The 55,304-nt window shown below is 64.4% G+C and carries 57 protein-coding genes and 5 pseudogenes (2 of these 62 only partly in view); 29 read left to right on the top strand and 33 right to left on the bottom strand.

Annotated elements, in window-relative coordinates; all coding sequences use genetic code 11:
• On the top strand, window positions 1–51 hold the 3' end of the coding sequence (locus OHB12_RS14640) for an alpha/beta hydrolase (RefSeq protein WP_327119853.1). 618 nt of this gene lie to the left of the window's left edge; 51 of the gene's 669 nt are visible here — the last part of the coding sequence; its start codon lies off the left edge, out of view; it ends in the stop codon at window positions 49–51.
• A 99-nt stretch (window positions 52–150) separates the two neighbouring features.
• The gene (locus OHB12_RS14635; protein WP_327119851.1) at window positions 151–717 is read left to right on the top strand and encodes a hypothetical protein; all 567 of its coding nucleotides are present in this window, start codon (window positions 151–153) and stop codon (window positions 715–717) included.
• Here OHB12_RS14635 and OHB12_RS14630 read toward each other — a convergent pair.
• A complete protein-coding gene (locus tag OHB12_RS14630) occupies window positions 691–1,227 on the bottom strand; it encodes an NAD(P)-dependent oxidoreductase (RefSeq protein WP_327119849.1) in 537 nt (178 codons plus the stop codon). The two genes, OHB12_RS14635 and OHB12_RS14630, sit on opposite strands and share 27 nt — an antisense overlap.
• A gap of 24 nt (window positions 1,228–1,251) precedes the next feature.
• Here OHB12_RS14630 and OHB12_RS14625 point away from each other — a divergent pair, with 24 nt between their 5' ends.
• Window positions 1,252–1,884, top strand: a complete 633-nt coding sequence (locus tag OHB12_RS14625; RefSeq protein WP_327119847.1) for a glyoxalase — start codon at window positions 1,252–1,254, stop codon at window positions 1,882–1,884.
• Window positions 1,885–2,003: 119 nt separating this feature from the next.
• On the opposite strand, the pseudogene OHB12_RS14620 reads toward OHB12_RS14625, so the two are convergent.
• Window positions 2,004–2,534 (bottom strand): annotated as a pseudogene (locus OHB12_RS14620) (alpha/beta hydrolase); the annotation flags it as partial.
• Window positions 2,535–2,982: 448 nt separating this feature from the next.
• Here OHB12_RS14620 and OHB12_RS14615 point away from each other — a divergent pair.
• From OHB12_RS14615 to OHB12_RS14600, 4 genes are all read left to right on the top strand, one after another.
• Window positions 2,983–3,213 carry a DUF6400 family protein gene (locus OHB12_RS14615; RefSeq protein ID WP_327119845.1) on the top strand — a complete coding sequence of 77 codons (231 nt, stop codon included), beginning with the start codon at window positions 2,983–2,985 and terminating at the stop codon, window positions 3,211–3,213.
• Window positions 3,214–3,467: 254 nt separating this feature from the next.
• Window positions 3,468–4,382 carry a D-alanyl-D-alanine carboxypeptidase family protein gene (locus tag OHB12_RS14610; RefSeq protein WP_327119843.1) on the top strand — a complete coding sequence of 305 codons (915 nt, stop codon included), beginning with the start codon at window positions 3,468–3,470 and terminating at the stop codon, window positions 4,380–4,382.
• A gap of 513 nt (window positions 4,383–4,895) precedes the next feature.
• Window positions 4,896–5,312 (top strand): hypothetical protein, encoded by a 417-nt coding sequence (locus tag OHB12_RS14605; protein ID WP_327119841.1) that lies wholly within the window; start codon window positions 4,896–4,898, stop codon window positions 5,310–5,312.
• Window positions 5,309–7,495, top strand: coding sequence for an ATP-binding protein (locus OHB12_RS14600; RefSeq protein WP_327119839.1), 2,187 nt, complete (start codon window positions 5,309–5,311; stop codon window positions 7,493–7,495). Before OHB12_RS14605 ends, OHB12_RS14600 begins: the two co-directional genes overlap by 4 nt.
• A gap of 15 nt (window positions 7,496–7,510) precedes the next feature.
• On the opposite strand, the gene OHB12_RS14595 is transcribed toward OHB12_RS14600, so the two are convergent.
• The 3 genes from OHB12_RS14595 to OHB12_RS14585 all read right to left on the bottom strand — a co-directional run bounded on the left by OHB12_RS14595 (window position 7,511) and on the right by OHB12_RS14585 (window position 9,712).
• Complete coding sequence (locus OHB12_RS14595; RefSeq protein WP_327119837.1) at window positions 7,511–8,065, bottom strand: TauD/TfdA family dioxygenase; 555 nt, start codon at window positions 8,063–8,065, stop codon at window positions 7,511–7,513.
• Between the two features lie 47 nt (window positions 8,066–8,112).
• Window positions 8,113–8,349: a cupin domain-containing protein gene (locus OHB12_RS14590; RefSeq protein WP_327119835.1), complete on the bottom strand. Its 237-nt coding sequence runs from the start codon at window positions 8,347–8,349 to the stop codon at window positions 8,113–8,115.
• 310 nt (window positions 8,350–8,659) lie between these two features.
• The gene (locus tag OHB12_RS14585) at window positions 8,660–9,712 is read right to left on the bottom strand and encodes a D-cysteine desulfhydrase family protein (RefSeq protein ID WP_327119833.1); all 1,053 of its coding nucleotides are present in this window, start codon (window positions 9,710–9,712) and stop codon (window positions 8,660–8,662) included.
• 703 nt (window positions 9,713–10,415) lie between these two features.
• On the opposite strand from OHB12_RS14585, the gene OHB12_RS14580 reads away from it, so the two are divergent.
• The gene (locus tag OHB12_RS14580) at window positions 10,416–11,471 is read left to right on the top strand and encodes a hypothetical protein (protein ID WP_327119831.1); all 1,056 of its coding nucleotides are present in this window, start codon (window positions 10,416–10,418) and stop codon (window positions 11,469–11,471) included.
• An 823-nt stretch (window positions 11,472–12,294) separates the two neighbouring features.
• On the opposite strand, the gene OHB12_RS14575 is transcribed toward OHB12_RS14580, so the two are convergent.
• Both OHB12_RS14575 and OHB12_RS14570 read right to left on the bottom strand, forming a co-directional pair.
• Window positions 12,295–12,900 carry a nucleotidyl transferase AbiEii/AbiGii toxin family protein gene (locus tag OHB12_RS14575; protein WP_327119829.1) on the bottom strand — a complete coding sequence of 202 codons (606 nt, stop codon included), beginning with the start codon at window positions 12,898–12,900 and terminating at the stop codon, window positions 12,295–12,297.
• Window positions 12,897–13,253 (bottom strand): hypothetical protein, encoded by a 357-nt coding sequence (locus OHB12_RS14570; RefSeq protein WP_327119827.1) that lies wholly within the window; start codon window positions 13,251–13,253, stop codon window positions 12,897–12,899. The genes OHB12_RS14575 and OHB12_RS14570 overlap by 4 nt, the downstream gene beginning before the upstream one ends.
• 244 nt (window positions 13,254–13,497) lie before the next feature.
• Between OHB12_RS14570 and OHB12_RS14565 the strand changes: the two genes are divergently transcribed.
• Entirely contained in the window at window positions 13,498–13,785 is a 288-nt protein-coding gene (locus OHB12_RS14565) for a hypothetical protein (protein WP_327119826.1), read from the top strand.
• A 363-nt stretch (window positions 13,786–14,148) separates the two neighbouring features.
• Window positions 14,149–15,624, top strand: coding sequence for an alpha/beta hydrolase (locus OHB12_RS14560; RefSeq protein ID WP_327119825.1), 1,476 nt, complete (start codon window positions 14,149–14,151; stop codon window positions 15,622–15,624).
• A 984-nt stretch (window positions 15,625–16,608) separates the two neighbouring features.
• Here OHB12_RS14560 and OHB12_RS14555 read toward each other — a convergent pair.
• A complete protein-coding gene (locus tag OHB12_RS14555) occupies window positions 16,609–16,947 on the bottom strand; it encodes a hypothetical protein (RefSeq protein WP_327119824.1) in 339 nt (112 codons plus the stop codon).
• Between the two features lie 159 nt (window positions 16,948–17,106).
• Entirely contained in the window at window positions 17,107–17,556 is a 450-nt protein-coding gene (locus tag OHB12_RS14550; protein ID WP_327119823.1) for a hypothetical protein, read from the bottom strand.
• A 208-nt stretch (window positions 17,557–17,764) separates the two neighbouring features.
• Here OHB12_RS14550 and OHB12_RS14545 point away from each other — a divergent pair, with 208 nt between their 5' ends.
• Both OHB12_RS14545 and OHB12_RS14540 read left to right on the top strand, forming a co-directional pair.
• Entirely contained in the window at window positions 17,765–18,073 is a 309-nt protein-coding gene (locus OHB12_RS14545) for a hypothetical protein (protein WP_327119821.1), read from the top strand.
• A 192-nt stretch (window positions 18,074–18,265) separates the two neighbouring features.
• A complete protein-coding gene (locus OHB12_RS14540; protein ID WP_327119819.1) occupies window positions 18,266–18,670 on the top strand; it encodes a DUF1003 domain-containing protein in 405 nt (134 codons plus the stop codon).
• Between the two features lie 136 nt (window positions 18,671–18,806).
• Here OHB12_RS14540 and OHB12_RS14535 read toward each other — a convergent pair.
• The 4 genes and pseudogenes from OHB12_RS14535 to OHB12_RS14520 form a co-directional block, all read right to left on the bottom strand.
• Window positions 18,807–18,966: pseudogene (locus OHB12_RS14535) on the bottom strand (IS256 family transposase); the annotation flags it as partial.
• A gap of 304 nt (window positions 18,967–19,270) precedes the next feature.
• Window positions 19,271–19,804 (bottom strand): hypothetical protein, encoded by a 534-nt coding sequence (locus OHB12_RS14530; protein ID WP_327119817.1) that lies wholly within the window; start codon window positions 19,802–19,804, stop codon window positions 19,271–19,273.
• Window positions 19,805–20,106: 302 nt separating this feature from the next.
• The gene (locus tag OHB12_RS14525; RefSeq protein ID WP_327119815.1) at window positions 20,107–20,271 is read right to left on the bottom strand and encodes a hypothetical protein; all 165 of its coding nucleotides are present in this window, start codon (window positions 20,269–20,271) and stop codon (window positions 20,107–20,109) included.
• A 477-nt stretch (window positions 20,272–20,748) separates the two neighbouring features.
• Window positions 20,749–20,940 (bottom strand): YegP family protein, encoded by a 192-nt coding sequence (locus OHB12_RS14520; protein WP_327119813.1) that lies wholly within the window; start codon window positions 20,938–20,940, stop codon window positions 20,749–20,751.
• A gap of 1,038 nt (window positions 20,941–21,978) precedes the next feature.
• Between OHB12_RS14520 and OHB12_RS14515 the strand changes: the two genes are divergently transcribed.
• Complete coding sequence (locus OHB12_RS14515; RefSeq protein ID WP_327119811.1) at window positions 21,979–22,203, top strand: hypothetical protein; 225 nt, start codon at window positions 21,979–21,981, stop codon at window positions 22,201–22,203.
• A 194-nt stretch (window positions 22,204–22,397) separates the two neighbouring features.
• Here the strand turns inward: OHB12_RS14515 and OHB12_RS14510 are convergent, their stop codons facing one another.
• Both OHB12_RS14510 and OHB12_RS36315 read right to left on the bottom strand, forming a co-directional pair.
• Window positions 22,398–22,748: a hypothetical protein gene (locus tag OHB12_RS14510; RefSeq protein ID WP_327119809.1), complete on the bottom strand. Its 351-nt coding sequence runs from the start codon at window positions 22,746–22,748 to the stop codon at window positions 22,398–22,400.
• Window positions 22,749–22,822: 74 nt separating this feature from the next.
• Window positions 22,823–23,133, bottom strand: a pseudogene (locus OHB12_RS36315) (IS982 family transposase); the annotation flags it as partial.
• Window positions 23,134–23,466: 333 nt separating this feature from the next.
• Between OHB12_RS36315 and OHB12_RS14505 the strand changes: the two are divergent.
• Together OHB12_RS14505 and OHB12_RS14500 are read left to right on the top strand one after the other, a co-directional pair.
• Window positions 23,467–24,120 (top strand): hypothetical protein, encoded by a 654-nt coding sequence (locus OHB12_RS14505; RefSeq protein WP_327119807.1) that lies wholly within the window; start codon window positions 23,467–23,469, stop codon window positions 24,118–24,120.
• A 10-nt stretch (window positions 24,121–24,130) separates the two neighbouring features.
• Entirely contained in the window at window positions 24,131–24,406 is a 276-nt protein-coding gene (locus tag OHB12_RS14500; protein ID WP_327119805.1) for a mycothiol transferase, read from the top strand.
• 290 nt (window positions 24,407–24,696) lie between these two features.
• Here OHB12_RS14500 and OHB12_RS14495 read toward each other — a convergent pair whose 3' ends face one another.
• The 6 genes from OHB12_RS14495 to OHB12_RS14470 all read right to left on the bottom strand — a co-directional run bounded on the left by OHB12_RS14495 (window position 24,697) and on the right by OHB12_RS14470 (window position 29,130).
• Complete coding sequence (locus tag OHB12_RS14495; protein WP_327119803.1) at window positions 24,697–25,473, bottom strand: ESX secretion-associated protein EspG; 777 nt, start codon at window positions 25,471–25,473, stop codon at window positions 24,697–24,699.
• A 114-nt stretch (window positions 25,474–25,587) separates the two neighbouring features.
• Complete coding sequence (locus OHB12_RS14490) at window positions 25,588–26,733, bottom strand: hypothetical protein (protein ID WP_327119802.1); 1,146 nt, start codon at window positions 26,731–26,733, stop codon at window positions 25,588–25,590.
• Complete coding sequence (locus OHB12_RS14485) at window positions 26,730–27,209, bottom strand: hypothetical protein (protein WP_327119800.1); 480 nt, start codon at window positions 27,207–27,209, stop codon at window positions 26,730–26,732. The genes OHB12_RS14490 and OHB12_RS14485 overlap by 4 nt, the downstream gene beginning before the upstream one ends.
• 42 nt (window positions 27,210–27,251) lie before the next feature.
• A complete protein-coding gene (locus tag OHB12_RS14480; RefSeq protein ID WP_327119798.1) occupies window positions 27,252–27,821 on the bottom strand; it encodes a DUF3558 domain-containing protein in 570 nt (189 codons plus the stop codon).
• A gap of 224 nt (window positions 27,822–28,045) precedes the next feature.
• Window positions 28,046–28,252: a DUF397 domain-containing protein gene (locus OHB12_RS14475; RefSeq protein ID WP_327119796.1), complete on the bottom strand. Its 207-nt coding sequence runs from the start codon at window positions 28,250–28,252 to the stop codon at window positions 28,046–28,048.
• A complete protein-coding gene (locus OHB12_RS14470; protein WP_327119794.1) occupies window positions 28,249–29,130 on the bottom strand; it encodes a helix-turn-helix domain-containing protein in 882 nt (293 codons plus the stop codon). The genes OHB12_RS14475 and OHB12_RS14470 overlap by 4 nt, the downstream gene beginning before the upstream one ends.
• Window positions 29,131–29,379: 249 nt before the next feature.
• Between OHB12_RS14470 and OHB12_RS14465 the strand changes: the two genes are divergently transcribed.
• From OHB12_RS14465 to OHB12_RS14450, 4 genes are all read left to right on the top strand, one after another.
• Entirely contained in the window at window positions 29,380–29,841 is a 462-nt protein-coding gene (locus OHB12_RS14465; protein ID WP_327119792.1) for a DNA-directed RNA polymerase subunit beta, read from the top strand.
• Window positions 29,838–30,293, top strand: coding sequence for a DUF4254 domain-containing protein (locus OHB12_RS14460; RefSeq protein WP_327119791.1), 456 nt, complete (start codon window positions 29,838–29,840; stop codon window positions 30,291–30,293). Before OHB12_RS14465 ends, OHB12_RS14460 begins: the two co-directional genes overlap by 4 nt.
• A 61-nt stretch (window positions 30,294–30,354) precedes the next feature.
• A complete protein-coding gene (locus OHB12_RS14455; protein WP_327119790.1) occupies window positions 30,355–30,855 on the top strand; it encodes a DUF3885 domain-containing protein in 501 nt (166 codons plus the stop codon).
• A gap of 60 nt (window positions 30,856–30,915) precedes the next feature.
• Window positions 30,916–31,344 (top strand): phosphatase PAP2 family protein, encoded by a 429-nt coding sequence (locus tag OHB12_RS14450; RefSeq protein WP_327119789.1) that lies wholly within the window; start codon window positions 30,916–30,918, stop codon window positions 31,342–31,344.
• 477 nt (window positions 31,345–31,821) lie between these two features.
• Here OHB12_RS14450 and OHB12_RS14445 read toward each other — a convergent pair whose 3' ends face one another.
• Window positions 31,822–32,391 carry a TetR/AcrR family transcriptional regulator gene (locus OHB12_RS14445; RefSeq protein ID WP_327119788.1) on the bottom strand — a complete coding sequence of 190 codons (570 nt, stop codon included), beginning with the start codon at window positions 32,389–32,391 and terminating at the stop codon, window positions 31,822–31,824.
• Window positions 32,392–32,503: 112 nt separating this feature from the next.
• Between OHB12_RS14445 and OHB12_RS14440 the strand changes: the two genes are divergently transcribed.
• Window positions 32,504–33,397 (top strand): NmrA/HSCARG family protein, encoded by an 894-nt coding sequence (locus OHB12_RS14440; protein ID WP_327119787.1) that lies wholly within the window; start codon window positions 32,504–32,506, stop codon window positions 33,395–33,397.
• 174 nt (window positions 33,398–33,571) lie between these two features.
• Here the strand turns inward: OHB12_RS14440 and OHB12_RS14435 are convergent.
• Window positions 33,572–34,723: pseudogene (locus OHB12_RS14435) on the bottom strand (IS3 family transposase).
• Between the two features lie 236 nt (window positions 34,724–34,959).
• Between OHB12_RS14435 and OHB12_RS14430 the strand changes: the two are divergent.
• Window positions 34,960–36,201: a lipase family protein gene (locus OHB12_RS14430; RefSeq protein ID WP_327119786.1), complete on the top strand. Its 1,242-nt coding sequence runs from the start codon at window positions 34,960–34,962 to the stop codon at window positions 36,199–36,201.
• Window positions 36,202–36,458: 257 nt separating this feature from the next.
• Here OHB12_RS14430 and OHB12_RS14425 read toward each other — a convergent pair.
• Window positions 36,459–37,603, bottom strand: a protein-coding gene (locus OHB12_RS14425) for an IS3 family transposase (RefSeq protein WP_327109662.1) whose coding sequence is annotated in 2 segments (ribosomal slippage) — window positions 36,459–37,327 and window positions 37,327–37,603 — 1,146 coding nt in all. Because the reading frame shifts where the segments join, the coding sequence is not laid out codon by codon here.
• Window positions 37,604–38,540: 937 nt separating this feature from the next.
• Between OHB12_RS14425 and OHB12_RS14420 the strand changes: the two genes are divergently transcribed.
• Together OHB12_RS14420 and OHB12_RS14415 are read left to right on the top strand one after the other, a co-directional pair.
• Window positions 38,541–39,107 (top strand): nicotinamidase, encoded by a 567-nt coding sequence (locus OHB12_RS14420; protein ID WP_327119785.1) that lies wholly within the window; start codon window positions 38,541–38,543, stop codon window positions 39,105–39,107.
• A 168-nt stretch (window positions 39,108–39,275) separates the two neighbouring features.
• Entirely contained in the window at window positions 39,276–40,583 is a 1,308-nt protein-coding gene (locus OHB12_RS14415) for an SMI1/KNR4 family protein (protein ID WP_327119784.1), read from the top strand.
• A gap of 1 nt (window position 40,584) precedes the next feature.
• Here the strand turns inward: OHB12_RS14415 and OHB12_RS14410 are convergent.
• Both OHB12_RS14410 and dnaE read right to left on the bottom strand, forming a co-directional pair.
• A pseudogene (locus tag OHB12_RS14410) lies at window positions 40,585–40,914 on the bottom strand (Tn3 family transposase); the annotation flags it as partial.
• A gap of 103 nt (window positions 40,915–41,017) precedes the next feature.
• Window positions 41,018–44,560 (bottom strand): DNA polymerase III subunit alpha, encoded by a 3,543-nt coding sequence (gene dnaE, locus OHB12_RS14405; RefSeq protein WP_327119783.1) that lies wholly within the window; start codon window positions 44,558–44,560, stop codon window positions 41,018–41,020.
• 160 nt (window positions 44,561–44,720) lie between these two features.
• On the opposite strand from dnaE, the gene OHB12_RS14400 reads away from it, so the two are divergent.
• The gene (locus tag OHB12_RS14400; RefSeq protein ID WP_327119782.1) at window positions 44,721–45,713 is read left to right on the top strand and encodes a LysR family transcriptional regulator; all 993 of its coding nucleotides are present in this window, start codon (window positions 44,721–44,723) and stop codon (window positions 45,711–45,713) included.
• Between the two features lie 115 nt (window positions 45,714–45,828).
• On the opposite strand, the gene OHB12_RS14395 is transcribed toward OHB12_RS14400, so the two are convergent.
• Window positions 45,829–46,326 (bottom strand): peroxynitrite isomerase, encoded by a 498-nt coding sequence (locus OHB12_RS14395; protein ID WP_327119781.1) that lies wholly within the window; start codon window positions 46,324–46,326, stop codon window positions 45,829–45,831.
• A gap of 200 nt (window positions 46,327–46,526) precedes the next feature.
• Between OHB12_RS14395 and OHB12_RS14390 the strand changes: the two genes are divergently transcribed.
• Window positions 46,527–47,804: a TIGR03118 family protein gene (locus OHB12_RS14390; RefSeq protein WP_327121120.1), complete on the top strand. Its 1,278-nt coding sequence runs from the start codon at window positions 46,527–46,529 to the stop codon at window positions 47,802–47,804.
• Window positions 47,805–47,852: 48 nt separating this feature from the next.
• Here the strand turns inward: OHB12_RS14390 and OHB12_RS14385 are convergent, their stop codons facing one another.
• Both OHB12_RS14385 and OHB12_RS14380 read right to left on the bottom strand, forming a co-directional pair.
• Window positions 47,853–48,329, bottom strand: coding sequence for a hypothetical protein (locus OHB12_RS14385; protein ID WP_327121118.1), 477 nt, complete (start codon window positions 48,327–48,329; stop codon window positions 47,853–47,855).
• Between the two features lie 298 nt (window positions 48,330–48,627).
• Window positions 48,628–49,686 carry a DNA polymerase III subunit beta family protein gene (locus OHB12_RS14380; protein ID WP_327119780.1) on the bottom strand — a complete coding sequence of 353 codons (1,059 nt, stop codon included), beginning with the start codon at window positions 49,684–49,686 and terminating at the stop codon, window positions 48,628–48,630.
• A gap of 275 nt (window positions 49,687–49,961) precedes the next feature.
• Between OHB12_RS14380 and OHB12_RS14375 the strand changes: the two genes are divergently transcribed.
• A complete protein-coding gene (locus tag OHB12_RS14375; RefSeq protein WP_327119779.1) occupies window positions 49,962–50,327 on the top strand; it encodes a group I truncated hemoglobin in 366 nt (121 codons plus the stop codon).
• Between the two features lie 107 nt (window positions 50,328–50,434).
• On the opposite strand, the gene OHB12_RS14370 is transcribed toward OHB12_RS14375, so the two are convergent.
• A complete protein-coding gene (locus tag OHB12_RS14370) occupies window positions 50,435–50,785 on the bottom strand; it encodes a winged helix-turn-helix transcriptional regulator (RefSeq protein WP_327119778.1) in 351 nt (116 codons plus the stop codon).
• Between the two features lie 71 nt (window positions 50,786–50,856).
• Between OHB12_RS14370 and OHB12_RS14365 the strand changes: the two genes are divergently transcribed.
• Window positions 50,857–51,615, top strand: a complete 759-nt coding sequence (locus OHB12_RS14365) for an SDR family oxidoreductase (RefSeq protein WP_442800041.1) — start codon at window positions 50,857–50,859, stop codon at window positions 51,613–51,615.
• A gap of 106 nt (window positions 51,616–51,721) precedes the next feature.
• Here OHB12_RS14365 and OHB12_RS14360 read toward each other — a convergent pair whose 3' ends face one another.
• Entirely contained in the window at window positions 51,722–52,072 is a 351-nt protein-coding gene (locus tag OHB12_RS14360) for a hypothetical protein (protein ID WP_327119775.1), read from the bottom strand.
• Between the two features lie 193 nt (window positions 52,073–52,265).
• Between OHB12_RS14360 and OHB12_RS14355 the strand changes: the two genes are divergently transcribed.
• Window positions 52,266–53,474 (top strand): FAD-dependent oxidoreductase, encoded by a 1,209-nt coding sequence (locus tag OHB12_RS14355; RefSeq protein WP_327119773.1) that lies wholly within the window; start codon window positions 52,266–52,268, stop codon window positions 53,472–53,474.
• Between the two features lie 98 nt (window positions 53,475–53,572).
• Here the strand turns inward: OHB12_RS14355 and OHB12_RS14350 are convergent, their stop codons facing one another.
• The gene (locus OHB12_RS14350) at window positions 53,573–53,992 is read right to left on the bottom strand and encodes a pyridoxamine 5'-phosphate oxidase family protein (RefSeq protein WP_327119771.1); all 420 of its coding nucleotides are present in this window, start codon (window positions 53,990–53,992) and stop codon (window positions 53,573–53,575) included.
• A gap of 514 nt (window positions 53,993–54,506) precedes the next feature.
• On the opposite strand from OHB12_RS14350, the gene OHB12_RS14345 reads away from it, so the two are divergent.
• The gene (locus tag OHB12_RS14345) at window positions 54,507–54,959 is read left to right on the top strand and encodes a hypothetical protein (protein WP_327119769.1); all 453 of its coding nucleotides are present in this window, start codon (window positions 54,507–54,509) and stop codon (window positions 54,957–54,959) included.
• On the opposite strand, the gene OHB12_RS14340 is transcribed toward OHB12_RS14345, so the two are convergent.
• Window positions 54,960–55,304, bottom strand: partial view of a hypothetical protein gene (locus tag OHB12_RS14340; RefSeq protein WP_327119767.1) — the 3' portion only. The gene runs 153 nt beyond the window's last position; 345 of the gene's 498 nt are visible here — the last part of the coding sequence; its start codon lies beyond the right edge, outside the window; it ends in the stop codon at window positions 54,960–54,962.

Here is a 55,304-nt window from a genome sequence, read left to right as displayed (position 1 = left end):
GCCGCGGTCTTGCGCCGCGCCCTGGTCGAATGCGGCTCGTGGACAACGTAGCTCGTCACCCGGAGCAGTTCGAATTATCGAAATATTCAGGTGCAGGCTATGGAAGACAGCGGCCGACGAGAGCATCACGAACAGCCCGGAGGGCGCATCATGCGAGGCAAAGTTCCATTACGAGTTCAAATCCTGGCCGCACTCTCGACCGAGCCGGACTGGGATTCGATCACCCCTGATCAGGTCGCCGAACTACGCGAAGCACAGAACCGCAAGCGCCGGTCCGTGCTCGGCGGGCTCGCCACCGGCAGGCCCGATCGTGGTGCACGGATCACCACACACGCACTCGATCTCCCGGGGCGTCGGCTGGACGTCCGCGTGTACCAGCCCGAGCGGGGAGGTTCGGCGATGCCGCTGATCGTGGCCTTCCACGGCGGCGGATTCATCGGCGGCGCACCTGCTGGAGCGCCGGTTCACGACGAGACCGACGAAGACAGGAGAGCGATGACCACCATCGACGTTGCCGAGTCGAGGGAGCAGTCCCCACCATCATCGGATGCCGATTCGGCGGCGGGACAGAGCGTGACAGGGTTGCTGCGCCCTCACCTGGGGAGTTTCGCCGCCGTGGTGATCCTGCAGGTCATCGGCGCGTTTCCATCGGCCGCATGCCGTCGTACAGCGTCTTGCCCAGCACCCGCGTTACGTATGGCAGTAATACTCGGTTGAACAGAAGCCCGCCGTCGGAGTACGGGTGCGGGTCGACCTCGCTCGAGCTGACCACGGCGAGCCGACGCACCCGTGCCGTTGCATCGCGGTGACAAAATTGGCCGCACCACGCGAATAGGCGCTGATCGGTTCTTTTCCAGCGGGCACCCCGAGCGTCGACAGCACCGCATCCCGCCCGGCCACGGCGGCATCGACGGCCACCGGATCGAGCACGTCGGTTCCGATTACCTCGAGCCGATCATGGTGCAGCGGAAATGAGTCCGGCTGCCGGGTGAGCGCGGCGACCTGATGTCCGGCGGCGAGTGCCTGGCCGGTGAGCAGGCGGCCGGTGGGGCCATTGGCCGGCGACCGCGCCCCTGTGACAGGCCGGCCACGTGACGTGCGGCACCGATCGCGGGTGTCGCAACCGGGCCGAGCCGGCGTCTGGTGTGTGCGGCACAGTCGAGAGCAACCAGACAGGAGTTGGCTATGGGCGAGCAGACTGATCAGGAATCGAGAAGCGCCGGTCACCGAGCAGCGCTTAGCGTTACTGCCATGAACATCAGCACTGATCAGACCACTATCGAGTCCGTCATCCTCGAGGTGTCCGACACCGCGGCCGCCGCGGCCTTCTACGCCGCCGCGTTCGGCCTCGGCGACAAGGTGCGCGTCCGCGCCTCGGAGGCGCCGACGACCGGCTTTCGTGGCTTCATACTGTCGCTCGTGGTGTCTCAGCCGAGCACCGTCGACAGCCTCATCGGCACCGCTGCCGACGCGGGCGCGACGACGCTGAAGCCTGCCAAGAAGAGCTTCTGGGGCTATGGCGGCGTCGTCCAGGCTCCGGACGGTGCGATCTGGAAGGTCGCGACGTCGTCGAAGAAGGACACCGGCCCAGCCACCAGGGATGTCGACGATTTCGTGGTGCTCCTCGGGGTCGACAACGTCAAGGCGACCAAGCAGTACTACGTCGACCGCGGCCTGGCCGTGGCGAAGAGCTTCGGCAGCAAGTACGTCGAGTTCGACACCCCACCGTCTTCGGTCAAGCTGGCGCTCTACGGGCGCCGTGCCGCCGCCAAGGACGCAGGCGTCCCACCGGAGGGGACCGGGTCGCACCGGATCGTCATCGGCGGCGGTATCGGGCCCTTTGCCGACCCGGACGGGTTCGCGTGGGAGGTCGCCCCGGTCTGAGCCGGTCGGTCTGTTCGTCCATCGAGTATCGAAGCCGGCGGCCCGTCGAAGCCCGGCACCTACTTGCGCGACAGCGGTATCGGCGACCGGCTCGAAGCTGGACGCCGATACCTGTCACGTCAGGCCGGTGACGTGCCGACCCCGCCGAGATGCCGGGCGAAGAACCGGGCCGAGTTGTCGACCTCGAACCGAGGCACCTGGTTATGCCTGCCCGGGTAGGCGTGCAACGTCTTTTCCTTCGAGGCGCAGGCGTCGAACAACGCGAGACCGGTTCGGCGGTCGATTTCCTCGTCGTCCCACGGGAGCAGGAACTCGATCGGGATGGTGATCCGTCTCGCCGCCTCGGTCAGGGCCTCGAACACCAAGACCCCACCGAAGGCCGCGGCGGTGATCCGGGGTTCGATCGCCGCCAACAGCAGCCCGATCGCGGTGCCCAACGTCATGCCGCCGTACCCGACCGGCGCTTCCGTCCCGACCTCGGGCAGTGCCTGGAGGGCGTCCAGGGTTGCCTGCCATTCCGGCACGGCACGCTCGGCCAGTGAGGTGTTGTAGTCGACGACGATCGGGGCGATCGGCTCGCCTGCCGCCCGAGCCCGCAGGAGAGCGGCGACCCACTGTTGGTCCTGCGTGTTTCGTGGTCGGTCGCCATAGTGTTGCCTTTCGGGATTGCCTTGTTGTTCAGGCGCTCCCGGCGACACCTACGTCAACCGCCCGACCGTGAACACGAGGGGAGCACCCACATGGATACAGCGTTCATGGGTCTCACCTCCTCGCGCGATGTCACGGCTTCCCGCACGCTAACAGCCCGAACATCGTCCCGCCCAACCATTTTTCCGCCGATCAACTGACGGGCCGATGCGCTCATCTGCCGCTGGGCGCGCGTTCGGCGGCATTTCGCGTGGAATCGGCGACGTGGCAACTCGACACCCGCACATAGCCGATTATCGTGCGCTCGTCACCGGCCGCTGATGTCGTACGGCGGGCATCGAATGTGACGAAGTCCAACCGTGGAACGTGACGCACGTCATTGCACAAGAAGGCATGGTTGGGCATCGTGATCAATTCGTTATCGGAAAGAACCTGGTTGGAGATGCCCGAATGGCCGACCACAATTTTGCTTACGACCTCACGCTGGACGAGGCACGACGGCGCAGCGCCGTCGTGGCGGCGCTCGGTGACGACTGGGATCCGGTCGCGGTGCTCGCCGAGGAAGATCTGGCGTACGACATGCTGTACTCGAATCTCGACGATGAGCAGCAGCGGATCTACGGGGACCTCGTCCGGGCCGGGATCCTGCCGGATCGGGCGACGCGCCATATTGCCGACTGATCTCACCGCCGAGCACGGACCATGACTGGTGTTCGGCGTGTTGCCTCCGGCGAGTCGTGACCTGGCTGCTCCGGCTCGGCTGAGTTTCGTGGGCAGCGGATGCGCAGTAATGCCGCTGGGCGAGCGGTCGCGCGCCAGCAGCGTCGGGCTCGGAGCATCCTGGATCAGCCGATGGCATGCTGTCGCCGGAGCTTCGCGGTAACCCGGTCGGTGAAATCCCACTGGTCGGCGGGGTCGCACGACAGAATGTCGCCATGCGAACATTTGCCCGATTGTTGCAGTCTGCCGTCGTCGGGGCACTGGTCGTGGCGGCCGGTCATGGCGTCACGGCCGCCCCCGCCGCGAGCGACATCCATATTCAGTTGCCCTGGCTGACTGCCGAGCCGGACGCAGTGCAGGCGTCGGGAGCAGCGCTGGCAGACGGAATCACCGGCACGGTGCTGTGGTCGCGACGGCCGAACACTCCGGTCCCGATAGCCAGCATCACGAAGGTGATGACGGCACTGGTCGTGATCAACGCCGGCGACCTCGACCGGACTATTACCGTGCCGCAAGAAATCATCGCCTACGGCACCAAGTACGACGGAAGCAACGCAGGCTTGGTCCCCGGCGAGGTGCTCACCGCACGACAGCTCCTATACGCGATGATGCTGCCGTCCGGCTGCGACGCCGCCTATACCCTTGCCGAGGCCTACGGGCCCGGCCAAGACGGCTTCATCGCCAAAATGAATGACACCGCGCGTCAAATGGGCCTGGCGGGAACATATTTCACCGACCCCAGCGGGCTGCCCGCCCCCACCGACCACTCCACCTACTCCACACCGGCGGACCTGGTGGCCCTCGGCCTGCGCGCGATGAGCCTGCCGGTGTTCCGCGACATCGTCAGGTCGCAGAGCTATCACCTGCCCGCCGGCCCGGGCAACCGCGATCATCTCTGGCAGACCACGAACAGGATGCTGCACGACTATCCCGGCACTATCGGCATCAAAACCGGATACACCGACGCTGCGGGAACCTGCCTGCTGTTCGAGACCATCAGGGCAGGAATACCGCTGATCGGTGTGGTCCTGCACAGCTCACTCGACAGCGACGTCGCCGCAAAGGACGACGCCGAGCGCATGCTGAACTGGGCCTACGACCCGATCCTCAGCGCGTTGGCGATCAGCTAGCGCCGGATGCGGCTCGTGATGCTGCGGGACGGAACCGTTTGAACGGCTGCTCATCGGTGTAAGTCGTTTCGTGTCAAGCAGTTCGGTTGATGCCCCGCCGAAGGCGACGGTTGCGTTCATCGCGTGGGCGCATGGTGTGCGGCCGCTTGTCCGACGCTTTCGTCTTCCAGCGGGAATCGAGGTCGGCGACAATTTGGAGGTTCCGCTCCCTCCGCTGGTCCGATTGGTGAAGGATCTTCACCAATCACGGTCGACCGCACCCACCATCGGGCCCTGTGACCGCGCAGGGCCGGTAGCGGGCGTCCGGCGCCACCGAACTCCAGGTAGGACAGCTGGCGGCCGACGTGCTTGCTGGACGCACGGCGGTTCGGCTCGCCGGCGACGTTCTTGCGCAACGTTCTTGCGCAACAAGCTCATTGCGATGTGGCGGCAGCCGATTTCACAGTGTCGGTCAGATACGGCGGGATAGACTGGCTAGCACATCGTTCGGATCGTCGGGCACCGGAGAGAACTGTGGACCCACTTCTGTTGGCGGCAGGTACGACGCTGGTGACGGCGATGGCGACCGACGGGTGGAGGGAGGTTCGCGCCGGAGCGGTTGCGCTGTGGCGGCGAGTCCATCCGGAGCGTGCGCCGGCCATCGAGGCAGAGTTGGAGGAAGTTCGGGGGGAGGTTCTGGAGGCTCGTGCCGCGGGCAACGCGGACATCGAGCGCGAGCTGGCCAGGGACTGGCAACGCAGATTGGGTCGACTGGTGGCCGCCGATCCCGGTCTCGAGCCGGAACTGCGCAGCGTGTTGGACGAGCAGTGGACCCCGGCACTCTCGGCCGCCGAGCAGGTTCGGGTGCAGCACATCGTGCAGACCGCGACCGTGTCCGGCCACGGGCGGGTGTTCCAGGCCGGCGGAGACCAATACAACAGCGGCACATGAGTGTTCCTGACCTCGAAGCGAATCCGCCTGGTGACCACAACGAGAATCCGACTCGACAGGCAACGCAAGAAGCGCTGGTATCCGGTCACGGCAGGGTGTTTCAAGCCCTCGGCGATCAACACAATCAGTTCATCACCGTCGGCAACGTCGAGCGTGTCGTGCCAAGACAGCTTCCGCCGGCGCCACGGCGGTTCGCTGGACGTGAGGTGGAGCTGGGTGTACTGACGGACATGCTGGACACTGCCGCGGAATCGGGTGCAACCGTGGTGGTCTCGGCGATAGGCGGTGTCGGCGGGATCGGGAAGACCTGGCTATCAGTGCACTGGGCACATGAGCATCTGGAGTGGTTCCCCGACGGGCAGTTGTTCGTCGATCTGCGGGGATTCGCTCCGACCGGTGAGCCGATGTCGGTCGGTGAGGCTGTGCGGGGCTTTCTGCATGCTCTTGGTGAAGACCCGGCCACATTGCCGGTCGACCTGGACGCTCAGGTCGGACTGTATCGCAGCCTGGTAGCGGACCGGCGGATGCTGATTGTGTTGGACAATGCCCGTGACACCCCACAGATTGCCCCGCTGCTGCCAGGGGGCCAGGCATGTACGGTGGTCGTGACCAGTCGCAACCATCTGCCCGGGCTGGTCACAGTCCACGGGGCTTGGTCGGTGGATCTGGCGGTGCTGTCCGAGGCCGAGTCACGTCAACTGCTGGCTGATCACCTGGGTGCCGACCGGGTAGCCGCCGAGCCGGACGCCGTGGCCGAGTTGCTGAAGTACTGTGCGGGATTACCGTTGGCGCTCAGTATCGTGGCCGCCCGCGCTACCACTCACGCGCTTTTTCCTTTAGCTGCGCTGGCCGAGGAATTGCGTGATCAGAAAGCGCGGCTCGACGGTTTGAATGCCGGGGAGATCCCGTTGAACCTGCGGGCGGTGTTCTCGTGTTCATACCGGGCGCTGCCTCGTGACATCGCCGGGCTGTTCGGGCTGCTGAGTCTTGCCCCGGGACCGGACATCAGCCTTCCAGCGGCGGCCGAGCTGGCGGGATTGCCCGTGACCGATGCTCGGGCACTGCTGCGTGAGCTGGAAACCGCTCACCTTGTGTCTCAGCCGGTGCTCGGTCGCTACCGTTTCCACGATCTACTCCGGCTGTATGCGACCGAACAAGCCCGGCATCACCTGCCCGAAAGCAGTCGGCACGCAGCGCTCCGGCGGTTGATGGACTTCTTCCTGCACACCGCCCACACCGCCGAGCGTCTCCTGGATCCGCACCGTCACCCGATCGAGATCGACGCGTCCGGCCCTGATTGCCATCCGCTTCCCTTGCCTCACCAGACGGCAGCGGACGCCTGGCTCGAAGCCGAGCACGCCAATCTGCTGGCTGGGCAGCAGATCGCGGCCGAGCTGGGCTGGCACGCCGTGGTGTGGCAGTTGGCCTGGTCTCTCGACACCTTTCACTACCGGCGAGGACATCTGCACGAATGGCGCTCGACCTGGGAGGCCGGGCTGATCTCTGCACGCGAATTCGGGGCCCCTGCGGTGATCTCATTGGCGCACCGGCTTCTCGGCGACGCTCACCTCAATCTGGGCAACCACAACGAAGCGCTTCGCCAGTTGGGCCATGCCTTGAGGGTGGCCGAGGATGCCGCCGACCTTTCCGCGCAGGCCCATGCCCACCGCATTCTCACCTGGGCGTGCGGACGGCAGGGCGACGACCGGCGTGCGCTGGAGCACGCCGCAAGCGCGCTACGGCTGTATCAAGCTCTGGACCTGCGGGCTCGGGAAGCCGCGATGCTCAACGCGATGGGTTGGTTCGAGTCCCGGATCGGCGACTTCGAGCAGGCACAAGTCCACTGTGCGGCGGCGCTTCACCTGTGCCGCCAGCAGGAGTACCGCGTGGGTGAGGCAAATACACTGGTCAGCCTGGGGTATGTGGCTCAGCGCACCGGTCGGCTCGATGGCGCTCTCGACTTCTATCAGGCTGCTCTCGCGCTGTTCCGTGTTCTCAACAGCACGTATTACCAAGCGGACACCCTCGACCGTATCGGTCAGATCCACGCCGCGACGGGCCACTCCGACCAGGCTCGAGAAGCTTGGTCCGAGGCCCTATCGATATACAAGGACAAGCACCGTCCGACCGACGCGGATCGCGTCCAACAAGAAATCGACAACCTCATCGAAGGCGTTCGGTGATCGAGACCAGGTCCGTCAGACGTAGATCACTCGATCCAGTGCGGACCGGCGAAGGTGCCGAGAGCGCTCGAGGTTTCGGGTGATGTTGAGCCGCTTGAGCCAGCGGTCGGTTCCTCGATAGGTGGGCGTGAACGACGACCTGCCGTGCACCGCGCGTCGGTTGTCCAGCACCAGGAAGTCACCCGATCGCAGCGGTAGGTGGATCAGGCTTTCGTCGATCACCCGCCGCAGCGCCTCGACCGCCTCGCTGATCCCGTCGACATCGTCCGGCCAGTCGACATAATCCTGGTCGAACCTCAAGTAGGGATCTGCTGGGCTGCCGAAGCGCCGGCGATTGCAGACCGTCGGTGATGGGCCGATCCGCGCCTCATCGATCGGATAGCCGCGCACCAGACAAGCAGGTGATCGGCCGCTTACTCGGAAGTCCTCCATGAAGAGCCGCAGGTCGTGCGGCAACGCGTTCGCCCGCACCGCCACGTGGGCCAGAAACTCTCCGTCGTCGATGTGCTCGGCGAGTTCGCTCAGTGAGATTGTGAGCTTGTTCAGGTGTTCGATATCGCTGGCGGACAACGTATATTCCGCAACCGCGGGTGCGCCCCCTGGCATGTTCATCGCGGTCAGTCCGGTTCCGTCAGGGGCCACCACACCGAAAAGAAAGCCAGATCCCCCTCGGGATTGGTGTTGCTGAAGATGTGGTCGACGTTGCGCGGAATGAAGACGACGTCTCCCTGGCGCACCGGCGAAACACACTGGCCCACGACGACCTCACCGAATCCGCGGTAGATGAACGCGATCTCGTCTTGGTCATGTATGTCCGGGTCGCATTGCTCACCCGCCGAGATGCAACAAGTCATCGCACCGAACGGGAGAAGCCCGGACTCCGGAACAAGTCCAGCCTCTGGCCAGGGAAACACGTAGTCTTCGACAAATCGACGATGGGGACTCTGATCGATGAGATTCTTCCGGGCAACGACGGCTCGAAGTGGTGACTCACCAGTCATATAGCGATTTTGATCGATTCACCGATGGTAGTCAATTGCCAACGAGCACAAGTTGTTTGATCGCAGAATCATCGCTGTCGACCGTAAAATTTTCGCGAGGCCCGCGGGGTGAGCTGAGCGTCGGCGCTGATTTCGGCACGGTCCGTGCGGGTCGACTCGAGGTTCAGCCTTGGGCCTCCTCGATCAGCTCGGGCGCATAGCCGAACAGACCGGGGAGACCTCCCGTGTGGACGAACACCACCGTTTCAGTGGCCGGGATGTCGCCGGTGCGTACCGCGTCGATGAGGGCCGCGGCGGCCTTACCGGTGTAGACCGGGTCCAGAGTGATTCCCTCGGTGCGGCCGAACAGCCGGATCGCGTCCCACACCACAGGCGTGGGCAATCCGTAGCCGTCGCCGAGCGCGCGGTCGGTCACCCGGACGTGGTCCAGTCTCGGAGCCCGAACGCCGAGCAGTGCGGCTGCATCGCTGACGAGTCGTTCGATGTCGGCCGAGCACTCCGGCACGGTGTTCGACACGGACGCCGCGTCGACGATCACCGGCCAGTCCAGCAGCGCTGTGCCGAGCGCGAGGCCGGCCGCGGTACCAGCACTGCCGATCGCGCACACGATCCGGTTTGTCTTCGCTACCTTCGCAAGCTGGTCCCTCAGCTCGATGGCGGCGGCAAGATAGCCGAGTACGCCAACACCATCGGATCCTCCAATCGGAAGCGGGACGACCTTGCGACCCGCGCTCGACAATTCTTCGACGATCCGCTGATAGGTCGCCTCAGCATGCGCGCCATCGTCGCAGACGTGCACCCGCGCACCGAAGAGCAGGTCGAGCGCGACGTTGCCGGACCGCTCGTACGCCTCGCCGTCCCGAGGCGCCGTGAGCGAACGTGACCCGGGCAACCGGGTCACCTGCCTGGTCAGAACCAGCTCGCACCGCAGCCCGAGACGGGCACACGCGGCCGCGGTCTGTCGGCCGTGATTGGTCTGCACTCCGCCGAAGGTCACGATCGTGTCGGCGCCATCGGCGAGCGCCGCACCTAGCAGGAACTCGAGCTTGCGCAGCTTGTTCCCGCCGACCCCGAGCCCGTTGACGTCATCCCGCTTGACAAGAATGCGCGGCCCGCCGAGCGCCTTCGACAGACGTGGGCAGTCTTCCAGAGGTGTCGGCCAATTGCCCAGAGGAACCCTGTCGAAACGGGCTAGATCGACCGGGATCTCGGCCATCGGTGCCTCCTTGTCATCAGCGGGAAAGTACTGCTCTCCTTATTGCTCGGCGTCCGAGGTAACCACACGCAGCAGGATGCGGCGCCGCGATTGGACGCCGAGCGAGGTCCGAAAAGGGTTGCGCAGAGGAAGTCCCACCCGCCCCAGCACGATGCCCTCGAGCTTCATCCTCCCAGCTTGGCACATAGGACCCGCACCCGACGGCCACTTCCCCGAGCTCATCCGCACCGAGCTGGCTGTCCCGATACTTCCCGGGCCACCGCCGAGTATCCCCCGAACGCGCCTGCGGCAGCGCCGAGTGGACCGTTCCCGGTTCGGTGGACATGAGAATTGATGCCGCCCGCCTGAGCCCTGTACTCCTCGGTGAAATGCGCCGCGTCGAACCCGACTCGAGACTCCCGTACTACCGCGATCTTCCTCGGAGAAGGGCGTCGGAACGCACTGTCGCAGTCGATGCGTGAGCGTTACTGGATCTCGTGTCGTTCACACTGGGAGCGTGAGAACACCTCGTGGCGGAATCCCGCGGCGTCCGATGCGACTGTCGCCTGGTGAAGTGCTCGTATCGATCACTTGCGCAATGGATCTCGCCGATCTGATTGTCGATGACGACCGCGCCCAGGTGGCGCCGCACCGGGACCGCCCACCAGATCTGAACAGGTGGCGCGTTCGTCAACCACCCGGTATCTGGCGAAACGAATCGGAGGTGATCGAAGAGCGAAACGCAGAAATCCGAAGGCTGCGAGGAAAGGTGATCTGGGGCCGAGAGTTCCAGCGGGGGCAGGCAGGACTGCTGAAGGAGGACGGCGCGGAGTCTGTGCGGTTGGCGACAGACGGCACAATCTCTTGTACCTACGAGTCACGCCTCGATGGGCATCGCTCCGCTGGTGAGTTGATCGAAACGTTGGGCTCGCACCGTGAATCAGCGAGGAGTCGTTTCCGGGAAACCGTGCTCGATCTGTTCCCCGACACACGGGCAGTGTCAGCACTTCTCGACGGTCCGAGCGCAGCACCCGTGCAAGCCGACTCGATCGAACCCGAATCCCTGGATTCATCGATGTTCGACTACACGCTGATCGCGGTTCGTCACTTCAAAGACCCACGAGGGCGAAAGGTATCTCTCGACATCGTCTTGACGTCGCCGGAACTTGCCGGGATCTTCAATGAGACACCGTGGTTCACGAGCTACGGTGACCGTCATCGCGAATCGGTCGAATCCCAGGCCATGGGCTACCGGAAGGACGAATTGTTCCTCGTGGGCCGGAAGTCGTCGGTGATCGTGTGTGAGCGAATCTGGTCTGCCGACGATAGCCTTCACATGTACTTCGAAGACCTGGTTCTGCTTGTCCAGCACTACTTGTCCTGTCGCGCTCACCTTCGGCAGTTACTGATGACAACCCGGTCTCGGCTGTCCGTTGATCAACTCGGCAGCAGGTCGTCCGAGCGCATCGCGCAGGACGTGCTTGTCTTGCGCCTCAATCTGATGACGGCCCAATTGGCGCTGGACCAGCACACCCTGATCGATCAGGGCTTCACCCGCACACTTGCCGAGCGGTTGCGGTGGGAACTGGGCATCGACACATCCGTGCGAATGGTGGAGGACTGGCTCTCGACCAGCGAAGCCATCGAATTGCGGGAGTCGATCAATGCAGCCCAGCGGTCCAGTGCGCTCGCCGCCAGGAACAACATCCTCCAGACCACAGCCGTCGTACTCGCGATCGCGGCGCTCGTCGCGACGGTGGTAATTGCGCTCGCCAGTTGACACAACAGCTCTGGTAGCTCGGTGCCCCGGTGAATCGAAATGACTTCGGGTCCAACATTTTGTCCCGGGAGCGGGCTCGGGCTGGAGTGAGGAGTAATCGGGCGGTGCCGGATTATGGGCCGTGGTACACGGCGATTGCGGCGTGCCACACAGTGAATGGAACAAGCCACCACATCAATACGCCTACGGCGAGTCCCCATACCGGCGATAGCCGGCGACCATCCGGCTGCATCCGCAGTCTCGATAGAACGGCCGCCGCCGGCACCGAGCTCCCCAGTGCTGACACGAAGCCGATCGGCGGAAGCAAGGCGAACAACGAATCACCCCCATTACACAGGTATCCGGGGTCATCGTCACCGCAGCCATCGCTGGCCATACCGAACGGGAGCATCAGAAAATATGTGAGCATCAGACCGTGAGCAAAGATGGTCCGCCACCTGGACCAGAAGGGTGTCCAACTCGACGATCGCTGCCGTGACATGTTGCCTGAGTCGACTCGAAACGGCTTCCACGGCTTACCCATTCCTACAACGTGCCCCCAATGCTTATCAACTTCTTACCAACTACTTGTAGCGGGTCAGCGCTGCGGGCACGCATCGTCGGTGCTGATCGAAAGCGGCTTCGCCAGTGGATTTCCTATGCCTCACCACCTCTCGTTCGCCGAAAACCGGCCGGTGAACTCTCAGCATGACAGTTGTATTGCGTTGTTTTGTAATCGTTTCCGCTGGGCGGAGTTGCCGGGCGTGTGCTCGAGGTCGGCGTCGCCAGTCGCAGGCGGCCGCGGCGCGCAGCTCGCTCAGCAACTGTCGGCTGGTTCTGGCACTCAGGACGTCTGAGCGCCCGTCAACCAGGTGCTGCCCGCGCGGAGGATGCTTATCGCCGATGAATATCGAAGAAAGCGGCTGGGTGGTGGACAGTTCGGTCTTGTATGCCTTGTCCGAATCGAAAGGCTGATGAGTTCGGAGGCAGTGGTGGAGCTGGCCGAGCATCTTGTTGAACAGGTGCCGTAGCGCTGCGGTCGTCGTGGGCTCGTCGGCGTTGGTAGTGCGCGCGAGCAGGGATGGAGTTGACCGAGGCGGAGAACGCCCAGACCCGGCCGACTGCACAGTTTCCGGTCGATGATGACCGTGCTACCCGGTCGGCGCGACATTGCCACGGCATCTGCCACGATATCGGTGAGCATCTCGTCCACCGACGGCTCGTCGAGTCGCCACAGCTGGTGGTGTACTACGAAGTCCAGGTCGCCGGGCTCCCGCGCCCACACGCCGAACCACGCCTTGGCCAGTGCACTGCCGCGCAGGACCAGACGCGGCGACCACGGCGACTGCGCGATCGCGGCGAGTACATGATCGATTGCCTCCCGCCGGGCGGTCAACCAGCAGGCGCCGTCCTCGGGCTCGGTGAAGTACCAGGGAAGGTGAGCAGTCACGGCGCCACCGCCGGCTCGATGATCCAGCCCTCGTCGGCCGATTCGTTCGTGTCGTACACCACGAATTCCCGCTCGACGGACAGGATCCGGTAGTCCGCCAGCACCGCCAGCAGATCCGCCAGCCGGGCCTCGGCGGTCTGGTCACCCACCGCCCGGCAGCGCTGGGTGACGAACCGCTCGGTCCGGCCGTCCGGCCGAGCCCGCCGCGCATTCACGGATGCGTGCGCCCGGTGCCTGACGACCGCCGGGGCCAAATCTTCCGGCTCTGTGCCGGCGGGCAGCAACAGCTTGATGTGGTGTTCGAAGTAATACCGCGATCCCAAAACGATGGCGGCCTCGTCGGTGCCGGGCACACCCTCGGCCCACGGCGAAGCAGTGAGGTGTCCGCGGCCAAGGCGCGGGCGATCGCGACACGCTGCTGCCGCCCCCCCCAGAGATCTGCGCCGCGAGACGACGCCACGCACCCGGTAGCGTTACCTGCTGCCGTATCCGAGGACAGCGTTGGAATCGGTGTGGTTCGAATCCCGTGCGGGACTGGCCAGGCAACGTATTCGATGACCGCGGGGGTGTTCGGTCCTGGCGTGCCATGCTGGGGGAATGAAGTCGGCCGCGGCGGAAATGCTCGACGTCCTCGATCAGGTGTTGGCGATCGTGCAGCACGTGCCGCAGGATCTGACCTGGCAATCTCGGTACTCGGATGAGCGCGAACTCGTGGATGATCTGACCGAGCATGCCGGGCGTATCCGGCAGGGAGATGTGAGCCGGTTGCCTGATCTTCGATTCTTGTTCGTGCCGACCGGGCCGCTGTGTGAGATCGCGGCCAGCAGTGGATGGCTGGAAACCTATGCGGTGCTCGGGAACCGGTTCGATGAGTTGCACAGGTGATTCGAGGTCTACCAGGCCGCTCCGGCAGCGTGGTCGACCCAACAGCGGTGATCGACAGGCGTCCTGCCGCGAGCCTGAGCGACTCGGCCACGAGTGGTCACGGCTGCCGAACCCGAACGCGCTGAAATGCCGCCTCGCGAATGCTGCTCTCGCACGGCGATATCGACAACGAGCTGCATGCCTGGATCTCGAGTAGTGGTCGTAGCTGGTCGGCGGGGGTGCGTCGGTGCGCCAAGTATTCTTCTGGCTGGGGACACCAAGGGTGGCGGAGGCAGTAGCTTGGGTTTCGAGGAGCCCTATCCATATGAGGCTCGGTAGGCAATGCGATACGAATTCTGACCAGGATCCCGAACCCCTGCGTAGATGAGACAACCGATTTCCGGCAGCGTCCGGGCCGCCGCCCAAGCCATCGAAGCCGCGCTCCAGAGGACGGCTTCGACGGTCTCGAAGGGATACCGGTCTACCGGTGCCGGGCTGCGGACTGCTGCCGGTCGTCTGCACGCGGCCGATACCCGAGCAGCTCTGAAAATCGGCGGTGTAGCGGTGACAGGGGGCGTCCTCCTCAGCCTGCATGGCGACGAAGAGAAGGAGTATGAAAAGCCGCCTCGTACTGGAACAGCGGAGGACGCGGTAAGAGTCAACAAGTGGTGGAATTCGCTCACTTCTACCGAACAACAAGAAATTCTGGCCGAGGACCCCGCACGGATCGGTAACCTCAACGGTATTCCGGTAGCCGTCCGCAGCGCTGCGAACGAGCGCGTCATGAACGCCGACATCCGCCGGGTCGAGGACATGGCGAAAGCCAAGGGCATGTCGGTCGATGCGATCGAGAAAGACCCGAAGAAATACGGCCTGACAGCCGACGACATTACGCGCTACCACAATGCGATCAACGTCCGAGCCGGCCTGAAGGCCTACAGCGGTCCGAACAAGGCCGATCCCGGGCGGCATCCGCCCTCCCCGTATCCAACCTATCTGTACGTGTACCAGCCGCTCGCGTTCGGGGGAAAGGGCAGGGCCGCGATCAGTATCGGCGATCCGGACACCGCACCCAACACTGCGGTCGTCGTGCCGGGAGCGAGTCAGAGCGTGCGAGCCAGCGACGGATCCGACAAGGGTTGGTTCGCTGTCCAAGGCGAACAAGCGCAGAATCTGTATGTCGAATCCAATAGAGCCGACCCGGATCATCCGACCGCGGTCGTCGCCTGGATGGGATACGACTCGCCGACCGACGGGATCACAGCCGTGCTGAGCGGCGATCCCACCGCTGAGCGCAAGGGCGGAAACCTGCTGGCCGAGGACGTCGACGGGCTGTGGGCGACGCATCAGGGTCCGTCGCACCTGACCGTGGTGGGATACTCCGCCGGGGCCATAGTCGCCGCCGATGCGGCGGCCGCGAGTCAACTGCATGCCAACGACGTGGTACTGCTCGGACCTGTCAGCACCGACGAGGCGCGCAGCGCGGCCGACTTCCACCTGGACCGCGGACAAGTGTACGTCGGTAAAGCATCCAACGACCTGAACGCTTACGCGGGCCATGCCTGGTTGGGCGGTCCCGATCCCATCGGACCGGAGTTCGGTGCCACCCGCATCAAGGCGGAAGCGCCGGAGAGCTACTCGTCGCCGATCGACTACAGCGGGCAGGCCCATCTGCACTACTTCACCGCCGGCAGCGAATCACTGTATGCCGCAGCCCTTATCGCGTCCGGGAACGCCGATCGATTGGGCCCGGACAACATGCTGGCCGAGCACAAGGAGGTGATCCCACTATGGCCGGACGACGACCCCGAAGAGGACCGGACAGGCATCCAGGACAATCACTACCACAGGTCCCAGTAGTAACAGCGCAAACCGCACTCACTGACCGCCTACAACACCGACCCAGATAATCGGCCCGCATTGGAGCCGCGCACCCGTGTGTCGTGTGAATTACGTGCACGAAAACCGGATCAACCTGGGGATTTCCGTGAACGCCGACACTACCGAGCCATCATCCAGTTGGTCGCTGGTCTGCGGAACCCGGGGTACATCAGTCACCGAGTTGCATGGACCGCTACTACCAGCGCAAGAGCTGGCTGGAGTAATGAACCACCGGTGTTCGACTTCCAGGGCCTCCGCAGACCAGCGTTGGTGTCGGCCTTCCGTACGTGGTCGACGTCGTCGAAAGTCTTGTCTGCCCAGACGTGTTCGATGATGTGCCAGTAGCTCTTTGGAATTGTCGACGATTTCGGAAGCGCCGGATGGGCCAGCGGGACGCACTGACCGAACGTCGGAGCTGCGGCTCCGCCGCCACCGATGGCCAGATCATCGAGTCTGAGCCTCCGGGCGATGATGCGCAGCGCTGCCGATGTAGTCGGACTTCAACAACCAGAGGTCTGGACGATGATTCGATCGGGGGAATACAACCTATGGCATCGGGTGCGGCAAGCGGAGAATGGTCCGCGGAGCTGACGATCAGAACTCGATCTCCGCTGGACAGGTTGCAGGGGGTTGCAGATCGAGGCGTGCAGACGCAGGTACTCGGCCCGACCCGCTAATGGATCCCGAAAAGCGTTGCGTACGAACGCGGCACGTGTATGAGTCGTGTAACAGGGGTGTTGTCCCGCCCGAATACCACTGCGTCGCCGCTCGATGTGCGGTGTCGGTGCGATGAGGTCAGGTCTCAGACCGGCTGCCCGGATTCCTCTGACTGTGCGTGCCGAAACACTGGAAGGGTGAGTGCTGTGACGTCTCCGATGCTGACCAAGGGCCAAAATGTGCCGCTGCCGGATGATGTGGACCGTATCGACATAGCGATCGGGCGACCAGGTCAACACTTCGGCGCTACGGAGCGATCGTAAGCGTGCCGAAATCGCTTGGAACGCCGGATATTGCACCGAAATTCAGGTATGAGCAGGCCTGATGGACGGCTGCGCGCAGCTTGTCGATCGGAAGGGCTGTCACGGTCTGTTCACCGCATCTAAGATGAAGCACTCGTGTCAACTCGAACACGGCTGAAAGGTATTCGATGACGAAACCCGGCTTGAAATTCTGGGTCTCCACTGTCGGACTAATTGCGGCGCCACTGGTGATGACCGCACCCGCCGCGGCGGAGGGTTTGCCATTGACCCCGGCGGTGACCGACTCGGCAACCGCGGTTGATGCACCACCGCCGTGCGTCAATTACCCCGGCAACATCCCCTGCAACCTGTCCACATTTTCAAGCTCGATAGGTGTAGGCCGCTAACTGGACGTCCGTGCCGACGGCTCCCGCCCCCTACCCCAACGAGCGGCGGAGGTCGCCGACTGCGCTGCCGGTCTCGCAGTGGGTCCATCCGCGGCTTAGTCGTCCTGCGCTGGGCGGAGAATCGGGTTGATCTCAGCCAGCATGGCGATCAGCAGGCTCGCTCCACGACTCGCCTGCTCATCAGGGGCCCCGGTCAATATCTCGCACTCTCGCGCAGCGGCGTCCCGGTCACGGGAGGACACCCCGAATACGTCGAGCACCGCTGTGTGGATCCAGTCGGCGTGGTTCGGGTCGGCTGCAGCGAGCCCTGAGGCGACCGCTGCGAACCCGACCATGTCCTGACGCCGGAGCAATGCCTCCGCCGTCGCGCGGGTAACGAATGTGTCGCAGGTGTCAAGCACGAGGCCCAACAGCGCTCCCCTGGTCTCGGGCATCTCGGCGAAGCTGGCCAGGCAGCGACCTGCGTCCGCCCTGTCTCGGTAGTCGGGGCTTCCCGCAAGCTCGATCAGCCCGGCCACCACGGCGCCTCTCACCTCGTTGCTCATGGACGCATTCTTTCGCGACCACGACGGGAGGTCCATCGACTTCCTGCCGACGACCGAGATGCCCGCAAAGGGCACTGACCTGACCCCGTGGGTCCGGACCGAACCCACGGATCAGGTCAGCCGGTGCACACCACCCGAATCAATTCGCCGCTACCAGGAGTCTGGGCGGGCGTCTTCGAGGTGTTGGAGGGCTTGGTCGATCCAGGTGGTGAAGTGGGTGGTCAGGTCGGTGGGGGTGGGGCGGATGGTGATGTGGTGGGTGCGGATCGGTGTAGCGGCCGTCGTTGGAGATGTCGTGCCATTGGAGGACTTTGGTGGGTTTCGTGTGGGTGAGGAGTGGGGCGGTGAGGAGGACGGCGGTGCCGCCGCCGTCGGCGGGGCGGTGGAGGAGGCGTTGGTATTAGGCCAACGACTACTACCGAGCCATCATCCAGTTGGTCGCTGGTCCGCGGACCCGGGGTACATCAGTCACCGAGTTGCGGGGATCGACGAGCTGAACTTGTCTTTGGGCAGGTGACAACCAACGGTTCCGGAGATGATCGTGACACGGTCGCTGCCGATCCAGATCTTCGTGCCTAGAAGTCGGCCCCACGCCCTACCTCGGTGCTCGGTTCGTTCGCGTGCGGCTGACGCCGGTTCGGACCATGTGGAACGCGTTAGCATCGGCGCACCACTGCGTTCCGCCGATCGACCGAGGAGTGGACTGAACATGCTTCAGCCGCCGAAGATGACACAGCAGCATCCCGCCGTCCTGAAGCAGGAGGCGATGCGTGCGGCCAGTCTGCAACTCAGGGTCGCCGACGCCATCACGAAGTTCGCCGGGTCGATGCAGTTCGTCTACATCCACGCGGTGAGCTTCGCGGCCTGGATGCTGTGGTTTGAACAAAGTCCATGGCCGACGCTCACCCTGGTCGTCTCACTGGAGGCGATCTTCCTGTCCACCTTCGTGATGATCGGTCAGAATCGGCAGGCCCAGTTCCAGCGAATCAAGGCCGATCACGACTTCGCGGAGCAGGAACTCGAGCTGAAGACGAACACCGAGCTGACCAGAGCCATCCATGCGATGACCACCGAACTGCACCGGCGACTCCTCGACGCGCCGGACGCGAAGTAGCCTGGTCGCGTCGCGTCCCCCCCAGCGTCGAACAGCCTCAGACGAGTGGGCCCCGAACGCGCGATTTGTGGCCGGAGTGGGTCTATCTCGCTAACGGTGTTTCCGGCGGTTTCCATCAGTACGTTTGGGCGTTGGGTCAGCGGTCGACGAAGGTGATCGCGAATGCGTTGACCGCGGGTTTCCAGCGCATGGTCCATCGTGCCCGACCCGCGCCGGTAGGGTCGAGTGATCGGGTGTGACCAGGTAGAGGCATTCAGGGCTTGGTCGGTCGGGAAGTGCCCGCGTGCCTCGATCGCGGCATGACCGCTCGGCGACAGTCGGTCGTCGGCAACGTCCGGAAATGGCGATGAGCGTGGGTCTGGCTGACCCGCCCGTGGGGTGAGTCAGCCAGACGATGAAGGTCCTCAACTGCCGGTTCAGTGGGGTCGTGGCCATCGGCTGCTAGCCAGGTCAGGACGCCGCGGCTGGCGTTATGGGTGTAGCAGAGCGGTCGCAGGCTCAGCGTCGACAGCATATTTCCCGCCGCCGGGCCAAGCATGATCACGGCGTGCCGATATGTCTTGCTATCCAACCTTTTTCCGGCTATTCGCCAGGATGGTTCTAGGCGCCTCGAAATACCAGGAAGAGTTGCTCGAGGTCGGTGTGCTTATCGTGGTAGACGGCCAGACCCGGCTGCCCGTCTGCGGTTGTCCCTAGGTTGGCGTGTCCGTTCCAGGACGAACCATTGTAGAAATTGTGGAACAGTTTCTTATCGTCTCTGCCCCGAAAAACGCAATGGAGGTGATTCTTGTAGACGGCCAGGGCGGGTCCGTCCCCGGCGGGACTCCCGACCTTGGCGTGATCTCCCCAGGGGGAATCATTCAGTATTTTGTGATACACAGCGTTGTCCGTTCCACGGAACACGCAACGGAGGCGGTCATTGTAGACCGCGATGGCCGGGTTGGCGTTTCTTTTTGTGCTGCCGGGGAAGCTCACTCCCTCTTTCCAACTTTTCTCGCCGTCGTATGCGCTGTACCACAAATACTCATCGGGGGAGCCACGATGCGCGCAGTAGAGAGCGCCCTGGTAAACCGCCAGGCCCGCTCCCGTGGCACTGCGGTTTCCGGGGAACTTTTGATGATCACCCCACTCCACCGGCCGCATCATAAACAAAGTTCTCGGCTGCATCGTCATGGAAAGCAACGGTCTCCTGAGGGTCGCCATAGACTTTCCAATAGAGGAGGTCCTTCGCCACACCCCGCCCGGCGGGAATGAGCATACCGGGAGCCGGCCACGGAGAAGTGAGCCTGACGCCGTTTCCGGTAGACTGATCAATCCTCTTCATTACATCCCACCTAATTTGGACGAGAAACCCGGCCAAATTGTCAAGGGGGGCGGGAAAACATTCGAAACGAATTCGGCAATGAGATCGACGATCTTGTCTCCCCCCAATGAGATCAAAGCTTGGATACACGCATGGTTGAAATGTATGTGAAATCCCCACCACTTTTTTCCAGCCACGTGCCGTTACGAATATCCTCTTGGAGGCTCGAGGTCTCCGGGTCCTGCGACGCTTCGAATTGACTCACTTCCGCGATGTCTTGAATCGGTTCGTTGCTCACAAATCCGTTCCTCTGTGGGGGAGCGAGTGCGAAGGCGAAAGGCCGGGTCCGCACACCGGACTCCGACCTATCCACCACGCTCGGCAATGCGATTTTCGAACGGCGTCCCGCCGATCCCTCTCGCAGGCAACTCTCACGCCCGCCCCGACAGCGGCACAGATATCGGCAGGACCGTCCGAACCGCCGCCGCCGAACGCTGCGCACGGCAGATCAGACGCGAACCCTATATCCATGGTGACCCAGGTGGGAATGGGTAAAACTCGACATGACCATCGTATTCGACACTCGCACAACATGTCTGGGAATCTCGGCCAACCGCTTCGGTCTCGCATCGAGCGAAGGTGACGTGACCGGGCAACGACCGTGCTCGCGCGGGTGACCGTATCCACGCCAGGCGCGAACATCCGCTATGCCGCTGGGCGTGCGCTCGCTCGGTCCGACGCCAAGTGGCCGGACCGAGCTCGCGGATCGAACTCGCTAGACCCCGGCCAGTGTCTGGTCGACAATATCGGCGGCTGGAGCGTTCTTCTTGATCGACTCGATGCCGTTCTTGCACGCAGCCTTGGACTCATATGCTTCGCCGACTGCAATGACTTCGCCGTTGGCGGCCTTGAGCCGGAACCGGTACTTGTCGGACTTGTCCTTGTAGATCTCGAACTTCGCAGCCATCCCAGTTACCTCAGCTCTTGTTGACCTGGATAACACCTGACCATCCGACGCTAGGTGATCAACGACGGCCCCAACTAACGAAAGTGACATCTGGTTATCAAACAGCAATCAGCAAGCTGCGCCGTCGCACCCTGGTCGGCAGTAATGGGTTGGCCGGCACGAAAATGCCGCTGACCAGTCGCGCACCGACGTCTGGACGGCGTCGACAGCACCACTCGTTCTACGAGTCTCGGATCGCCCGACCACACCCGCCTTGACCAAGCAGTGAACCGACCCTGGTCCGGTCCTTCTTGGCAGGATGCTGATCTCGTCGGTCAACCGCGCCGTGCCCGTGTGACGCGGCCACGTTGACAATCGGGATTGAGAGCCGGGGTCGTCGTCCACGCCGCCGCCAACGGTTTTGGTTGCAGGGCCATGCGATTTCATCCCAACCGGTGCCATTCGGAAATCTTGCGCCACATGGGTTTCGACAGTGCGGGCACCCTGAGGTCAGGGTAACGAGCGTCTCCGAGGCCGGGAAAGGTCCTGAGGGCACACACTTTCGGGCGGGCTTTGTGCTTTCTGCACCTCCGCCGCACGGGATGGTGCGGTGTCGTCATGCCGAGTGCGAGATCGAACGTGCGTTGTCGATTGTGATCGGGTCGCCGATGCCGCGGGTCAAGGTGCGGAAGTGCACCAAGCTGTGTGCCTGGGTGGTGTGGCCGCGCACCGGCGACTGGGAGCTGGATAATATCGGTCTGGCTTCGGCTCGTCAGGGCGTCCCCCAGTAGGTGCCGGTGTTCGCGGTCCTGCGGAACAACGGCTGGCACCCGCGTTTCGACTGGTTCGGAGCACGACTATTGGAGAAGTAGACTCGGCACGTGCGGCCGGTGTCACGTCATTGCCGACCCTCGTGGCGTTCATCGATGAAGTGCCACCACCAAGGAAGTGAGTGATTCACGTGCGTACCCGCCGCTCGACCGTAGCCCTGATCCTCGCGCCGGTGCTCGTAGCCCGTTCGTTCGAGGCCGGCGCGCTGCCGGGAAAACTGGTCGCCGCATGAGCGCCCTCGGTCGGTGGAGCCTTTGGATCGGCCTGGGTTTCATCGCTGTGTCGGTGATCTGCATCGTGCTGAGCTTTGTCCCGGTTGCGGTGGTCGTCGGCATCCTGGGCGTGGTCGGGCTCGGTATCGCGGGGTACGACGCGATCTACAACGCGCTCGACCGGGCCGAACTCCGCCGCCGGGCGGCCAGGACCCGTCGCGACCAAGCCCAGGGGCTCTAACCGCAATCCCGCGCAGTTAAAGGTGGTTGGCCAGTCGTCGGGTTCGGTGTTGATGCCGATCCGCTGCACCCAACCGGTGGCAGCGTGGTCCTCAGCATCCGGTGCGCTGCCAGTGATGCGGGCCGAGGCCGTGCGCCCGGGACCGCCAAACCATCGATGTCCTGCATGTACCAGCGGTAAGTCGAAGGGGCGCCTTACGAAGGTGTGATCCCCGCCTGCCGCTGCTGCCGCACGCGCCGCTTCATGACCGAACCGGGGATGGCGACCGCGAGCAGGACCGGGATCGCCGCGACGATCCCGAACCAGAGAAAGATGGCGAGGTAACCGTAGGCAGCGTTCCTATCGTCCGCGTCCGCCTGCGCAAGGAGGACAAGGCTCGCCACGAACGCAACCACCACGAGGACTGCGATGATGATTGCGAGCCAGATGAGAATGCTGGCCCATCGCCGGTAGCTCGCGCTGACCCCCCGGGCTTGCGGTGGTGCGTACGCCTTGGGCGCACCGGCCATCTGGGCCAGGTGAGGGGAAGGCTGCTGGTCAGACATGGACCCACTTCTACCGTGAGTGGCCCCGAAACGCCACCCTCACCGCCGCAGCGCGCACCGCGCCAGGGCGTTCCCCAGCCAGTATCGGCCCATCCGGCTAGGTCGGAGCACTTGACGGTCTCGCGCGAGCGGCCGCACTCCACCGGCGTGGAGTCCACGATCCGCACGTCGTCGCTCCACATAGAAGTGTCGGCGGCCAGCAATCGGGTGACCCGACGCAGCGGCTCGGCGGCCTTGCACAGGCGCTTGTTGTAGCAGGACTGCTCGGGCAGGTACGGGAAGAGATGCCGCAGGTGAGCGCAGGCGTGGCGGAGCCATTTGGCCTCGAGGTGAAGCCGAGCACGGCCTGCATAAGCGCGAGCGTGACCAACTCGGCGTCGCCCAGCGAGCCGCCATCGGATGTGACATCGGTCGAGATTCGCACGGGGCATGAGGTACGGCCCGGCATCTCCGTCCAGTCCGACGTCAACGGTGGCCTCCCGACCGAGGCGATCGCCGCATATGAGGCGGTGGTTGCTGAGCACCCGGTCGTCAACGCGACTCTGCAATCCGCCTACGTGAGATCATCGTGGCGGGCACGGGATTTGGACGATGCCCCGAACTCGCACGGAGGGTGGCACCGGGTCTGGATGCCGCCGGGTGGCCTTTCCACGTTTACGAGAGACAGCACGAAGGAGCATGCAGGGTGACAGCCGATCTGACCATGAGGATTCCTCCGGTGAGGCTCAAGGATCTGGAGGAAGGAGATGCCCCTCCACCTGTCAGGAACGTTGTCGAGCTCACCGACGGATCAGGGACGCCCCGGATCGTCGCGTACGTGGAGCGCGAACTCCCGCCCGGCGGCATACCCGCCTACCTCGCGGCGCGCGGCACCGGTGCTCGCTCGTTCGTTCTGTGGGCCGACGAACACCGCGGCAGCCGGGTGGTCACTCTGGTGACTCAGTCGGCCAACAGCGGGGTGGCGACGTATCAGGTGCTCGGTGCGCACGGTGAGGTCATCGGCACTCTCGTACGCGAGAAAGCGCTCAAAGGCAGAGGTATACGAACCCGCTGGACGGTGGGACAGCCCGGCGTCCCTGAAGCGGTGGGCTACAAGGGCCGGATCTTCTGGTGGCTCGTCTGCTGGCTGATGTCCCCTCTGCTGCCATTCGTCTTCCTCGCCGCCGTGCTCAACAACGGCGACTTCCCCCGCGCCCCTCGGCGCATCAGGTGGCGTGCGGGCGGCCAACTGTTCCTGGACTTCAGACCGTTCGGGGACCGGCTACGCCTGTACGCACCCGACTTGGACTGGCGGCTGGGGGCGGCTCTGGTGGCCCTGCTGAATTCCTTTAACGGCTGGTTCGGCGTTCCCTGGGACGGCCGCAAGAAGTGACCGGCATGGAATGTCGAGGCCTCGCCCAAGTCGTCGAGTGCACCGAAGTGTGGCAATAACTTTCGGACGAGATCACCAACGTAGGCCCGCCGTCAATACCAGCGACGGGATCCAACCGCAACACGCCCACCAACGCCATCACGCTATCTGCGACAGAACCCATCCTCATGGCAAAACCGGCTCCGAAGTGGTCCCTTCCTCCTGGCAGCCGACAATCGAAGAGTTCGCCAGGCACGCAGGTCACGGCGACATCCTCCGCGAACAGATCGATAAGGCCACACTCTGACAGCCGAACCCGTGAAACTTCGGCCCTACCCAGCACGTGTTCACCCGAGCAAGTGCGCATTGCCGAACTGCAGGTTGGAGGTGACGACGCTCGAGTGCCGGGCCCTGTGAACTGCTCGATGGATCAACCGATCGGGGTCAGGCGAGGCACACTGCACGATTCGCGGATCGAGGATCGCGAGTTCAATCGTCAAGAAGCTCGCCACGGTCGGCGCTTCGAGCCTCGCATCTGATAGCTTCTGGCGTTGCTCATTCGGCGCTTCTGGCTGCCCTTTGGTTGTGTCGGATCGGCTACCAGGAGTCGGGGCGCGCGTCGGCTAGGTGTTGGAGGGCTTGGTCGATCCAGGTGGTGAAGTGGGTGGTCAGGTCGGTGGGGGTGGTGGGGCGGATGGTGATGTGGTGGGTGCGGAGTTCGGTGTAGCGGCCGTCGTTGGAGATGTCGTGCCATTGGAGGACTTTGGACGGTTTGGTGTGGGTGAGGAGTGGGGCGGTGAGGAGGACGGCGGTGCCGCCGCCGTCGGCGGGGCGGTGGAGGAGGCGTTGGTATTGCTCGCGGGGGGTGTTGCGGGCGTTGTCTTGGAGGTAGGTGTCGCGGCGGGGGGAGAGGTCGTCGGGGTGGAAGGCGGCGGGTTTTTCGGTGCCGGGTGGGCAGGGAGGGATTGCGTTTATGAGGCGGGTGGGGAGTTGTTCAGTGCGGAACATGCGTACGCGGATGGGGCTGTGTTCGTGTTGGGTGCCGGATTGGCTGAGGATGACGGCGCTGTAGGTGTTGCGGGCGCCGATTATTCGGTATTCGCGTAGGTCGCCGCGGCCGGTGCTGTTCTTGTGTTTGCAGGTGCCGCCGAGGATTTCGATGCGGATGTCGGAGGTGCTCAGGGTGTGCAGTGCGGCGTTGATCTCGTCGAGTTCGTCAGGGGAGTAGCGGTCGCGTACCGCCGTGCGGTGGGTGGCGAAGTCGTCGCGGTAGGCGAAACGGCTGGTGTAGCGCAAGGGGCTGGGGAAGCGGTCGTGTGCGTCGCTGTACCAGAGCGAGGCGAAATCATCTGGGTCCCAAGTCCATTCAGCCATTCGAGGTCCAATCTGGTCGCGCGGGGTGGCGACCGCTGTCGTGCGCGCACCCGCCCGCATGGCTTGTTCGGAGGCCATGCGGGCGGATGCCGAATCGAAGAGTGTGCGGCCCGCTCAGTCCGGGCTGCCGCCGATGACGCCGCCGGGCACCGTCTTCGGGATCTCACCGAGGAGTTCGTCGGTGTTCTCCTGGTTGATCAGGTAGTCCGGTGTCTTGTGTTCGGACTCGTCGTCCTTGCCGCCGCCGCCCCGCGCGCCGGGTGCGGACATACCGGGCATACCGGAGGAACCGCGTGCGTTCGTCGTTGCCTTTGTAGCCGCCGCCGGGTTCGCCGATGTGTTCGGAGATTGGGGTGTAGCGGGAATGCTGCGTCCTGGTTGCGGCTGATTCTGCGTGCCTGGCATCCCGGGAGTGCCTGGACTGCTGTGGGTTCCGGTGCTGGTCGGGACGGTCTTGGTGGGGTCTGTGGTGCTGGCCGGAGTCGTCGCCGTGGGGTCAAGGCCCGCAGGCGTGGTGGGTGTCGTCGCGTCGGATTGTTGCTCTTGCGTCGACTGTTCGTTGGACTGTTTTTCGGTGCCCGACTCGTCGGTCTTGCCGTCGCCGTCCTTGTCGCCGGGGATTCCGGAATCGGTGGTGCTGGGATCGCCCGAGTTGGACGAAGTCGGCGCACCGCCGCCGTCGTCACCCTGGTAGCCGCCGGGTGGCGGAGGCGGAATGTCCACCGACGCAGTAGGGCCCACAGGTGTGGGCAGCACCGGAATCTTGCCGTCCATCTCGCTGAACGGCTGCACGTAGAAGTCCCGCATCGCGGCCCGCGCCGCCTGTTCGGCCTCGGACTGGTCGCGTTGCAGGTCCCATCGGTGTGGGGGCCACGCCCATGAGGTCCAGGTGACCTGGACGGGGTCGGGGATGGCCTTCTTCGTGTTGACGATCGCATTCGCCGCGTCGCGAACGCGGGAGTGTAATTCAGCGAGGGCTGGAGTCAGCGGTCTAGCTTGGTCATTGGTGTAGTTGAGAATCGAGGCTTTGGACTGTTCCGCAGCCGGGCCAGACCAAGCTTGAGAAATCGAGTTGAGGATGGAGCGAGCAAACGTCTCAACGCCCTGCTCCCACTGCTGATGTGCCTCCCAATACTTCTGCGCTTGACTCATCGCGTCGGTGACATCGAGCGGGTTGAAGGCGTCTTTGATACTCGGGTGCTCCCACCTATCGGGATGCTCGCCACCGCTTGGAATTCTCGTACCTTCGTAGCCGTTCATCGTGTACTTCCATCGGGGAGAAGGTACGGGCCTGCCTTCAGTGGTACAGGTGGTCGTTCGGGCAAGCTAGTGTTCAGTCTGTTGAATTCAGCGGCAAAGTTGCTGTCCGCCTGTATCATTCGGTCACGAACTGTCCGATAAACCGCTTGTATATCTTCGACAATGCGGTAATGGTCGTCCATCACCTGGTAGACGCTGTTGCGGTCTTCGGCCCCGCGAGCCTTCTTTCTGAATCTGTCGACAATGGTACGTGCTGAGATCATCTCGTTGTTGCCTTCACCCACGCCCCAGTGTTCCTGCTGTGAAACAACGTCCATGGACCGTTGGATCTTTTGAATTACATCTTTGAAGTATTCGCAGTCGCGGTCTATGTATATGAAGTCCTCTGGCATCATCTGGATACCTAACTGCCCCTCCCGTGCCGCGGCGAGCATATTCGCCATAGGTCGAGGTGGTTGCGCCTTGTCGTCACCCATGTGCTACTCCCTCCCGGTGAGTCTAATTGCGATCAGCATGTTTCAAGCATTGGAAGGAATCGTCGGGACGACTTTTTCGGCCAGCTTTCGCGCAAGCTCGCACGTATCCAGGTTGCCGGTGGCTTTGCGTGACGAGGGATTGCTGAGGAAGAACTCAAGACTGCCGCCGTTCATCTCCACGTTGATCGTGCACACGGCCTCGGGGTGCTCGTCCACTTGCCGGGTAGAGATCGCGTGCCGACCATTGATGGTGTACTCGCGTGCGTCAGCGAACTTCTTGTCTCGCACCATATCGACGGTGAGGTTTGTCGTGCGGATGACGGGCGCGTACCCGTCAGTTTGAATCCACGCGCAACCGCGCCATCTGACGCCCCCCGACGCGTTGGAGTCTTCCTTGTCCTTGCTGCGCAGATTCTCCGAATCGAGCACACTCTGCGGGATGTCCGTACAAGGGTCGTAGCCTGCTGGTACGTCGGGAGCAATGCTCGGGTTCGCGGAGGAACTTCCGTTCGGCTTGGCGTCACCATCGGTCGAAGGACCGCAGCCTGCCAGCGCAAGCGCGGCACCGACGGCGAGGATGGTCAGCCGTCGCGAATTCGCTTGTGGTGTCATTGATTCCCCTCGCAGCCGGTTTGTTGTGCCTGACCTTGTCAGGGCCGGACCGGTTCCTCCGCCCCCTGCCAGCGAAGGTCGACGCTACCGGTGCGTTTTCGCGGGTGCAAGCGATCGCGCATGCAGGCGAGGCCGTCGGCGGGCCGGGATTGTTCTCCGAGCGTGAGCCCCGGAACCTTTGGCATGTGAGGATCCGGGGCAACGGTGGGGAACCCGGCTCCGGACTATGGCCGGTCGAGTTCGCCGCTGGCTATGCCAGCTACGAATGAGTCCCACTCAGTTGGGGTGAACACGAGAGCCGGGCCAGTTGGATTCTTCGAGTCGCGTACACCGACCAATCCACTGCCGAGGAACGCGACCTCAACGCAGTCTTGGCTGGGACTGCTACGCCTGCTCTTGAACCAGGCGGCCTCGGATAGCTCTGTGCTCATGTCGCGTACTCCTTCGCGATCTTGCGGATGAGGGAACGGCTATGGAGCTCATCCAATGCCGAACGTTGCAGATCGGCGTGGGCGTACTGATACTGCCGAACCTCCTCGGACTTCTCAAGGTACAGCGCACCGGTGTGGCCTTGTACGTAGATGACCGGCGGCTCGGTGAGGTGCGCTGTTGGATGCCGGGGGAACTCGAGCAGTACGAACGGTCCAACCACGAGACCGGCATACGCCTCAGCCTTGAGAGGGATCACGCGCACCGAAACATTCGGCAGCTCACCGACTTTCGCAAGGCAATTCAGTTGATCGGCCATGACGGCCGGGCCGCCGATGGCTCGGTGCAGCATGGCCTCGTCCACGAGCGCTTCGACGGTCAGTGCGTTGTCGGTCATGGTCAGGCGTATCTTTCGCCGATTGAACAGCTCGATGCGTCGCTCGACTTCTGCGGTCGGCATCGTGGGTGAGTCGACCCAAGTTATGGCGCGCCGATACTCATCGGTCTGTAACAGGCCGGGCAACAGCGTCGTCTGATAAGAGACGATCCGCTTCGCCGCCTCCTCCAACCCGACGAACAGATCGAAATGCTTGGGGATCGCATCCCCGTAGGCATGCCACCACCCTGTGCGGCCCGCTTCCTCGGCGAGTCCGAGCATCATGTTGGTGACGTCCTCCGACGCGCCGTACACCTTGCACAACCGCTCGATGAACAGCGGATTCAGCCGGACCGGTTGCCCGGTCTCCATCCGCCACAGGGTTTGTTTGCCCACGCCGATCGCTTCGCGGGCGACCTCCACGCTGACGCCCGACTTGTTCCGCAGCTCGCGCAGCTGTCGGCCCAGCATCCGGCGGGGGAGGGTGGATCCGGTTGGGGTCACGACGAATTCCCTTTCGTAGCCTAACTATTGGCCAGGTATCAAACTGGAACGTTTTGGCGGGGTGCCTTGGAACCTGGGCGATTTCCGCCGGATTCCACAACTGAGAATGTCCCGCCCAGCAATATCCGGTGCTCTACTGAACGCGCCCGGTCCGAATCGAAGAAGTCCTGAAACCTTAACCGCGACAACGGTTCCAGGTCCAGAACCGGGGGCTGTTTCTTACCGGACGATGTGAATCGAGGATGGCGAATGGACGATGCGGCATTCGCGGATACGCCCGCTTCTCGCTGCGTCTATTACCGGCGCACCTGTGGGCTACCGGCCGGAATACACCCAGAGGTCGGCCGGATTGTCGTGAAGGCGGGTGTGGTCGGCGGGATCACGATGCCCGGTCGGCTGGGCCAGTGGGTACGTGACGACCTGGTCTTCCGTGGGTATCCGGTCGGCCCGGTGGTCGCCCATATCCGTTCTCGCAGATGGACTTTCCTGTGCCGCCCGGATGTACCCGACGATATGCGCTTGTTCTCGGCCTTGTTCCGGCTCGACGTGTCGATCGTGCCTTTCGGCGGCGAGATCGCGCTGCCTTCGCCCGCCGAAGCGAGCGGCGGGTTTCGGCAGTGGGTGGTGGCGCCGCGCGACACGTTCCGCCCGTCCGGTGCGGTCATCGTGGATTGCGTGTTGACCTGCGCGGGCCGGAAAGGCGCGCGGTGAGCGATCGTCTGCCGACGAGAAGCCAATTGCTGCGTGCCTGCCGAGACGGGAAGCCGCTGCCCGATCATCCGGTGCTGCGCCGGGCCTGCGAACTCGCCGACCTGCATGCGCGCAGTCTCGGCGCGGTCCAGGCGGTCGTCGCCGACCTCGATGAGCAGCGCGCTCGCCTGGTCCGGGACATCGACCGCTGGGCCGAGGTGCGGCTGCCACCCGCACATGGTGGCGCCTACCTGCACACCGAGTCGCTTGGCGCGGTGATCGACCGCCTCGCCCAGCTCAGCGCCCGTGCGTACGCGGCCATGGCCGACGACGCGGAATGGGACCTCTGGTTCGCGTGGGAGCGCTTGGCCGAGTTGGCCGTCGGCTATGAGGATCTGGTCACCGAACTCGCCACGGGGCGTCGTCGGCTGCCGAACGCTGTGAGCTTGCCGTTCAACCTGCGGATACTGTGATCGGGTGGGCAGTGACGATCTTTTGGAGCTCTGGCAACGACGTTGGCCGCGGTGTCCACCGTTGGCGGATGAGTTGAAGCATGCCTATCGGGATCGGTGGGTGCGGTTCCATGGCCTGCCTGGCTCGAAGCGCTATCCAGGAACTGCTGACGAGTACGGCATCGCGCTCGACCGGTACAACACGGTCCTGGACGAGTTGTTCACCGGGCAGGAGGTCTACCTCATCACCTGCGACTGGTCCGACCATCCTGAGCCGGACGCGCGGCCCGATGACCACGCACGGTGGCATCCCGGTGCCCGCTACTGGACGTCTGTCTGCCAGAACCCCACCGAGACCGACGCCGAGTTCATCTCCTACACCCATCTGTTCGTCAGCCAGATCCCCTGGCGGCACGGCGCTGTCGACGAACTTCTGTGTGCCGTCGCCGACGACGCCACCGCAGGGGTCATGATCGCTGGTTTGTGTTTGAAGCGGATCCACCATCCCTACGATGGTGGCGCGGATGTTCTGCTGCCTACTACCGCCGCCCGTGACACGCTCATGCACCGGCACGCGCGCTGACTTTCCGATCATCCCCAAGAAGATGGCGGCAGCGAGAGGGCAGTCATAGTTACGGCCGGTGTGGTGGGTCTGGTTGTTGTGGTCACGAAACGCTGGTGGTGGCAAGGGATTACGATCGCTGTGTCGGTAGTGGCGGCGCAGTCGGCAGCCAGGGCTCTGAAGCATATGATTCAGCGGGAGCGCCCACCGGTAGATCTGTCGGTAGTTCAGGTCGGTGCGTTCTCGATGCCGTCGACCGTGGCCGCGGTGACCGCGGCTGTCACGGTCACCGCCTATCCGGCGCTGCCCTGGCCGATGGAGCGCCGGCGCTGGATCGCGGGCCTTATTGCCACGCTGGTCGTATCGATCGGTATCGCGATGGTCTACCTGGGGGCGCGCTGGCCGACCGATGTGCTGGCCGGATGGGGTGTGGGGGTCGGAGTCGCCGGGGTTGTCATGAGCCTGGCACGAGTCGCCGTCCGGCGGCCGATTCGGCGATCGTCTTCCTGATTCGGGACAAACTCGAGCGCGCAGCTCGGAATGCGCCCTGCGATCGACTGCGATGTAATCGGCCAGTTGCGGACGTTCGCGAACGCGCGCCACGCGGCAGAAGAGGATGTTTTCCGCCCAATTGCTGAGTCGAAGGCGATGTCCGTCACGGTGAGATCTTTGCTGTGAGTCGGCGGGAGTTCCTGGTGCGCAAGCACTACGACGATGACCAGATCGCCGCACTGGTCTACCTGGTCGCCATGATCAACGCCGCAACCGGCTGCTGGTGATCACCAAGACCACAGGCGGCTCCTACCAGGCCGGCACATTCGACAACGTGGCGAACTGACCGGCACACCAATCCCTGCCCGGCCCAGGACCGTTCTATCCCGGGCCGGGCCGCGCCGTATGTGCCAGTCCGGACAGCGCGATCAGCGGCATCGGCGAACGTTCGGCCAGTCCGTTCGAGCTGCGCACAGGTCTGTCGCGTGCACAGTGTCACGCTTGGACGCGAAGGCCGTCGAAGAGGAAGTCCAGCAGTGTGTGGGCTTGCTGGGTTCGGTCCGGATCTCCTTCAGTGGCAAGGGCTATCGCGTTGACGAGCTTCAGTAACTGGGGTGCGGTCAGCCCGGAACGGATCTCGCCCGCGTCCTGAGCGCGCTGCAAAAGGCCGGTTGCCGCGGCGAATATTTCTTTCCGGCACCAAGATTCGGTCGATGTGCCTATGACTGCGAGCAGCGAGGCCGCCAGGCCGCGGGTGGCGCTTCCCTGTGCGACAACGGTGTCGAGCCACAACCTGAGCGCCTCGGCGGGGGCGTGTGCCGTGGCCAAGTCGCCGGCTCGGTGGACCAGTGCCTCTATGTGGTCGTGGTGAACCGCTTCCAGTAGTGCCTGTCTGGTCGGGAAATGGCGGTAGAGCGTGGCATTGCCGACCCCGGCGGCGCGTGCGATGTCGTCCAGCGGCACCTGCGGGCCGTGTTCGGCGAAGGCATTGGTGGCGGCGGTGATGAGCCGCTCGTAATTGCGCAGCGCGTCGGCGCGGGCCGGTCTGCTCGGGGCTGGTGTCATTACACTCCGATTGCAAAACGGGGATAGTCCCCGTATCGTAGCCGACGGTTAAGCGGGGACAATCCCCACTTATTGCCGATACAGGCGAACAGCGCTACTCGAGGAGGCTGCGATGTCGGACATCGTGTTGGTTACCGGAGCGACGGGCACCCAGGGTGGCGCAACGGCTCGCGCACTGCTGGCGGCGGGTTGGCGGGTGCGTGCGCTGGTGCGTGACCCGGACACGGCGGGTGCTCGGGTGTTGGCAGAGGCGGGTGCGGAACTGGCGCGTGGTGATATGGGCGACCGAACCACGCTGGACACGGCGGCGGCGGGTGTTCACGGGGTGTTCAGCGTGCAACCGACCGTGGGATACCCTGGCACACCTCCCGGCTTCACCGTCGACGATGAACTGAGGCTCGGCCGCAATGTCGCGGATGCGGCCGCGGCAGCGGGTGTTGCTCACTTCGTTTACGCCTCGGTCGGCGCTGCGGACGCCGATCACGGCATTCGCCGCTGGCAGAGCAAGGCGGAGTTGGAGAGATACTCGACTCGGCTCGGCCTGCCGACCACCGCATTACGCCCGGTGCGCTTCATGGAGAACCAGCTCGACCCCCGCTTCGGCTTGCACGAGGGAGTACTCACCGATGTCATCCATCCGGACGTACCCGTGCAGCTGATCGCGGGTACCGACATCGGTGTCTTCGCTGCGCGGGCTTTTACTCATCCGGACGAATACATCGGAGCCGCGGTGGAACTGGCGGGCGACGAGCTGACCATGACCGAGATCACCGAGGCCATGAGCCGGTCCCTCGGACAATCGATCGAATACCGAGCGATCCCACGAGAAGCGTTGTTGGACAAGGACCCCGATGCCCTCGCCGGCTACCGGTTCGCCAACCAGGGCGGCGGCTGGAATGCCGACATCGTGTCGCTGCGGCGATGCCATCCGGAACTGCTGGATTTCACCACCTGGCTGGAGCGTGAAGGTGCATGGCAGTACTCCGCTTACACCGCCCGACACTGATGAACATTGCCGAAGACATGCGCGGGCAACTCGATCGGCGGTACTGCGTAGTGCCGGGTCCGCACGCGCCGCCCGAGATATGCACACTCATCGGCTTACCGAGCGTTCCCCAAGTGACCGGTCCCCGATGACGAGACCACCTGGTTGTTGAGTCCGGGTTGTTTTCGTCCCGATTCAGTTGATGCCGCAGGCCACCGGGTGGTGGCTGTGGGTGCAGCGGGCAGCGTACTCGGCCGGGGTCAGGTAGCCCAGCGCCGAGTGCCGATGCCGCCGGTTGTGTTCGTCCTTGAAGTCGCCGACCACCACGCGAGCCTCGAGTAGGCTCGTCCAGTGGTTGCGGTCCAAGCATTCTTTGCGCAGCCGCCGGTTGAATGACTCGATGAAGCCGTTGTTCCACGGTTATCCGGCGGAATGTAAAGCGGTCCGGTTTTCCCGGCGCAAAATCGTTGCAGCGCTTGGGAAATCATTTCCGGTCCGTTGTCCATCCGCAGCACTTTCGGTGGCCCGCCGGTCCTGGCGAACACCCGCTCGAGCTCGGTGACGAGCTTCTCAGCGGTGATTGACCGCTCCACCATGTGCAGCAGCGATTCGCGGGTGTGCTCGTCGACCATCGACGCGATCTTCACCGCCTTGCCATCGACGGTGGAGTCGAACTGAAAATCCAACGCCCACACCACCTTCGGTGCATTCGCGTCGGTCCGCGGCATCGACGACGCACCGACTCGTTTGCGTGGGTGGTGCTCACGCACCTGCAAGCCTTCCTCGCGCCAGAGCCGGTGCACCTTCTTCTTGTTCACCGCGTTGCCCTCGTCGAACCGCAACGCCGCCCACGCACGTCGGAACCCGTGACACGGATGTTTCGTGGAGTAGGTGCGCAGCCAGGCCCGCAAACCGGCGTCCGGATCGTCGGGGGTCTGCGCGGCCGGCAGCCGCCGATACGTGGACCGATGCAGCCCAACGACCTTGCACGCGAACCATTCCGACAGGCCCATCACTTGTTTGAGCATGTCCACGACGCGGCGTCCGGCCGCTGGGCTCACCATTTTCCAGTCATGATGGTGGCGGGCTCCCGCAACGCGTCCTTCTCCAGCTCCGCATCCGCCAACAGCCGCTTGAGCCGCGCGTTCTGCTCCCGCAGGTCCTTCAATTCTCTCGCCGCGTCAGTGTCCATCCCGCCGTACTGGCGACGCCAGTTGTACAACGTGGCCGCCGACACCTCGAGCTCCGCGGCGATCTGTTCACCCGTCTGCCCGCGGCGGCGAGCTCGTCGGCACGGCGCAGCTTCCGCACGATCTCCTCCCTGGAATGCCGCTTCCGTCCAGCCATACCTCTCATCGTCCCTTCCAGCCCTCACCAGGGCCAACAGGACTCTAATACCGGGTGGTCTCATTCATTGGGAACGGGCAAGGTGCTTCGCCCACATGTGTGGTGGATCGTCTAGACTCGTATCCACAGCTACCGGTCCGGGATGATCTGTCCCCGATGCGGACGCGGCGTGTGAATGCGCGTCACCGCTTTCTCCTCTCTGTTTCGGATGAAACTCATACGGCAAGGAGCGGTACATGACTGCACGATCCACGACGATCAATGAGCCGACTCTGCAAGACAAGGTCACATACCAGCTGTGCGAGTACGCGAATCTGGTCAACAGCATCAGCAAAGAAGACAGCGACCTGGAGGGGACGCTCTATCAGAAGATCCAGCAGTATCTCGACACCAACCAGGAGGTCATCGGAGGGTGGGAGATCGTATGGGGTCCCGGAGTCGCGCTGTTCGACACCGACTTGTACGCGGTCAACGCCCTGTACATGGTGCGAAGCACCGAGGATCGCTCCCGGTACGTGATCGCCATGGCCGGCAGCACCGACGCACTGGTGTTCGACTGGCTCGTCGAGGACTCCTTCATTCTCCAGACGCCGTGGTTCGCGAATAGCGCCGCCTTGCACACGATCGGCACGGCCATCGGGGTGAAAACCCTTACGGGTATTAAACCCTCCGGCCACCGTCCCGGGGCCGGTCACACCTTGCCCGAGTTCCTGAGCACGCTCGGCGACAAGGCGATCGACCTGACCGTCACCGGCCACAGCCTCGGCGGTGCCCTATCACCCACGCTGGCCCTGTTCCTGCGCGACACCCAATGGCTATGGGACAATTCCGAGAAAGCCAGGATCAGCGTGCTCTCGACCGCCGGACCGAGTTTCTGCAATCAGGAATTCGTCAACTACACCACCCAACGCCTGCAACGAGTGCAGCGCTACGCCAACGACCTCGACATCGTCCCGCACATGTGGAACCCGCCCGACATCGATAGCGCCAAGGCTCTCTACTCCAAGGACAACCAGCCTGCTCCCGATGGTATGAAGGTTGTGTTCGACTTGCTCGAGATGCAGGCGTCCGTGTCGGGCCAATATGCACACTTCGACCCCACCACCGGCGTGTTCCAAGGCACGTTCAACGATGAGATAAATCAAACGCAAGGCTCGACGCCAGACGATTTGTACTTGCAACAGGTCGGGTACCAGCACATAGGCGGCTACCATGAGTTCTTCGAAATCAAAGGCGTCCAGTGGCCGCAGGGCGTCGTAGCCCTCCCGCCGGTCGGCGCCGACACCGTGATGGGCCGCATCCTGGCCTCGGCCGGTGTACCGCTTGGCGACGGTGCCGGGAAGGTACTGGCGAACCGTCGGCCGGTAACCGTCCCGATCAACGGACAGCCCGTGGAGCTGCCCACCGACCGCGACAGCCCCGAAGCCAAGAAACTCGTGGACCGCGTCACCGCCGAGTTCGACCCCACCGCCGCATGAGCTGATGCCCCCGGGCCCCGCACTCGGTGGCACGCGAGCTTCAATCCGGTACAGCGCGAAAGCGCTCCAACGGCGCAGGACGTGGCGGTCGATTCCGGCGGGCAGCTCGGCGGCAACAGATCAGTCGACGAGGTCCAGCGTCGGTCTCGGCAGTCGGCCGCCACGACTGGTCGCGCGGGTCTCTCCTGCACGTCGTTGTGACCAGTCCCCGATAAGGCGACCACCCGGCATTGGAGTCCGGGTTGTTTCGTCCGGATTCAGTTGATGCTGCAGGCCACGGGGTGGTGGGTGTGGCTGCAGCGGGCAGCGTACTCGGCAGGGGTCAGATAGCCCAGCGCCGAATGCCGATGCCGTCGGTTGTGTTCGTCCTTGAAGTCGCCGATCACGACGCGGGCCTCGAGCAGGCTCGTCCAGTGGTTGCGGTTGAGGCACTCGCTGCGTAACCGCCGGTTGAACGATTCGATATGGCCGTTGTTCCACGGCGTGCCGGGCGGGATATAGACGATCCCTACCCGGTCGGCGCAGAACTGTTGCAGCGCATGGGAAATCATTTCAGGACCGTTGTCCATACGCAGCACCTTCGGTGGCCCAGCGCGCGCGGTGAACACCTCCTGCAACTCGGCCACCAGCCGCTCGGCGGTGATCGAGCGCTCCACCAGGTGAAGCAGCGATTCACGGGTGTGCTCGTCGATCATCGAAGCGATCTTCACCGCGCGCCCATCCGTGGTGGAGTCGAACTGAAAGTCCAACGCCCACACCACCTTCGGTGCATCCGCATCAACCAGCGGCGTAGTCGAGCACCCCGCCCGCTTGCGTGGCGAGTGCGCCCGCACCTGCAAGCCTTCCTCCCGCCAGAGCCGGTGCACCCTCTTCTTGTTCACCTGCGAGCCCTCATCGAACCGCAGCGCCGCCCACGCACGCCGGAACCCGTGCCCTTGATGTTTCGTGGCATAGGAACGCAGCCAGACCCGCAACCCGACATCCGGATCGGCGGGGGTCTGCGCAGCTGGCAGCTGCCGATACGTGGACCGATGCAGCCCAACCACCTTGCACGCGAACCGTTCCGACATGCCCATCACCTGTTTGAGCATGTCAACAGCCCGCCGCTTGCTGGCCGGGCCTAAAATTTTCCCCTCGCGATCTCCCGCAGCGCGTCCTTCTCCAGCTCCGCGTCCGCCAGCAGCCGCTTCAACCTCGCGTTCTGCTCACGCAGTTCCTTGAGCTCCTTCGCGGCATCGGTGTCCACCCCGCCGTACTGGCGGCGCCAGTTATACAACGTCGCCGCCGACACTCCCAGATCAGCAGCGATCTGCTCACCCGTCTGCCCAGCGGCAGCGAGCTCGTCGGCACGGCGCAGCTTCCGCACGATGTCCTCCGCGGAATGCCGCTTACGTCCTGCCATGTCCCTCAGTGTCCCTTCCAGCCCTCACCAGGGCCAACGGGACTCTAATACCGAGTGGTCTCATTCATTGGGAACGGGCCAGTTGCGTCCGCGGTCTGCGCGAAGCCGGACCAGATCGATCACCTCGTCGCCGAGCAGGATCACCTCCCGTGTCCCCGGCGCAGCGGATTGCCGTGCCCGCCGATAGGCGTCGGGACCCTTCGCGGCGTGCCTGAATGAGGCGCAGAACCCAATTCCACCACCGGAAGCCGGTATGGGAGTGACCAGGCTGCGGCCGATCACGTCTTGAATAATGTGGCGGCCATCGGATTCGCCCTGAAGGCTGCCGAGGAGAGTTCCACCGCTCGGCGCGGGACCGAACAAGAAGGGCGATGAGATTCCGCGTGCCGAACGTGTCGGCGGAGCCCGTCCGGCGAGGCCACGCCTGGCCCAGGCGAGCCAACCTCTGACCTGCGGACCGAATTCCACAGAGATCGGGTGGGAATCCGCAGGTCAGGGCACTGACATCATGGGCAGGAACTCTCACTCGGATGTGAAATTCCGGACACCTCGGCAGCCTCGCCAAGCGCGAGAACATCCACAACGCCCTGCCCGATTCGCCCACTGACACCCTGCGGCAGCACTCCCGTTGCCGGAGGTCGGCATCCGAAACCGACGGCGCCAACCACTGACACCCAGCGGGAAAACGCCACCTCGACGAGGTGACATCCTCCTGGGAACCCTCAGATAGCCCCAACCACCGACATTTCTCCGTCTTGAAACCAAGGATTCGAGACACCGCCTCACCCCTGTCGATGCCCGGCCGCTCGCGTTCCACGCGAGGTCAGGTACAGACCACAGCGAAGGTCCGACGGCGCGTTCAGTGATGCGCACTTGTGATAGCCAATTACAATAAGTCGGGCCGAAATCGTTGCGGGACCGATCTCGTGGAGGCGTCATGAGTAGAGCTTTGATCATCGTCGACGTACAGAACGACTTCTGCGAGGGCGGTTCGGTGGCCGTCGCGGGCGGCGCCGCGCTGGCCGAACGGATCAGCGAATATCTGCGGTCCAGCGACTACGCCGCGGTCACCGCCACCCGCGACTACCACATCGATCCCGGTGCACACTTCTCCGACAACCCGAACTTCGTCGACACGTGGCCGCCGCATTGCCGGATCGACACCCCCGGTGCCGACTTCCATCCGAAGCTGGATACCGCGCCGATCGACGAGGTCTTCTTCAAGGGCGCCTACGCTGCGGCCTACTCCAGGTTCGAGGGCGCCACCGAGGACGGCACGGGCCTCGCGGACTGGTTGCGCACCAAGGGAATCGACACCGTCGACGTCTGCGGCATCGCCACCGACCACTGCGTTCGCGCCACCGCCATGGATGCCCGCACCGCCGGGTTCGACACCCGGGTGCTCCTGGACCTGTCCGCCGGCGTCTCCCCCGCCAGCATCGAACGGGCCCTGGACGAACTCCAGCAGGCGGGCGTGGAGATCGCCGGGAGCATCGACGGGTGACCGACACCGCTCATCGGGCCGTCGTGTGCGAGTCCCGTAGCCGACCCTATTCTGGGGGGTCGGAGTAGCGGCGTCGAGACGTGCGACGCTTCGGCGGCGGCCGTCCCGCCCGGTTTTCGGCCGGTCGGCGACCCCAAACCCGACCCGACACACAGCATCGCTCGACCGATGCGCCGGTTGAGGTGCCTATTTTCACGCTCACAACCGGGCCGCCACAACGCCAGACAATGCCCAGATTCACGCCGAAACGACGACGTCAGAATTCACGCCCGGAGCCGTCTGGAGGGGGCGGCTCGGGAAGCTATCTGTGGTAGCGGTCGACATGTTCCCACGTCGGGTAAGCCTCATATACTCGCTGGACGGTGGTCGGACCCGCAAAAATGGTCCTTTGTGCATCCCGCAGTAGCGCAACTGAATGCAGTCATGCCCCCTCCACCACTGCCTCCTATAGTCGCACCACCGTGGGTGGAGATCGAGGAGGCTATGGGTTTCCGGTTGTCACAGGACTTCCGGGATTTTATCAACCTGTACGGTGACGGCGAGATCAACCATGAATTCTGCGTTTTTTATCCGGCCGGGCAGCGACACTTCGCGCTGTCTTTGACGCTTCTGCTGGATCATGCCGAGGAGCTGAACAGCTACGGCGTTTTCGAGTCGTACGGCGATCTACCTTTCGCCGGGTATCCCGCGCCGGGCGGTCTGTTGCAGTGGGGCAGCACCTACAACGGCGACATGATCTGTTGGCTGACCGAAGGCGACAACCCCGATGACTGGCCTGTCGTCGTGGTCTTCCGTCACATCGTGGATCCGTCGTGGCGACGGTTCGACGGCGGTATGGCCGAATTCTTGTTCAGCCTCGTCACCAGCACGTTCGAACTGTCGACAGCGCTGATCGGCGATCCTCCCGGCGGCGCGCGATGGACCCGTCACCGAGACTGGGAGCACGACTACGGAGACCCACCGACCGCGCTCTACGGTTCCTTCTACACCGAGGACGGTCGGCCGCTGTTCCCCCACGGCCGGAAACTTCCCTGCGGTGCCCTGGTGCCGCTGCAGTATCGAGAGGGCAGCGGTGGCGACCAGGAGTTGTACGGGCGCACTGGCGAGGTTCGGACACTTGTCGAACCCGACTCCGAAAGCCCCGAAACGACGATCAAACTGGCGGGCGGCGGTTTGGCTCCGGGGATGGCGTACCGGGTTTTGGCCTCCGTCGCCGTCGGTGTCGATGATGTGCCGGGAACCGTTGCGCTGGAACTGCTCTGCGACGGGACGCCGATACCGGCCAGATCGACGTCCGTGGACGTCGAGCCCGGTCAGACGACCAGAGCCTCTGCCACGGCAGAGGCCGAAATTCTGGTGGCCGCCAACTCTTCACCGGTGTCGGTTCAGCTCCGTATCGTGAGTAGCCCGAACAATGCCGATATCACGGTAGAAGACCTGTACCTGCACGTCAACGGCACTTTGGCAGCTGGCTAGGTCAGAACAGGGTGTCGCGGACTCGCAGCGGCCGGTAGTCGGTCGGGCCGAGCGCTGCAAGTTCGGCGTCGATGTCGACCTCGATGGCGCCGAAGAAATTGATGTTCTCGCTATGCGCCGGGGAGATGTGGGATAGCACCTCGTCGTCGATGCGGCGACCGGCTCGCCGCATCTGCTCGACCGCGAGCCCGTAATACTCTGTCGTCCAGGCGATCACGGCGTTGGTGGCGAGGGTGAGACACCAGGCTTGTTCGGTCTGGGCTTCCAGGTGACGCGCCCGGAACGCTCCTTCGTGGGCGTAGATGAGGTCGCGTTTGAGGGCGTGGATGGACCCGGGCACAAGTGTAGATCCATCTCCGAAGTGTCACAGAAATTTCGGGCGCCGGTAGTTCGACTCCTCGAGACCATGTCCGGGTCCAGGCCGGCGCCTCAGATCAGTCCATGAGGCACGCTTGCCCGAAGAGGGCCTTCAGCTCGCCCATGAGTGCCGGGGATGTGGTGACGCGGAAGCGGGGGGCGATGGCGAGGAGTTGCGGGCCGTTCTTGCCGATCAGTCTGATCCGTACCTCTGTCGGGCCCGGATGACGTTGCAGGGTTTCGCGGAGTGCGCACACATTCCGGTGGGTGCAGGCGGGGACGGAGATCGTCACTGTGATCGGTTTGTCCTCGGATAATCCGGCCAGGTCGGGAAGCGTGACGTGATCGCCGAGTATGGACAGACGGTTGTCGCGAATGCTGACGTGTGCGGTGATCAGTACGATTGCGTCTTCGGCGAGGGAGGTGGCCGCGGCCGCGTACGCGGCGGGGAAGAACAGGATCTCGGTGCTGGCATCCAAGTCTTCCAATCGCACGATCGCCCAAGGTTCTCCCTTCTTCGTCACTCGTCGATCAATCGCGGCGACGATGCCTCCCACGACGACCTTGTTCCCGTGCGGTACTGGGTTTTCCGTGAGGGCTGCGATGGAAATGTCGCAGCGTGCGGCGAGCAGGTGGGCCACTGTGTCGAGGGGGTGCCCGGAAACATACAGCCCCAGCATTTCCCGTTCGGATCCCAGGAGCTGTTTGCTGCCCCATTCTTGGTCGGGTACTGGTATCTCGAACACGGTGGCGGTCGTGTCGGGTTCGTCGGTGTCGGTGGCGAACAAATCGAATTGGCCTCGCGCTGCTGCCTTTTTGGTGGTCATGGCCGCGTCGATGGCTTCGGCGTGTATCTGGTACAGGCCCTGGCGGGAGTGGCCGAGGGAGTCGAAGGCGCCTGCCTTGATCAGTGATTCGACGACTTTCTTGGCACACGCGGTGGTGTCGACTTTGGCGAGGTAGTCGGAGAAGCTGGTGAACGCTCCGCTGAGTTCTCGTGCGCGGATGATGGACTCGACGACCGGTTCCCCCACGTTGCGGATGGCGCCGAGTCCGAAGCGGATGTCGTCTCCCACGCTGGAGAAGGTGCCTGCGGATTGGTTGGCATCGGGTGGCATCACCCGTATACCGCGTTTGCGGCAGTCGGCCAGATAGATCGCGGATTTGCCTTTGTCGTCGCCCACGGAGGTGAGCAGGGCGGCCATGAACTCGGCGGGATAGTTCGCCTTCAGGTAGGCGGTCCAGTACATCACCAGGCTGTAGCCGGCGGCGTGCGACTTGTTGTAGGCGTAGCCGGCGAACGGCAGCACCGCTTCCCAGAGCGCCGTGATGGCCGCTTCGCTGTATTGATTGTCCAACATGCCTTTTCGAAAGTTCTCGAACTCCATGGCCAGTACTTCCGGTTTCTTCTTCCCCATCGCGCGGCGCAGCAGGTCGGCCTGTCCGAGTGAGTACCCGGCCACCCGTTGCGCGAGCTGCATGATCTGTTCCTGGTAGACGATCAGCGCATAGGTTTCGGCCAGGATGTCGCGCAAGGGTTCGTCCAGCTCGGGGTGGATGGGAGTGACCGCTTCGCGTCCGTTCTTGCGGTCGGCGTATGCCCAGTGGGCGCCGACGCCCATCGGGCCGGGCCGGTACAGGGCGTTGGAGGCCACCAGATCGTTGAATTCGGTGGGTGCCATCCGCAGCAGCAGCTCCCGCATGCCGGCCGAATCCATTTGGAACACACCGAGGTTGTCGCCGCGGGCGAGCATGGCATAGGTGCGTTCGTCATCGAGCGCAAGGGTGTCGAGATCGATGTCGACATCGCGGTTGGTGCGGATGTTGTCCAGGCAGTCGCCGATCACCGTCAGGGTGCGCAGTCCCAGGAAGTCCATCTTGAGCAATCCGATGGCCTCGCAGGACGGGTAGTCCCAGCCGGTGATGATCGCACCGTCCTGCGGGCGTTTCCACAGGGGGACGACATCGAGCAGTGGTTCGCTGGACAGGATGACGGCACACGCATGGACTCCGGTGCCGCGGACCATTCCTTCCAATCCGACGGCGGTGTCGTAGATCCGGCGCAGGCTCGGGTCGGTGTCGATGAGCGCGCGTACTTCGGAGGCTTCGCCATAGCGCTCGTGCGTAGGGTCGGTGATGCCGGACACCGGGATGTCTTTGGCGGCCACCGCAGGCGGCAGCGCTTTGGTGATGCGATCGGCGACGGCGAACCCGGGCTGGCCGAAATGCACCCGTGCCGCGTCCTTGATCGCGGCCTTCGTTTTGATCGTGCCGAAGGTGATGACTTGCGCGACCTTGTCGGCGCCCCACCGCTCGGTGGCGTAACGGATCATCTCCCCGCGTCGGCGGTCGTCGAAATCGATGTCGATATCGGGCGCCGACGGTCGTTCCGGGTTGAGGAATCGTTCGAACAACAGTCCGTGTTCGATCGGATCGATGTTGGTGATCGCCAGCGCGTAAGCGACCAATGAGCCGGCCGCCGAGCCACGGCCGGGCCCTACCCGGATCCCTACCCGTCGGGCGTGCGCGACGAGGTCGCCGACCACCAGGAAGTACGCCGGAAACCCCTTGTCGCGAATGATGTCGAGCTCGAACTCCGCACGCTCGCGATACCTGGCGGCAGCACCCGACGGAAACCGCCAGCGCAAGCCCGCGTCGACCTCGCGACGCAGCCAGCTGTCCTCGGTGTGGCCCTGCGGAACCGGGAACATCGGCATCCGGTCGCGGAACTGCCAGATCGCGTCGTAGGGCTCGATTCGTTCGGCCACGGCGAGGGTGGCGTCACACGCGCCGGGGACCTCGTCGTCCCACAGAGCCCGCATCTCCGCCGCCGACTTCAGGTAGTAGCCGTCGCCGTCGAATCGGAAACGGTTCGGATCCGAGAGCGTCTTGCCGGTCTGCACACACAGCATCGCCTCGTGCGCGGATGCCTGCTGACGCAGCACGTAATGGCAGTCGTTCGTCGCCAACGGCGTCAGACCGACCTTCTCGCCGACCGCCAGCAGATCCTCGCGGACCCGGCGTTCGATCGTCAGTCCGTGGTCCATCACTTCGAGGAAGAAGTTCTCCGGACCGAAAATCTCCCGCCACCGCCCGGCGGCCTTGTAAGCCGCGTCGAACTGTCCCAGCCGCAATCGGGTCTGCACCTCACCGGACGGACAGCCCGTCGTCGCGATGACGCCCTCGGCGTGCTCGGCGATCAGCTCGGCATCCATGCGCGGCCACTTCCCCAACTGTCCCTCGAACGATGCCAACGTCGACAGCCGGAACAGATTGCGCAGGCCGACGGCATTTGTGGCGAACATCGTCATGTGCAGGTAGGCGCCCGATCCCGACACGTCGTCAGCCTTCTGCGACGGATCACCCCAGAACACCCGCTTGCTGGAAAACCGGGACTCCGGCGCGATGTACGCCTCGATCCCGATGATCGGCTCGACCCCGGATCGTTGGGACTGGCGAAAGAACTCCGCGGCTCCATACATGTTGCCGTGGTCGGTCATCCCCACCGCCGGCATGCCCAGACGCTCGGCCTCGGCGAACAGCGGACCCATCTTCGCCATACCGTCCAGCATCGAGTACTCGGTGTGGTTGTGCAGATGGACGAAAGACGCGCCTGTCATCGGATCACCTGTGTCCCGAACGAGAGCGACATCAGCTGTCCGGTTGTCCGAACAGCTGAGTCGCTATTGATTTTCGGCACAATATGACCAGTTGAGACCGCACTAGTCGAACAAGAGACACGCTAGTATTCACAACCGATGGTTGTGCTAAGGGAGAGTGATGACAGATCTTGATCTGGGAGCCGTTCGGGCGTTCGTCGCCGCTGTCGACCAGCGGCAATTCAGCCTTGCCGCCGATCTGCTCGGAATCAGCCAGCAGGCGATCTCGAAGCGCATCACCAAACTCGAAACCCAACTCGGCACAATGCTGTTCGAACGGGTACGCACCGGAATCAGGCCGACAATCGCCGGTGCCAGGCTATTGCCGCATGCCAGATCGCTACTGGCCGCCGCCGACGAGGCGGTCATGTCGATACGAGACAACCCGGGCCCACTACGGGTCGCCGTCCTCGGTGAGCGACAGGTCGCGATGCAATCCCTGCGGTTCTACCTCGACCGCCATCCCAGCGCCGACACCGAGATCGTCCTGTCGAACGCCTTCACCACCTCACGCGATGCGCTGCTCAGCGGCCGCGCCGACGCGGCCTTCGCCCGAGCGTACGGCGGCCCTCGACCGCTTCCGGATGTGATCGCCTCCGCCCCAGCGTATTTGGAGCCCTTGCACCTACTGGTCGGACGCGACCATCCGCTGGTCTGCCGATCAGCCGTCACCCTCAGTGACATCGGCGCTTTCCGGGTCTGGGTGCCCGGTGCCTCGGTTCCTTCCGAATGGTCCGACTACTATCAGGATCTCAGCGAATTCAGCGGCATCGCCATCGACACCACGCGGCGAGCCGAAGCGCTCGGAGAAGTCGACAGCACAGGTGGGCCGGCTGCCATCGACATCCTGATCGACCGGATCGCCGCCTCCGACACCCTGGCCACCTTCAGTGGCGACGGCTTCATAGCGCCATGGCACCCACACATTCGGCGCGTACCCATCGTCGACCCCATCCCGGCGTACCCGCATGCCCTGCTGTGGGACAACACCAATACCCACCCCGGCCTACCTCACCTGATCAGCTACTTCCGGGACAGCTACAACAGCGACGTCGCAGCCGATTGCTGGATACCGAACGCCGACCGCGCCCTCTTCCTGAGCAACTCGCTGTAGCTACGGGCCACAGGAAAAGGATCGATCCAAAGGCTGCGATGATCATTGCGAATAAAGGCGCGTTCGGAGAGCTGGCGGCGTTTCGCCAGGAATTCTATCGGCCCGCGCGGCCGAATCAACCCCGATGCAGGGTGGCGCTGAGATGGTGCTGCAGCGGTTCGCCCACTGCCGCCATGCGCAATGTGTAGTCGATCGTGTCGCCGGACAGGCGGATCGTCCGACCGAGTGCGGTCACGAATTTCGCGGTGCTGCTGCGGCCGATGCTGGTGGAGTTCAATTCCATCTGCACATGGTCGCCGTCGACGGTGAGCGAGCCCTCGCAGATTTCGGTGATCCCGGTGGGGTGGGCGAGGATCAATTCGACGCGGTCGGGCCGTGGGCAGCGTAGATAGCCGGTTTCGGCGTGCATCGGGCGCCCGCCGTCGCCGGCGCGGGTCTTCTGCCGGTAGGTGAGGAACGGACGGCCCAGATGGCCGAATCGAATTTCCTCGACATAGCCGAATGGCTGAATGGTCGGGTATTCACCATGTCCTTCGCCGCGCCACGTGCCGAGCAGTGGTGCGAGCAAGGCGATATCGGGATGCAATGCTATCGGCGATTGGGTTTGGACCACGGCGCACAGCCTAAACCCGTACTTCGTGGGCCGCTCTGTTAGTCCAGAAATTAGTTCGCGCTAAGGTTAGCATCGCCTAATCGCCAAGGGTGGTGTGTGGTCGGAAAGGAACAGGAAAGTTGAACGGACGCTGGAGTGTGTTGCGCCGCGGCGGTGCGCCGCGGTCGCGGGCCAGGAACGGTCTGCTGCGGGTGTCGGTGCTGAGCGTGGCGCTGGTCGCCGCCGCCTGCTCGGACTCGGACGCCGACGAGGTGCCCGGTCTCGACGGCAACAAATACGTCCAAACCAATCTTGCCGCCAACGAAGCCGATTACAACGCGGAGTTCACCTTCCCCGACATGGTGAACGCCTGGGGTCTGGCCGACCGGCCGAAGGGTGCGGGTGGGCACTTCTGGGTCGGGGCGGGCGGCAAATCGTTCCAGTTCGTCGGTGACGTCACCGAGTCCGCGGACCCGCACGTGCAGAAGCTCGTCCAGGACCCGCTGAAGATCGTCACGATCCCCGGCGCGGACGCCGACACCTCGGACAGCAGTGCGGGCAAGACCACCGGCGTGGTGTTCAACCCGGCGCCGATCACCTCCGACCTGTTCGTCGTGCGCGACCAGCCGGTCGACGTGGACGGCGCGCCGCAGCTGCTGAACGGCTCGGCGCGGTTCATCTTCGCCACCGATTCCGGCAAGATCTCGGCGTGGACCGAGCAGGGCCTCGACGGACAGATCGTGCGGCGGGACGGCCCGGCCAACCTGGTCTTCGACGGCCAGCCGCAAGGCATGCAGTTCTTCGGCATCGCGCTCGCCCCGTCCGGCGACACGCTGCTCGCCGCCGATTTCGGCACCGATCCGCAGGTCCGGATGTTCGACAGGAACTGGCAGCCGATCCCGACCGTCGGTTTCGCCAACCCGTTCGCCACCGGCGACGCCATCGACGCGGCCGCGCCGGAAAAGGGCAAGAAGGCCAAGCCGGGCGACCCCGCCCCGTTCAACGTCGCCACCGTCGGCAACCGCGTGTTCGTCTCCTACGCCGCCACCAAGCCCGACGAGAAGGACGCGACCGAGTTCGACGCGGGCGAGGAGGATTCGCTGGACAAGGACCAAGAGAAGGACACGAACGGCAAGCCAGACAAGGGCAAGGTCGCCGAGTTCGACGCCAACGGCAAGCTGGTCCGCATCCTGGACGACGGCAAGCACCTGAACGCGCCGTGGGCGGTCACCCTCGCGCCCGAGGACTTCGGCCCGCTTGGCGGCAAACTGCTGGTCGGCAACTTCGGCGGCGCGGGTCACGTGGTGGCCTACGACGACATCACCGGCAAGTTCGTCGACTACCTGCGTGACGGTGACGGCAAGCCGGTCGCGGTGGAAGGACTGTGGGCGCTGATGTTCGGCAACGGTGAAAGCCTCGGCGACGCCGACTCGCTCTACTTCACCGCGGGCCCGGAGGACGAGAAGGACGGCCTTTTCGGCAAGTTCCGTTCGAAGTAAGCCTGTTCCACACAGCGGTCCGCGCCCGACGGCGCGGGCCGCTGTGCGTTATCGGCCTCCCGTCGGCGCCGACGCCCGAGGTTCGGTGCGCCGGTCACGGATTGCCGACGCGACCTCCTCGACGGCGGTGCGGATGGTCGCGCCGTAGCCGTCGTCGCCGAGCGTGTGCAGGCGGGCGCGGGCGGCGTCGATCTCGCGCTGCGCTGCGGTGAAGGAGCTGAGCCTGCGGTAGTCGTCGGCGAGGTTGAGATGCAGCGAGGGGAAGAAGGCGGCGACGTGCAGCGATCCGTCGTAGCGGCGGGCGCGGTCGTCGGACAGATCCGCTGCGGCGTCCAACGCCCGTACGTCCCAGGTGAGCGCCTCGGCGGCGTCGTCGTACAGGTCGGCCAGGTAGTGGGCCAGGGTGCAGCGGTGCAGCGGGTCGCCCTGTGGGCCGAGCGAAGTCCAGAGGGTCAGCAAGGTCTCGCGCGCGTCGTCCGGGCGGCCCTCGTGGCCGAGCGCGACCGCGCGGGTAATGGCGGCCATGGTGTCGTCGGTCCGAGTGGTCACGAGTTCTCCTATGCGGTGGTTGCGGGTAGGGGTGAGGTCGGTTGCGGGTAGTTGGTGAGGTCGCAGTCGGTGGCGGAGTGCAGGTCCGGCGGTGGTGGTCCGGCGGACGTCCTGGCTGAGCGTGACCTCATGGGTGGTGTGCTCATCGATGCCAGGGGTGGCGGCCACGGAGGGTGCTCCGGATGAGGGCGCTGATACGGCAGCAGCAGTCGGCGCCCGGTCCGCACCACTCGCCGGCGAGGTGGCGGCAATGGTCTGGCTTCTCGGGCGGGTGTCACGTGTTCTCGTTTTGAGCGGTGGCGGGCCGGGTGGGCATGGCCAGGGTGGTGAGGTCGCCGTCGATGGCGGAGCGCAGGACCACCGGCCGGTCGGCGGCGGCGATGTCGAGCATCAGGTCGGGGCCGAGTGCGGTGTGGACGGCGGGAAGTAGCGTCGCAGGGGCGAACGAGAGGGTGACGGGGGAGCCGGTGACAGTGGCGGGCAGGTGGCTACTGTCCAACGTCGTGATGCCGGTCTGATCGATCGCCAATTGCACTGTGGCTTCTGCCTTTTCGAGCAGTTCGAGCAGTGAATGGCGGGCGACGACCACTCTGGTGCGCACCGGGCCGAGTCTCGACAGCACGGCGCGATGGTCGGGAAAGGGTTCATCGATGACGGTGGGTCGATGTTCGGCGCCGTCCCCGGTCAGGATCAGGGCATGCTCCGTCGGGGTGGCGACGATTTCGTTCACGTCGCGCAGCCAGGCGGTGATCGGAGCGAGTCCGTCCGGGTCGAGCACGAGCGACCAGGCGCCGCCGTGCTGCCGGTGCGGCACCAGGGTGCGCGTCGAAAGCCGGTAGCGGTCGGTCGCGGTAAGCGTCAGCGCATTCGCGCCTGCCTCGACCAGAACGCCTGCCAGCGCCGGGATCTCCCGCGTTCGGGCCGCGGCGGCGCGGACCTGCCCCAATGCCTCGGCGAGCACGGTCGCGGAAATCGCCACGTGCGGGCTCGTTTCGAGCGACTCTTTGACTGCCGCGACGATCCGCGCGGCCTCGCGTGCTCGTCGTGCCAGGTCGTCCACATGGTGGTCGAGTAGTCGCCGAGCCACGGCCGGGTCGCCGGACAGGATCTGCGCGATCGTTTCGAGCGGTAGGTCGATCGCGCGCAACTGCCGGATGAGTGCCGCCCGTTCGCGCTGGGCCTGGCGGTAGTAGCGGTACCCGGTGAGCGGGTCGACCCGGGCCGGGATCAGCAGACCGCAGTCGTCGTAGAACCGCAGCGCGCTCGCGGTGAGCCCACTGGCCCGCGCGAGCACGCCGATCGTGATCAACCCTTCGAATTCCGAACTCGCCACCCGGTCATCATGGAGTCTCAACCAGGTCGAAGGTCAACCGCGCCATCGCCGTCTGTTCGTGCGCGGAGATGCTGAACGGGCTCGAATGGCGCGGCCGTTTCGTCCGCAGTGGAGTGGGAATCCGTCGCGAGGAGCCGAAACATCGAAGGCCGCCTCCGCGCCCATCATTTGCTGATCGGAACCGGTACCACTGGCTATCCGGCGGCGCTTTTTAGAGGAGTTGGCTACGCTAAAACCCGATCAGTGAGATCAGTGATCAACGCGAGGAGCAGTACATGACCACCGAACAGTCGATCTACGACCAGATCGGCGGCACGCCCGCCATCACCGTCGTAGTCAGCGACTTTTACCAACTTGTCCTCGCCGACGACGCGCTCGCGGGCAAGTTCGATGGCGTTGACCTGGAACGGCTCGAGAAGCGCCAGGTCGAGTTTTTCGCGGCCGCACTCGGTGGTCCCGATCCGTACACCGGTGCGTCGATGAAGAACGTGCACCGCCACCTCGGCATCACCACCGAACAGTTCGGGCTCGTCGCCGGGCACCTGGCCGACGCGCTGCTCGCCGCTGGTGTCCCGCGGGCGACAACCGACGAAATCATCGGCGCCATCGCCGGACTCGCCGACGATATCGTCACCGCATAACCCGGCAAGCACTCGCCGGCGGGAGGCAGACCGCCGGCGAGTCATCGTGGACGCGATCTTCTGCCTGGTCGACAACGGCATCAAGTCGACGTCACCCGACCTCATGTTCAGTCGGGCTGCGGGTCGGTCGGCGACACTCGCCACCGTCGTGACCACTCCCAGACGGATTCCAGTGCTGCGCCGAGTTCGGTTCCCGCGGTGGTCAATTCGTAGGACTTGTCCGGATTCTTCGCGATCAAGCCCGCGGATTGCAGGTGTTGCAACCGCGCCGAGAGCATGCTCGACGAGCAGTTGCCCATGCGGCGGCGCAATTCGAGGAAACCGAGGCGTTCGGGTTCCAGCTCCCACAGGATGCGCAGCATCCAACGTTGGCCGAGCAGGTCCATCGCGGCCAGCGCCGGCGCGGTCGCCGGGTGGTCCCGGCCTCTGGGTGGCTTTGTCTCGCTTGTGCTTCTCATTTAGAATCACCATAGTAGTTCTGAAATAGAAGCACGAGCTCGGGTGCCCGGGCGGGATCGAGAGGGTGACGGTGGACGACACGGCTGGACGGCGAATCGTTCTGATCACAGGCGCCTCCCGCGGGATCGGCGCGGAGACCGCGCGGGTGCTGGCCGCACGCGGCGACCACGTGGTCGTCAACTACCGCGAGAAAGCGAAGCGGGCCGAGGCCCTGGCCGACTCGATCAGGCACGCGGGCGGCAGTGCGTCGACCGCGGGCGCCGACATCGCCGACGCGGACTCCGCCGGTGCGCTCGTCGCGGGGATCGTCGAGGAGTTCGGCCGCCTGGATGTGCTGGTGCTCAACGCCTCCGGCGGGCTCGAGTTGAACGCCGGACCCGACTACGCCATGGCGCTCAACCGCGACGCACAGGAACGACTGGTGCGACTCGCCGTGCCGCACATGCCGTTCGGCGCCCGCGTCGTCTTCGTGACCAGCCATCAGGCGCACTTCCACGGTCGCAAGCCGGTCCCGGCCGAGTACGAGCCCATCGCCGCGAGCAAACGTGCGGGCGAGGACGCGCTGCGCGCCATGATCCCGGAGCTCACCGCCCGCGGCATTGCCCTGCACGTCGTCTCCGGCGACATGATCGACGGCACGATCATCGTCCAACTCCTGGAGCGCCGGAACCCCGACGCCGTCACAGCCCGCCGCGACCACGGAACCCTGCCCACGGTAACGGAATTCGCCACCGCCGTCGCCCAGGCCACCGCCAGCTCCGACGATCCGGGCCACACCACGTATATCGGTGGTCAGGACTACCTCGACGGGCGAGAAATAACCGTCTGAGCGCCTGGAAGTGCGCGCAGAAATTCCGGCGCGGTTCCGTCGTCCGCGCTGTGCCCCCCGGGGCTGGTGCTCTCGGCCGCGTCGGAAGAGCGTGGCCAGCTCGTGCCTATGGGTGTCGGCCTGGTGGGTATTCGTGGGTCAGTAGACGGGCGGCGAGTGGCTCGAGTGCGGCCGCTTTCAGTCGGTCGGAGGTGCGGCCGGTGAGTCGTGCGATCATCCACATCAACGCTGCCGGCATGACGGTGTTGATCTTTTCGGCGGCGCAGTGGGTGGCGTCGCGGACCACCCATGCTTCGCAGCCGGGTAGGTCGGCGAACACGGCGGTGTCGGCGAGCGGGATGAACTGGTCGTTTTCGCCGTTGACGGCGAGCACCGGCGAGACCGGCGCCCGATCACGACACGCGGCGAACCTGATCGCCTCGACGTGACCACGTCGCGTGGCAGGGCGGCCCGCCATGGGCAGTGACGACTCCGGCCGCGGCGGCCAGGCCGTGCATGTCGAGTGGAGAAGTCTCTGGTCGCACCAATGCCGAAGTCCCATTCGTCAACGATAGGTTGACGAATGGCGGATCGTCAACTAATAGTTGACGCAAGCGGCGGCTGATGGTCAGGTGAGCTTCCGCTGATACTGAACGGATTGAGGAGTGGCAGTGACAGGTATCGAGGATGCGGTGCAGCGCCCCGGCGAGGCGCAGGTCAAGCGGGTGGTTGTCGTGGGCGCCGGTATCGCTGGCCTAGCTGCCGCGCTGCGGCTTCACAAGGAGGGCTGGGACGTGCTCATAGTCGAACGTGCCCAGGCTCGTCGTAGCAGTGGCTACCTGGTGAACCTGCACGGGCCGGGATACGACGCCGCGGAGCGGCTAGGGCTGCTGTCGGCGCTGGCTCCGCGCGATATCGGCTTCTTCACCTCGGTCGTGGTCCATGCCGATGGCCGGGAGAAGTTCACGGTGCCTGCTGCCGTCGCGCAAGCCGCTGTCGGCGATCGGGCGCTGACTATCTTTCGTGGTGATTTGGAGTCGGTGTTGTACGCGGCGGTGGCCGATGCCGTCACAATCCGTTTCGGCACCACCGTGCAGGCCATCACCCAGAATGCCGACGAGATCCACATCGCGCTGAGCGACGGCTCCTCCATGCGAGCCGACCTCCTCGTCGGAGCCGACGGCTTGCACTCCCGAATCCGCGACCTCGTATTCGATATCGAGACCGATTGCCTGGTGAACCTGGGGCACATGGTGGGAGCGTTCCCGCTGGCAGAGGTTCCCGAGCAGGTGCCGGAGGGAGTCGGCACGACATTCATCGGACCCGGACGGACGGCGGCGGTGATGAACTTGGGGCCGGGACGGTCCTCGGCGTTCTTCGCCTACCGCAGCCCTGACCCGGAGGCCGAATCGACTCTCGGGCCGGTACCGGCGCTCACCGCGGCCTTCGGAGATCTGGGCCGGGGCGTCTCCGACGCGCTCCGCCAGCTCGGGGCCGACTCCGCGTCCGCCTATTTCGATTCCGTCAGCCAAGTCGTGATGGACCGATGGAGTCATGGCCGAGTCGTTCTGCTCGGCGATGCGGCCTGGTGCGTCACTGTATTCGCAGGCTACGGCGCGGCCCTCGCTCTAGACGGGGCCGACCGGCTCGGCGCCGCCGTGGCCGCGCACACCGATGACATCCCCGCAGCACTGGTCGAATGGGAAGCGTCTCTGCGCCCCGAAGTTCGCAAACGACAGGCACTGGCCCGCAAGGGAATGAGCCGCTTCGCCCCGCCCACCAGAGCTCACGTCTGGGCCGGCGAACTGATGCTTCGCGCCATCCAGCTCCCAGGCATCCGCGGCCTGGTTCAACGCGCCGTCCAACGCGCGAACAACTAGGCCCGGTATGTGCGGATGCGGGCGGTGGCCGTGATCTGCGACTTCGTTGAAGGTCCGCCTCCGCGTCTCGTACTCGCGGCACTGACGTGCCAGACGCACTACTCCTTCGAGTAATCCGTGCTCAGCCATCGCTCCGGGCGCATGCGGATGAGGATCGAGTTCGACGTGGTGTTCTGCTCGGCGAAATCCGCGCCGGCTTCCACGCCGAGGTAGCGAACGGCGATGGGGCGTACGGTGGCGTCGGTGGCCGGCTCGATGCCGGTGACCGAGCCTTCCACTGTGACGTACCGGTACGGCGGCTGCTCCACCTGGGCGGTGAGGGAGAAGCGCCCTGCGGCGCGGATCAGTTTCTCCTTCACCGACCCGGTTTCGGTCCAGACGAGCACCTCGCCGCCCGGTGCGTAGGAGTACCAGATCGGTACCGACAGTGGCGCCCGGTCCGTTCGTTCGACGGCGATCACCCCTACATGGAGTTCAGCCAGGAATGCCTCGCGCTCTTCGCTGGTCATCTTCGGCATCGCATGATCCTTTCGGGTCGGCAGAACTCACACCGACAACCATGTGGAACGTCGGAGTATTTCCGGACCTGTCCGGCCGGCCGCTTCGACCCGCCGGCGGTCGATGCCTTCGTCGGTGCGCTCGCCGGTAACCCGGGGGCGGCCTGCCGAAGCCGGGCTCGCCGCACCCGCGCGACCACCAAGCGTCGTTTGCCTGACTCGTCCTAGATTGGCTGGCGTGTCGACCCTGCTGGGAGTAGTCCCAGTACATCGCGTCAATGACGCGGGATATCATACTGTCACTGGGTGTTTGCTATGAAGTCAGTTGTCGAGCGCGCACCGGCTTTGCGATCGATGGGCGTGTCGGATTCGCGGAAGTGGGTGAATTCGACGCGCGGAGTGCCGGTCTCGGTCACGCTTGGCTGGTGTGGCTGGTATGGGAGGTGCCGGGACACCGGCGAGACGGGGCGTCGAGGACGCGACCGGCGGATGCGCGACCGGATCGCGCCCGCCCGGTCGGGATGGGAGCGCTGCAGTGACACAGACGGCCGACGACCGGGCGATACCCGGAAAAGAACTGCTGCTGGCGGCATTCCGCGGCCTGCCGCACCTGGACCACCCCATGCTGGATGTGGCGGGGGAACTGGCCCAGCTGCACCAAGTCCGCGAGCGCACCCCGGCCGTCCGGTCCGGCAAGCTCGACCGGCGCCGATTACAACTGGCGCGTGGCATCGACCGCTGGGTCACGCTGGCCACCCCGATTCCGGATTCCCGCGCGCCCGAACATAGCGAGACCGTGGGAAGGATGGTGGACCGACTGGCCATGCTCACCACACAGGCGTTCGTCGTCCTCGGGTACGCGCCCGAAGCGGTCTTCTACGACGCGTGGATCCAGATCGACGAATTGGCCGATGGCTACCAGGATTTGATCGATGACCTCCTCGCGGGAACCCGGCGACTACCCGAGGGGCGCTACGACCGCTGGTAGCTACCTGCCGCGCCCGAACAGCCGGAACGAACGAGTTCGCCGCTGCGGCAGCGTAGCGTACACCATGGTCATGTCGGCGAAAACCTCGGCCTCCCGCTCGTGGTCGGTCCCGAATTCGCCGCGGCCGAGAACATGTTCGATCGAGTGCGGCGAGATCGACGGCAGGATGACGGCCAGCGAGGGCGGCAGGGGACCGCTGCGCTCCCCGTCTCGGCCGTGACCGAGCAGCATGTGCCCGATTTCGTGCAGGATCATGTGGTCCGCGTTTCGGCCGGTCGCGTCGGCGTCGTACACGATGAGGTCGTCGTGTTTACGCGCTACCCACAGGCCTCCGCCGCCGCACCC

Source organism: Nocardia sp. NBC_01730, assembly GCF_035920445.1.
GTDB lineage: Bacteria > Actinomycetota > Actinomycetes > Mycobacteriales > Mycobacteriaceae > Nocardia.
Note: the sequence above shows the minus strand (reverse complement) of the source record. Positions and strands in the feature narration are given on the sequence as shown.

Bases quoted from the DNA above. Each gene is read 5' to 3' on its own strand.
- OHB12_RS14635 (WP_327119851.1), top strand. From the start codon at position 151: ATGCGAGGCAAAGTTCCATTACGAGTTCAAATCCTGGCCGCACTCTCG.
- OHB12_RS14625 (WP_327119847.1), top strand. From the start codon at position 1,252: ATGAACATCAGCACTGATCAGACCACTATCGAGTCCGTCATCCTCGAG.
- OHB12_RS14615 (WP_327119845.1), top strand. From the start codon at position 2,983: ATGGCCGACCACAATTTTGCTTACGACCTCACGCTGGACGAGGCACGA.
- OHB12_RS14610 (WP_327119843.1), top strand. From the start codon at position 3,468: ATGCGAACATTTGCCCGATTGTTGCAGTCTGCCGTCGTCGGGGCACTG.
- OHB12_RS14600 (WP_327119839.1), top strand. From the start codon at position 5,309: ATGAGTGTTCCTGACCTCGAAGCGAATCCGCCTGGTGACCACAACGAG.
- OHB12_RS14590 (WP_327119835.1), bottom strand. From the start codon at position 8,349: ATGACTTGTTGCATCTCGGCGGGTGAGCAATGCGACCCGGACATACAT.
- OHB12_RS14585 (WP_327119833.1), bottom strand. From the start codon at position 9,712: ATGGCCGAGATCCCGGTCGATCTAGCCCGTTTCGACAGGGTTCCTCTG.
- OHB12_RS14565 (WP_327119826.1), top strand. From the start codon at position 13,498: ATGAAGTCGGCCGCGGCGGAAATGCTCGACGTCCTCGATCAGGTGTTG.
- OHB12_RS14560 (WP_327119825.1), top strand. From the start codon at position 14,149: ATGAGACAACCGATTTCCGGCAGCGTCCGGGCCGCCGCCCAAGCCATC.
- OHB12_RS14550 (WP_327119823.1), bottom strand. From the start codon at position 17,556: ATGAGCAACGAGGTGAGAGGCGCCGTGGTGGCCGGGCTGATCGAGCTT.
- OHB12_RS14540 (WP_327119819.1), top strand. From the start codon at position 18,266: ATGCTTCAGCCGCCGAAGATGACACAGCAGCATCCCGCCGTCCTGAAG.
- OHB12_RS14520 (WP_327119813.1), bottom strand. From the start codon at position 20,940: ATGGCTGCGAAGTTCGAGATCTACAAGGACAAGTCCGACAAGTACCGG.
- OHB12_RS14515 (WP_327119811.1), top strand. From the start codon at position 21,979: ATGAGCGCCCTCGGTCGGTGGAGCCTTTGGATCGGCCTGGGTTTCATC.
- OHB12_RS14510 (WP_327119809.1), bottom strand. From the start codon at position 22,748: ATGTCTGACCAGCAGCCTTCCCCTCACCTGGCCCAGATGGCCGGTGCG.
- OHB12_RS14500 (WP_327119805.1), top strand. From the start codon at position 24,131: ATGTCGAGGCCTCGCCCAAGTCGTCGAGTGCACCGAAGTGTGGCAATA.
- OHB12_RS14495 (WP_327119803.1), bottom strand. From the start codon at position 25,473: ATGGCTGAATGGACTTGGGACCCAGATGATTTCGCCTCGCTCTGGTAC.
- OHB12_RS14490 (WP_327119802.1), bottom strand. From the start codon at position 26,733: ATGAACGGCTACGAAGGTACGAGAATTCCAAGCGGTGGCGAGCATCCC.
- OHB12_RS14485 (WP_327119800.1), bottom strand. From the start codon at position 27,209: ATGGGTGACGACAAGGCGCAACCACCTCGACCTATGGCGAATATGCTC.
- OHB12_RS14480 (WP_327119798.1), bottom strand. From the start codon at position 27,821: ATGACACCACAAGCGAATTCGCGACGGCTGACCATCCTCGCCGTCGGT.
- OHB12_RS14475 (WP_327119796.1), bottom strand. From the start codon at position 28,252: ATGAGCACAGAGCTATCCGAGGCCGCCTGGTTCAAGAGCAGGCGTAGC.
- OHB12_RS14465 (WP_327119792.1), top strand. From the start codon at position 29,380: ATGGACGATGCGGCATTCGCGGATACGCCCGCTTCTCGCTGCGTCTAT.
- OHB12_RS14445 (WP_327119788.1), bottom strand. From the start codon at position 32,391: ATGACACCAGCCCCGAGCAGACCGGCCCGCGCCGACGCGCTGCGCAAT.
- OHB12_RS14440 (WP_327119787.1), top strand. From the start codon at position 32,504: ATGTCGGACATCGTGTTGGTTACCGGAGCGACGGGCACCCAGGGTGGC.
- OHB12_RS14430 (WP_327119786.1), top strand. From the start codon at position 34,960: ATGACTGCACGATCCACGACGATCAATGAGCCGACTCTGCAAGACAAG.
- OHB12_RS14420 (WP_327119785.1), top strand. From the start codon at position 38,541: ATGAGTAGAGCTTTGATCATCGTCGACGTACAGAACGACTTCTGCGAG.
- OHB12_RS14415 (WP_327119784.1), top strand. From the start codon at position 39,276: ATGCGCCGGTTGAGGTGCCTATTTTCACGCTCACAACCGGGCCGCCAC.
- dnaE (WP_327119783.1), bottom strand. From the start codon at position 44,560: ATGACAGGCGCGTCTTTCGTCCATCTGCACAACCACACCGAGTACTCG.
- OHB12_RS14400 (WP_327119782.1), top strand. From the start codon at position 44,721: ATGACAGATCTTGATCTGGGAGCCGTTCGGGCGTTCGTCGCCGCTGTC.
- OHB12_RS14385 (WP_327121118.1), bottom strand. From the start codon at position 48,329: ATGGCCGCCATTACCCGCGCGGTCGCGCTCGGCCACGAGGGCCGCCCG.
- OHB12_RS14375 (WP_327119779.1), top strand. From the start codon at position 49,962: ATGACCACCGAACAGTCGATCTACGACCAGATCGGCGGCACGCCCGCC.
- OHB12_RS14370 (WP_327119778.1), bottom strand. From the start codon at position 50,785: ATGAGAAGCACAAGCGAGACAAAGCCACCCAGAGGCCGGGACCACCCG.
- OHB12_RS14360 (WP_327119775.1), bottom strand. From the start codon at position 52,072: ATGGCGGGCCGCCCTGCCACGCGACGTGGTCACGTCGAGGCGATCAGG.
- OHB12_RS14350 (WP_327119771.1), bottom strand. From the start codon at position 53,992: ATGCCGAAGATGACCAGCGAAGAGCGCGAGGCATTCCTGGCTGAACTC.